General features: G+C 39.6%; 55 protein-coding genes and 3 tRNA genes (2 of these 58 cut by a window edge). 26 read left to right on the top strand and 32 right to left on the bottom strand.

All coding sequences use genetic code 11. From position 1 onward, the window contains the following. Positions 1-221 carry the beginning of a replication-associated recombination protein A gene (locus tag H6763_01400; protein MCB9803463.1) on the bottom strand. It extends 748 nt beyond the left edge of the window, so 221 of the gene's 969 nt are visible here — the first part of the coding sequence; the start codon lies at positions 219-221; its stop codon lies beyond the left edge, outside the window. A 48-nt stretch (positions 222-269) separates the two neighbouring features. Between H6763_01400 and H6763_01395 the strand changes: the two genes are divergently transcribed. Together H6763_01395 and H6763_01390 are read left to right on the top strand one after the other, a co-directional pair. Then, a complete protein-coding gene (locus H6763_01395; protein MCB9803462.1) occupies positions 270-563 on the top strand; it encodes a transposase in 294 nt (97 codons plus the stop codon). Further along, the gene (locus H6763_01390) at positions 553-1,380 is read left to right on the top strand and encodes an IS3 family transposase (GenBank protein MCB9803461.1); all 828 of its coding nucleotides are present in this window, start codon (positions 553-555) and stop codon (positions 1,378-1,380) included. Before H6763_01395 ends, H6763_01390 begins: the two co-directional genes overlap by 11 nt. Positions 1,381-1,441: 61 nt before the next feature. Here the strand turns inward: H6763_01390 and H6763_01385 are convergent, their stop codons facing one another. Continuing rightward, positions 1,442-1,693 (bottom strand): AAA family ATPase, encoded by a 252-nt coding sequence (locus H6763_01385; protein ID MCB9803460.1) that lies wholly within the window; start codon positions 1,691-1,693, stop codon positions 1,442-1,444. A gap of 6 nt (positions 1,694-1,699) precedes the next feature. Then, positions 1,700-2,218 (bottom strand): hypothetical protein, encoded by a 519-nt coding sequence (locus H6763_01380; GenBank protein ID MCB9803459.1) that lies wholly within the window; start codon positions 2,216-2,218, stop codon positions 1,700-1,702. A gap of 45 nt (positions 2,219-2,263) precedes the next feature. On the opposite strand from H6763_01380, the gene truB reads away from it, so the two are divergent. Further along, positions 2,264-2,962 (top strand): tRNA pseudouridine(55) synthase TruB, encoded by a 699-nt coding sequence (gene truB / locus H6763_01375; GenBank protein MCB9803458.1) that lies wholly within the window; start codon positions 2,264-2,266, stop codon positions 2,960-2,962. Continuing rightward, positions 2,941-3,624: a 16S rRNA (cytidine(1402)-2'-O)-methyltransferase gene (gene rsmI, locus H6763_01370; protein ID MCB9803457.1), complete on the top strand. Its 684-nt coding sequence runs from the start codon at positions 2,941-2,943 to the stop codon at positions 3,622-3,624. The genes truB and rsmI overlap by 22 nt, the downstream gene beginning before the upstream one ends. 149 nt (positions 3,625-3,773) lie before the next feature. Here rsmI and H6763_01365 read toward each other — a convergent pair whose 3' ends face one another. Next, positions 3,774-4,649 (bottom strand): TatD family hydrolase, encoded by an 876-nt coding sequence (locus H6763_01365; protein MCB9803456.1) that lies wholly within the window; start codon positions 4,647-4,649, stop codon positions 3,774-3,776. Positions 4,650-4,714: 65 nt separating this feature from the next. Here H6763_01365 and H6763_01360 point away from each other — a divergent pair, with 65 nt between their 5' ends. Next, a complete protein-coding gene (locus tag H6763_01360) occupies positions 4,715-4,975 on the top strand; it encodes a hypothetical protein (GenBank protein MCB9803455.1) in 261 nt (86 codons plus the stop codon). Here H6763_01360 and H6763_01355 read toward each other — a convergent pair. After that, positions 4,961-6,256, bottom strand: a complete 1,296-nt coding sequence (locus H6763_01355) for a hypothetical protein (protein MCB9803454.1) — start codon at positions 6,254-6,256, stop codon at positions 4,961-4,963. The genes H6763_01360 and H6763_01355 overlap by 15 nt on opposite strands. Here H6763_01355 and H6763_01350 point away from each other — a divergent pair. After that, complete coding sequence (locus tag H6763_01350; protein MCB9803453.1) at positions 6,220-6,927, top strand: hypothetical protein; 708 nt, start codon at positions 6,220-6,222, stop codon at positions 6,925-6,927. The genes H6763_01355 and H6763_01350 overlap by 37 nt on opposite strands. Here the strand turns inward: H6763_01350 and H6763_01345 are convergent. The 6 genes from H6763_01345 to H6763_01320 form a co-directional block, all read right to left on the bottom strand. Then, positions 6,924-8,744, bottom strand: coding sequence for a penicillin-binding protein 2 (locus tag H6763_01345; protein ID MCB9803452.1), 1,821 nt, complete (start codon positions 8,742-8,744; stop codon positions 6,924-6,926). The two genes, H6763_01350 and H6763_01345, sit on opposite strands and share 4 nt — an antisense overlap. Before the next feature lie 18 nt (positions 8,745-8,762). Continuing rightward, positions 8,763-9,116 (bottom strand): hypothetical protein, encoded by a 354-nt coding sequence (locus H6763_01340; GenBank protein ID MCB9803451.1) that lies wholly within the window; start codon positions 9,114-9,116, stop codon positions 8,763-8,765. A 103-nt stretch (positions 9,117-9,219) separates the two neighbouring features. Beyond that, on the bottom strand, positions 9,220-10,092 hold the full coding sequence (gene rsmH, locus H6763_01335; GenBank protein MCB9803450.1) for a 16S rRNA (cytosine(1402)-N(4))-methyltransferase RsmH: 873 nt from the start codon (positions 10,090-10,092) through the stop codon (positions 9,220-9,222). Then, on the bottom strand, positions 10,085-10,522 hold the full coding sequence (gene mraZ / locus H6763_01330; GenBank protein ID MCB9803449.1) for a division/cell wall cluster transcriptional repressor MraZ: 438 nt from the start codon (positions 10,520-10,522) through the stop codon (positions 10,085-10,087). Before mraZ ends, rsmH begins: the two co-directional genes overlap by 8 nt. A gap of 234 nt (positions 10,523-10,756) precedes the next feature. Then, a complete protein-coding gene (locus H6763_01325; GenBank protein ID MCB9803448.1) occupies positions 10,757-11,785 on the bottom strand; it encodes a hypothetical protein in 1,029 nt (342 codons plus the stop codon). A gap of 55 nt (positions 11,786-11,840) precedes the next feature. Beyond that, entirely contained in the window at positions 11,841-13,136 is a 1,296-nt protein-coding gene (locus H6763_01320) for a UDP-N-acetylglucosamine 1-carboxyvinyltransferase (protein ID MCB9803447.1), read from the bottom strand. Between the two features lie 486 nt (positions 13,137-13,622). On the opposite strand from H6763_01320, the gene murB reads away from it, so the two are divergent. After that, entirely contained in the window at positions 13,623-14,699 is a 1,077-nt protein-coding gene (murB, locus tag H6763_01315; protein ID MCB9803446.1) for a UDP-N-acetylmuramate dehydrogenase, read from the top strand. A gap of 52 nt (positions 14,700-14,751) precedes the next feature. On the opposite strand, the gene H6763_01310 is transcribed toward murB, so the two are convergent. The 4 genes from H6763_01310 to H6763_01295 form a co-directional block, all read right to left on the bottom strand. Further along, positions 14,752-15,936, bottom strand: coding sequence for an MFS transporter (locus H6763_01310; GenBank protein ID MCB9803445.1), 1,185 nt, complete (start codon positions 15,934-15,936; stop codon positions 14,752-14,754). Between the two features lie 350 nt (positions 15,937-16,286). Further along, a complete protein-coding gene (locus H6763_01305; GenBank protein MCB9803444.1) occupies positions 16,287-17,711 on the bottom strand; it encodes a hypothetical protein in 1,425 nt (474 codons plus the stop codon). After that, entirely contained in the window at positions 17,708-18,466 is a 759-nt protein-coding gene (locus H6763_01300; GenBank protein ID MCB9803443.1) for a hypothetical protein, read from the bottom strand. Before H6763_01300 ends, H6763_01305 begins: the two co-directional genes overlap by 4 nt. Positions 18,467-18,472: 6 nt before the next feature. Next, entirely contained in the window at positions 18,473-19,753 is a 1,281-nt protein-coding gene (locus H6763_01295) for a UDP-N-acetylmuramoyl-L-alanyl-D-glutamate--2,6-diaminopimelate ligase (protein MCB9803442.1), read from the bottom strand. 118 nt (positions 19,754-19,871) lie between these two features. Here H6763_01295 and H6763_01290 point away from each other — a divergent pair, with 118 nt between their 5' ends. From H6763_01290 to H6763_01275, 4 genes are read left to right on the top strand one after another with little or no spacing between them, the layout of a single operon-like run. Continuing rightward, positions 19,872-20,618: an alpha/beta hydrolase gene (locus tag H6763_01290; protein ID MCB9803441.1), complete on the top strand. Its 747-nt coding sequence runs from the start codon at positions 19,872-19,874 to the stop codon at positions 20,616-20,618. Between the two features lie 2 nt (positions 20,619-20,620). Further along, positions 20,621-22,039 (top strand): UDP-N-acetylmuramoyl-tripeptide--D-alanyl-D-alanine ligase, encoded by a 1,419-nt coding sequence (locus H6763_01285; protein MCB9803440.1) that lies wholly within the window; start codon positions 20,621-20,623, stop codon positions 22,037-22,039. Then, entirely contained in the window at positions 22,036-23,274 is a 1,239-nt protein-coding gene (locus tag H6763_01280; GenBank protein MCB9803439.1) for a DegT/DnrJ/EryC1/StrS aminotransferase family protein, read from the top strand. Before H6763_01285 ends, H6763_01280 begins: the two co-directional genes overlap by 4 nt. Next, the gene (locus tag H6763_01275) at positions 23,267-24,286 is read left to right on the top strand and encodes a peptidoglycan bridge formation glycyltransferase FemA/FemB family protein (GenBank protein ID MCB9803438.1); all 1,020 of its coding nucleotides are present in this window, start codon (positions 23,267-23,269) and stop codon (positions 24,284-24,286) included. Before H6763_01280 ends, H6763_01275 begins: the two co-directional genes overlap by 8 nt. Positions 24,287-24,366: 80 nt before the next feature. Here the strand turns inward: H6763_01275 and H6763_01270 are convergent, their stop codons facing one another. From H6763_01270 to H6763_01255, 4 genes are read right to left on the bottom strand one after another with little or no spacing between them, the layout of a single operon-like run. After that, a complete protein-coding gene (locus tag H6763_01270) occupies positions 24,367-25,458 on the bottom strand; it encodes a hypothetical protein (GenBank protein MCB9803437.1) in 1,092 nt (363 codons plus the stop codon). Further along, positions 25,446-26,225 (bottom strand): hypothetical protein, encoded by a 780-nt coding sequence (locus tag H6763_01265; GenBank protein MCB9803436.1) that lies wholly within the window; start codon positions 26,223-26,225, stop codon positions 25,446-25,448. The genes H6763_01270 and H6763_01265 overlap by 13 nt, the downstream gene beginning before the upstream one ends. Beyond that, positions 26,203-27,621, bottom strand: coding sequence for an ATP-grasp domain-containing protein (locus tag H6763_01260; GenBank protein MCB9803435.1), 1,419 nt, complete (start codon positions 27,619-27,621; stop codon positions 26,203-26,205). The genes H6763_01265 and H6763_01260 overlap by 23 nt, the downstream gene beginning before the upstream one ends. Next, on the bottom strand, positions 27,618-28,517 hold the full coding sequence (locus tag H6763_01255) for a PLP-dependent lyase/thiolase (GenBank protein MCB9803434.1): 900 nt from the start codon (positions 28,515-28,517) through the stop codon (positions 27,618-27,620). The genes H6763_01260 and H6763_01255 overlap by 4 nt, the downstream gene beginning before the upstream one ends. Positions 28,518-28,607: 90 nt before the next feature. On the opposite strand from H6763_01255, the gene H6763_01250 reads away from it, so the two are divergent. Beyond that, positions 28,608-28,784 (top strand): lysine biosynthesis protein LysW, encoded by a 177-nt coding sequence (locus H6763_01250; protein ID MCB9803433.1) that lies wholly within the window; start codon positions 28,608-28,610, stop codon positions 28,782-28,784. Between the two features lie 95 nt (positions 28,785-28,879). On the opposite strand, the gene H6763_01245 is transcribed toward H6763_01250, so the two are convergent. The 3 genes from H6763_01245 to H6763_01235 all read right to left on the bottom strand — a co-directional run bounded on the left by H6763_01245 (position 28,880) and on the right by H6763_01235 (position 33,941). Next, a complete protein-coding gene (locus H6763_01245) occupies positions 28,880-31,477 on the bottom strand; it encodes an ATP-dependent Clp protease ATP-binding subunit (protein ID MCB9803432.1) in 2,598 nt (865 codons plus the stop codon). 78 nt (positions 31,478-31,555) lie between these two features. Then, positions 31,556-32,764: a UDP-N-acetylglucosamine--N-acetylmuramyl-(pentapeptide) pyrophosphoryl-undecaprenol N-acetylglucosamine transferase gene (locus H6763_01240; protein MCB9803431.1), complete on the bottom strand. Its 1,209-nt coding sequence runs from the start codon at positions 32,762-32,764 to the stop codon at positions 31,556-31,558. Continuing rightward, positions 32,745-33,941 (bottom strand): cell division protein FtsW, encoded by a 1,197-nt coding sequence (locus tag H6763_01235; protein MCB9803430.1) that lies wholly within the window; start codon positions 33,939-33,941, stop codon positions 32,745-32,747. Before H6763_01235 ends, H6763_01240 begins: the two co-directional genes overlap by 20 nt. A gap of 89 nt (positions 33,942-34,030) precedes the next feature. Here H6763_01235 and H6763_01230 point away from each other — a divergent pair, with 89 nt between their 5' ends. The 3 genes from H6763_01230 to H6763_01220 are packed head-to-tail and all read left to right on the top strand — an operon-like array spanning position 34,031 to position 36,292. Beyond that, the gene (locus H6763_01230) at positions 34,031-34,669 is read left to right on the top strand and encodes an AAA family ATPase (GenBank protein MCB9803429.1); all 639 of its coding nucleotides are present in this window, start codon (positions 34,031-34,033) and stop codon (positions 34,667-34,669) included. Between the two features lie 4 nt (positions 34,670-34,673). Beyond that, positions 34,674-35,573 carry a hypothetical protein gene (locus H6763_01225; GenBank protein MCB9803428.1) on the top strand — a complete coding sequence of 300 codons (900 nt, stop codon included), beginning with the start codon at positions 34,674-34,676 and terminating at the stop codon, positions 35,571-35,573. A gap of 5 nt (positions 35,574-35,578) precedes the next feature. After that, complete coding sequence (locus tag H6763_01220) at positions 35,579-36,292, top strand: HAD family phosphatase (GenBank protein MCB9803427.1); 714 nt, start codon at positions 35,579-35,581, stop codon at positions 36,290-36,292. A gap of 54 nt (positions 36,293-36,346) precedes the next feature. Here H6763_01220 and H6763_01215 read toward each other — a convergent pair. The 3 genes from H6763_01215 to pyk form a co-directional block, all read right to left on the bottom strand. Continuing rightward, positions 36,347-36,430: transfer RNA gene (locus tag H6763_01215), tRNA-Leu, on the bottom strand. An 87-nt stretch (positions 36,431-36,517) separates the two neighbouring features. Further along, a tRNA-Cys gene (locus tag H6763_01210) sits at positions 36,518-36,594 on the bottom strand. A 36-nt stretch (positions 36,595-36,630) separates the two neighbouring features. Beyond that, positions 36,631-38,043, bottom strand: a complete 1,413-nt coding sequence (gene pyk / locus H6763_01205; protein MCB9803426.1) for a pyruvate kinase — start codon at positions 38,041-38,043, stop codon at positions 36,631-36,633. Positions 38,044-38,145: 102 nt separating this feature from the next. Between pyk and H6763_01200 the strand changes: the two genes are divergently transcribed. The 3 genes from H6763_01200 to H6763_01190 are packed head-to-tail and all read left to right on the top strand — an operon-like array spanning position 38,146 to position 40,505. Next, positions 38,146-38,553, top strand: coding sequence for a hypothetical protein (locus H6763_01200; GenBank protein ID MCB9803425.1), 408 nt, complete (start codon positions 38,146-38,148; stop codon positions 38,551-38,553). 20 nt (positions 38,554-38,573) lie between these two features. Next, positions 38,574-38,807, top strand: coding sequence for a preprotein translocase subunit SecG (gene secG / locus H6763_01195; GenBank protein ID MCB9803424.1), 234 nt, complete (start codon positions 38,574-38,576; stop codon positions 38,805-38,807). Between the two features lie 15 nt (positions 38,808-38,822). After that, positions 38,823-40,505 carry a hypothetical protein gene (locus H6763_01190; protein MCB9803423.1) on the top strand — a complete coding sequence of 561 codons (1,683 nt, stop codon included), beginning with the start codon at positions 38,823-38,825 and terminating at the stop codon, positions 40,503-40,505. 160 nt (positions 40,506-40,665) lie between these two features. Here H6763_01190 and H6763_01185 read toward each other — a convergent pair whose 3' ends face one another. The 3 genes from H6763_01185 to H6763_01175 are packed head-to-tail and all read right to left on the bottom strand — an operon-like array spanning position 40,666 to position 45,389. Then, a complete protein-coding gene (locus H6763_01185; protein ID MCB9803422.1) occupies positions 40,666-43,152 on the bottom strand; it encodes a hypothetical protein in 2,487 nt (828 codons plus the stop codon). A gap of 19 nt (positions 43,153-43,171) precedes the next feature. After that, positions 43,172-44,866, bottom strand: a complete 1,695-nt coding sequence (locus H6763_01180) for a CapA family protein (GenBank protein ID MCB9803421.1) — start codon at positions 44,864-44,866, stop codon at positions 43,172-43,174. A 10-nt stretch (positions 44,867-44,876) separates the two neighbouring features. Beyond that, positions 44,877-45,389: a peptide deformylase gene (locus H6763_01175; GenBank protein ID MCB9803420.1), complete on the bottom strand. Its 513-nt coding sequence runs from the start codon at positions 45,387-45,389 to the stop codon at positions 44,877-44,879. 100 nt (positions 45,390-45,489) lie between these two features. On the opposite strand from H6763_01175, the gene H6763_01170 reads away from it, so the two are divergent. Beyond that, positions 45,490-46,839 carry a hypothetical protein gene (locus tag H6763_01170; protein MCB9803419.1) on the top strand — a complete coding sequence of 450 codons (1,350 nt, stop codon included), beginning with the start codon at positions 45,490-45,492 and terminating at the stop codon, positions 46,837-46,839. A gap of 14 nt (positions 46,840-46,853) precedes the next feature. Here H6763_01170 and H6763_01165 read toward each other — a convergent pair whose 3' ends face one another. Then, the gene (locus H6763_01165) at positions 46,854-47,417 is read right to left on the bottom strand and encodes a hypothetical protein (protein MCB9803418.1); all 564 of its coding nucleotides are present in this window, start codon (positions 47,415-47,417) and stop codon (positions 46,854-46,856) included. A 569-nt stretch (positions 47,418-47,986) separates the two neighbouring features. On the opposite strand from H6763_01165, the gene H6763_01160 reads away from it, so the two are divergent. The 5 genes from H6763_01160 to H6763_01140 all read left to right on the top strand — a co-directional run bounded on the left by H6763_01160 (position 47,987) and on the right by H6763_01140 (position 53,115). Continuing rightward, positions 47,987-49,036 (top strand): type II secretion system protein, encoded by a 1,050-nt coding sequence (locus H6763_01160; protein MCB9803417.1) that lies wholly within the window; start codon positions 47,987-47,989, stop codon positions 49,034-49,036. A gap of 337 nt (positions 49,037-49,373) precedes the next feature. Continuing rightward, positions 49,374-49,450 (top strand) — tRNA-His (locus H6763_01155). Positions 49,451-50,137: 687 nt separating this feature from the next. Continuing rightward, the gene (tnpA, locus tag H6763_01150) at positions 50,138-50,560 is read left to right on the top strand and encodes an IS200/IS605 family transposase (GenBank protein ID MCB9803416.1); all 423 of its coding nucleotides are present in this window, start codon (positions 50,138-50,140) and stop codon (positions 50,558-50,560) included. A gap of 560 nt (positions 50,561-51,120) precedes the next feature. Further along, positions 51,121-52,200, top strand: a complete 1,080-nt coding sequence (locus tag H6763_01145) for a Fic family protein (protein MCB9803415.1) — start codon at positions 51,121-51,123, stop codon at positions 52,198-52,200. 168 nt (positions 52,201-52,368) lie between these two features. Continuing rightward, complete coding sequence (locus H6763_01140) at positions 52,369-53,115, top strand: hypothetical protein (GenBank protein ID MCB9803414.1); 747 nt, start codon at positions 52,369-52,371, stop codon at positions 53,113-53,115. Between the two features lie 127 nt (positions 53,116-53,242). On the opposite strand, the gene H6763_01135 is transcribed toward H6763_01140, so the two are convergent. Next, entirely contained in the window at positions 53,243-53,842 is a 600-nt protein-coding gene (locus H6763_01135) for an HAD-IA family hydrolase (protein ID MCB9803413.1), read from the bottom strand. Between the two features lie 69 nt (positions 53,843-53,911). Here H6763_01135 and H6763_01130 point away from each other — a divergent pair, with 69 nt between their 5' ends. Continuing rightward, positions 53,912-54,397, top strand: coding sequence for a hypothetical protein (locus H6763_01130; protein ID MCB9803412.1), 486 nt, complete (start codon positions 53,912-53,914; stop codon positions 54,395-54,397). Here the strand turns inward: H6763_01130 and H6763_01125 are convergent. Further along, positions 54,394-55,512 (bottom strand): hypothetical protein, encoded by a 1,119-nt coding sequence (locus H6763_01125; GenBank protein MCB9803411.1) that lies wholly within the window; start codon positions 55,510-55,512, stop codon positions 54,394-54,396. The genes H6763_01130 and H6763_01125 overlap by 4 nt on opposite strands. Positions 55,513-55,579: 67 nt before the next feature. Between H6763_01125 and H6763_01120 the strand changes: the two genes are divergently transcribed. Further along, complete coding sequence (locus tag H6763_01120; GenBank protein ID MCB9803410.1) at positions 55,580-55,960, top strand: hypothetical protein; 381 nt, start codon at positions 55,580-55,582, stop codon at positions 55,958-55,960. 254 nt (positions 55,961-56,214) lie between these two features. On the opposite strand, the gene H6763_01115 is transcribed toward H6763_01120, so the two are convergent. Then, positions 56,215-57,671, bottom strand: partial view of a DUF262 domain-containing protein gene (locus H6763_01115; protein ID MCB9803409.1) — the 3' portion only. 220 nt of this gene lie beyond the right edge of the window; the window shows 1,457 of its 1,677 coding nt (coding positions 221-1,677); its start codon lies off the right edge, out of view — the gene reads right to left on this strand; its stop codon occupies positions 56,215-56,217.

Genomic DNA, 57,671 nt, shown 5'->3' with positions numbered 1-57,671 from the left:
AATGCTTTAAAAGTGAATACCCTGGTCCGAGATAGAAGTGCATTGTTGATAGTGAACGAGGGGTTTTCTGTCGTTGCTCCGATAAGTGTGATGATCCCCTTCTCTACATACGGAAGTAGTGTGTCTTGTTGGGCTTTGTTCCATCGATGGATCTCGTCTAAGAACACGATGGTCCTTTTGTTGAATTGATAGTTTTGGTATGCGATCTTGGTTATTTCCATGAGGTGAACCCCAAAAACTGGACACGAGGTTAAGGTGTAAAATGAGGTATGGGAAAAATAAGAAGAAAACACTCAGCGGCATTTAAGGCCACGGTTGCAAAGACAGCAATGGCAGAAAATGAAACAATGGCTGAACTAGGGTCAAAGTTTGGGATACACCCAAATCAAATCGCAAAATGGAAAACCCAGGCAGAGGAGATTCTGAAAGCCGGATTTGACAAAAAAGACCTGAGCTTAGAACTGAAGGAAAAAGAGAGGCTCATTGAAGACCTGTATAGAAAGATAGGCAAACTGGAGTATAGTTTGGACTGGCTAAAAAAAAAGATGGGAATTGACGAATGAGGAGAAACGACGACTTGTAGAAAAAAATAGTGTACTGACGAAAAAGGATCAAATAGCTCTTTTACAGTTGAACAAAAGTACTTACTACTACAAACCAGTAGAAGTCAGTGAATATGACCAATACCTACTTAATCGAATCGATGAGATCTACACAAAAAGACCCTTTTACGGGTATAGACCAATTACGGACGAACTTAATACCACAGGAGACGATGTGAATCACAAGAAGGTTCTACGACTGATGAATCTGTTGGGCATATCGGCAGTAGTGCCCAAAAAGAATCTCAGCAAATTCAATGAGGTTGACCAGAAATATCCGTACTTGCTCAAAGATCTTGAGATAACGAAACCAAATCAGGTCTGGTGCAGTGACATTACGTACATCAGAATGCGACATGGATTCTTGTATCTGATAGCCGAAATGGATTGGTATTCAAGATATGTAATCAGCTGGAAATTGACAAATACAATGCATAAGTCAGGTTGTGTCAGTGTTCTACAGGAGGCTTTAAACCAAGGCCGGCCACAGATTTCGAATACAGATCAGGGAAGCCAGTATACCAGTCAGGAGTACACGGATCTTCTGAAAATTTACAGTGTAAAGATCAGCATGGATGGGAGGGGTCGGGCATTTGACAATATCTTCATCGAGAGGTTGTGGAGAACTGTGAAATATGAGGAAGTGTACCTGTATGATTATGCTGACGGAAACGAAGCTCGAGATCGACTAGAGAAGTACTTTTTGTTCTACAACCATCAGAGGAGACATAGCTCACTTGAGAAGAGAACTCCTGCTGATGTATACTTTAATTATTAAATCAAGGGAAAGGAGGTTAATCCACCTTAACTTTGGGCAAATCGTGTCCAAAGAATGGGGTTCACCTTACCATGAGCTTTTTCTTTCCACTCGATACCGCTTGCAGTTTGTAAAAGTCGTACCTTAGATCTTGTGATATCACGTATGCTAGAGTTGTTTTGCCTGTACCGGGAGGTCCCCAAAAGATCATAGAAGGAAGCTTGTTGCTCTCCATAAGTTTTCGTATTGGTCCTTGATCCCCTATCAAGTGTTCTTGACCGATCATGTCAGATAGGGTCAGTGGGCGATACTTAGATGCTAATGGTTCGTCCATCGGCTACTACTTAAATTGATATTCGAATAGTGTGTAACTATTATTTAGTTCGTGTACCTTTGTGGCTTCAATATTTTCTAATTTGTCGTTCAAGCTGTAAATGATAACTCCTGCTTTTGTGGGTAATTTGGTTGCGAGTGCACGGATGATCTTACTATCAAGGTTGAGATAGATCTTATTGTACTTTGTTAGATCGGTCTTTAGTAAGTTTTCTGTAAGTATATGTGATCTTCGTCTATTGAGAAGTCGTAATAGCTGTGCTGTGACAAGGTGTACAGGGGATAATTCGACTCCGTAGCTTTGGCAGTACTTTGCTGCTGTGTTCACCATTCTAAAATCCCCAGCCCCTAGATCTATGAACTTATCAGAGGGCTGAAGATCCATCAACTTAATGATCTTTGGTATCAACTCGGTTGGTGTGTCAGGGTCTTTCGAATACCTTGTCCTGATAAGCAAACTTAAAATGATGGTGCTGATTGAAAGTCCACCAAGAATTGCAAATGATAAAAATAATCCTTTTGTCATGATGTGTTATTATAGCAAAGATATTCGAATCTCAAACCAAATCTTATGAATGGAATTTTGCTTATAGATAAAGAGCCGGGAATCAGCTCTTTTGATGTTATCCGCAGGATCAAACATCATTCTGTTGAAAAATTAAAGATAGGACATGCAGGGACTTTGGACCCGTTTGCGTCAGGGCTTCTTGTGATACTTTTGGGTAGGGCAACGAAAACGATGGATATGTTTCACAAAATGAGAAAAGGATATAGTTTCACAGTCGAGTTTGGGTATGAAACAGACACGCTTGATCCTACTGGGGAAAAGATCTTTATTGATACTGATCAGCATAACTTCACTCCGACTGAGATCAAAAGTGTTTTACTTAGTTTTAGAGGTGAGCAAACCCAAATCCCTCCGATATATTCTGCAAAGAAAGTAAAGGGTAAACGAGCATATGATATAGCACGAAAAGGAGGAACGCCGGTCTTAGAGCCAATAAAGGTCAATATCTATAAATTAGAACACATTTCTGGAGAAGGATCACAACACACATTTGAAGCGACAGTATCAAGTGGAACATATATCAGAAGTCTAGCATCTGACATAGGACGGGCTTTAGGGTCCTATGCGACTACAACAGCACTGAGAAGAACTTTCATAGGTGACTATGCTGTGACTGATGCCGTACCTTCAAAATTATTAGATAGAATAGAATTGGCAGATAAATTATTACCGACACCTACATGGAAGGAAAATGTTATGTAGTAGCGACTCCTATAGGGAATTTGGGTGATCTAACTGTACGAGCTATAGAAACTCTGAAGGAGGTCGATATCATACTTGCTGAAGATACTCGTCATACCAAGAAATTGTTAGATCATTATTCGATAAATGTACCTTTACTATCCTATCGAGATCAGAATCATGATCGTGTTTACTCAGATATACTACATTCTGTAAAGTCAGGATCGAATATCGCATTAGTGTCTGATGCCGGAACACCTTTGATCAGTGATCCCGGTTTCAAACTGATAAGAGCCTTTCGTCATGATGGTATTGATGTTGTTGCGATACCTGGGGCGAGTTCAGTTATTGCGGCACTTTCAATTTCGGGAATTCCAACAGATAGATTCTTCTTCCTAGGATTTCTTCCAAAAAAACCTTCTGCACGTATCCGGATGTTGACCGATCATATGGAACATGAAGCTACAGTAGTCTTGTTCGAATCACCCTATCGTGTGATAAAGTTGCTTCAGGAGATAGTGACCATAGATCAGGAACGTATAGTGGTGATATGTAAAGATCTAACCAAGCTTCACGAAAAAGTAATGTTTGGTACCGCAAACGAGCTATATGAATCCCTAAAAGAAAAAGATCTCAAAGGTGAATACGTTGTCTGCATTGCAAAAGCTGGGTTCAATACATAATTACTCGATAGAGATCAATATTTACTCCATGTAAAAGTTGGTTCATACCACTGTGATCCACTTCAAATTCTGTTGCTATTACATGAACTTATGAAATGATCAGTTCCGGAGTTATCGGTATGATCTTTCGGTATGATCTTGATGTATCGTTATATCCTAAAGATCTTCTCAAAATTCTCTGAGGTCTGAAGGATGACTTTATCTAAAGGTGTTTTGGTAACTTCACTGACAGCTTTCGCTATCTCAGTCAGATCAGCAGGTTCTCCATAAACGCTCCTTGGTTTTTTACCTCGTATCGGGAGATATGGAGCATCAGTTTCTAATAGGATGTTTTCGATCGGCAGGCTATGGATCATATCTCTTACGCTTTCACCAGATCTGTATGTGATTATCGCATTTACACCAATAGCAAAGCCTAAGTTGGTGATATCTGATGAAAACTCCTTATTTCCAGTATAACTGTGAAATGATCCGGTCAGATTACCCATCCCCACCTCAGCACATATCTCAAGAGCATCAGTGATACATTCAGTCGACTCTGCAACATCTCTTGTGTGGATCGTGATCGGGAGATCATGTTCCAAAGCAAGGTGGACATGGTCTCTGAATAACTGTTTTTGAAGCTGTTTGATCTCGCTTTTTTCAACAAGCGAATATTGATCTGTAGTATCTAGGTGAAAGTAATCAAGACCAGTTTCACCTATTGCAATAATATATCTTCTATTTCTTTCTAGAAGCGAATTTATCATCTTGAACATATGAGTTGCAGATGTAAGACTTTTCAGGGGTTTGGAGTATGGAGAATGCTCACCTATCAATGTAGGGTGTAATCCAACTGCGGATCGTATTAGGATATCTTTTCGAGTCAGATTCTTTCGGGTGTATTCTACAGACTCGAATGATGTTTCGGGGTCATAGCCTACATTGAGGATCCCCTTCCCTCCTACTTCTATAAATCTTCTGACTAATCTATCAATGTCACTTACCAATTCCTCTGAGGATATGTGTGTGTGTGAATCGTACATACTATTTCCCAAACTAATATTTCTGTTATTATATCTTAACTTAAACATCAAATCTCTGTGAGATCATGAAAGAACCAGATCAGAAGATCGATAAGAAAGATCAACTGCAAGATCAGATAAATACTCTGAATAGATCGTTGGAGAAGCTTACATCGCTTAGATATCAGTTTATCAAAGGTGTGTATTCTGGATTAGGTTCTGCTGTCGGAGCAACACTGATCTTTGCGATAATGATCATCTTGATCGATAGATTGATACGACAGATAGGTGATATCCCTGTGATCGCGCCCCTATTGGAATTCATAAATGCCTCAATCGGAAAGTAGTGGTGTCAAGAGATCCGCTTCATCTCCCAATCTCCAAAATGCCAATCCAGCAATTTGATACTTCTCTGCTAGTGATCTTCTGGCTTCGATACCTTTCTGGTCTTGAAAGAATAATGTACATTTGAGGTCTGTCGCACAAGTATAATTTGCAACACCCTCATTGTATGTATAGTTATGGGTGACTTGGAAGTCCTCTATCGATCGTAATTGTGATAGATCAGAAAATGTTGTCGCACTTACCCCACCTGTTGAGATCCATTCGTATCCATATAGGTGTGTGCCAAGCCATATCTTTTCTGACGGGATCTTTGTCACGGTGTATTTCAGTACATTTTCCATCCAATCGATCGGGGCAATAGGTCCTGGTTCGCGTGAACTGTTCGGTGTGTAATCGTATGTCATGATCCTAACCTCATCAGCAAGCTTGCCTATCAGTTCGAGTTCTTGAACTGCACGTGTTTCTTTCAATGAAGGGTATATCACATTGTCTCCCCATTGTGCCAGGATAGTTATTGATAGGATCTTGTTGTCTTTTTGCAAGCGAGTACTAAGCTCGTCTACAAAAGTGAGAAATCGATCTTTGTCGGATAGATAGATCATCTCATAATCGATGTCTATCCCGTCAAAATCATTAATAGCGACCTGGTCGATGATCTGGTTGATATGTCTTGAGAAGTTTGTATTGCTATTCAGGATCTGGGTTAATACTTCCGCATCGAACATAGCGATGGAGGGTATGACGCGTATATCATTGTCTTTACAGAACTGTAGGAATGTTTTGTACCCACTGGGGAATTTGATATCAAGTGAGCCGTCAGGTGTCGGAGAATACCAAACTGGAGATATGGATCCGAATATCTCTGGCTGTTTCTGTAATGATGCAACTCCGGCAGTGTGACCCCATGAAGGTATCCAGGCAGTATACTTGAGTTGATCTCCGCTCTGTATTGGCTCAGGTTGTGATATGTTTGTATCTGGTTTCGGCTCTACTTGGGGTAATTTATCGGGTGATCGATCAGATGCTTGATCACTCTCGTCTGGTGATTGTATGGGTTGTTCTTCTCTTTGGTCGTTGGTATATAGTTGCTTGATACTTTCTATGTCGTCTTCTTTAATTTCCGTTGATGAATTGGTTCTGATAGTGTAATCATAGTAAAATATGCCCACGACAGTGAGTAGTGCGAGGATCAATAATATAATTGTGGTAAGATTGCGAGTTTTCAATTTGTAGAATGTTACAGGTAATGCAACATCAAATAAAGAAGTATAGTTATCTATCATACAAGATTCTTACTAAAAGTATCTCTATCTTCATCAAAAAAGTAAGATCGATATTTTGGCAGATAGATCCTCGGATAGTAGGCTCGTTTGGTGTAGATCGTCTACCCTATCCAGTAAGGTGGGATAGGTATTTTGATACCAAAAGGATATTGGTCGAGATTGGTTCTGGTCATGGTGAGCTTTTACATCATCTTGCCACTGTCAATGAAGATGCTGTATCTATTGGTTTTGAGATATCGAGTGAATATACTCGTAGGACTGAGAAGAAGATCAAAGATCAGTCTAACGCATTGGTCTATAAAGCAGATGCGTATCCGTTTATATCAAAATTGTTCGACAAAAACACTGTGTCCAAGATCTATATTTTGTTTCCCGACCCGTGGCACAAGAAAAGACATCATAAACGAAGACCGATCACGAGTAGATGGTTGTATTCTATCTGGTCGGTTTTACAAGAAGGAGGCGAAATACTCTTTGTCACTGATTGGGATGAGTACTATGGTTTTGTAGATGCGGAGGTAAGCAAATTTGCTACGTACAGGGTAGATTGTAAAATTGAAAAGGGAGTTTATAGTCCCAAACTGCTCAATCTGATCGAAACGCACTACTACAAGAAGTGGGAAGAAATCGGTCGTACTTTTCAATACATCAAACTGAGTAAATACCCCTAATTTGGAACTATCTGCTTTGGGATCTGTAGATCGCCTGCGATCTTGTTGAAAGTATCTATCCAGACAGGTACTACTGTTGTTGCAGCATACTGTCCCAAACCGGGTTCTTCGAGCCTAATTAGCATGATCATATGTGGATCATCGACTGGTGCGAAGCCAACAAATGTTGTGTTTATCCTGTCATCATAATATCCGGCTCGATCTTTATAAGGGATCTGTGCTGTTCCGGTTTTACCAGCGACATCATAATCCGGGAGATATTGTGCAAAGATAGCTGATCCATCCCCCTTCCTTACTACAGATCGAAGCATCGCTGCTACAGTATCGGCAGTTTCAGCACTTATGGGATTTGCTATTTGTTGTGGTTCGAACTCAATTGTCTCATCCTCATCGATCACTGATGAGACGAGATACGGTTTCATTCTAACTCCATGATTCGCTATGGTACTTAGGGCTGAGATCATTTGCATAGGTGATGAAGCAACAGATTGACCAAATGATGTCACTGCTAGATCGAGTTCGATCCAATCCTTTTGTGGTTTGAGATAGCTGTTACTTTCTTCTTGTAGTCCAAGTCCAATATATTCACCTATTCCAAATTGTGTCATTAACGGATAATACTTCTCTAATCCTACTTTCAAGGCTGTTTGTGCAATGCATGGATTGTTGGAATACTGTAGATATTGTTCTGGTGTTATCGAACCGTCTGGCATACCATCCCAAGTACGGATCTTCACCTCATCTGTTCTACCTTCATACATTGTGAAATAACCAGTCAGATCATCACAGACAGTCTCTGGTGTTATCGATCCTGTCTCCAGTCCGATCGCTACTGTGATCGGTTTGAAGATCGAACCGGGTTCGTATACATCAGAGACAGCCTTGTTGCTGAATATCCACGGCTCTTGTGTTCTCCAATACTCATTTGGGTTGTAATTTGGGTAATTTGCAATAGCAAGGATGGCACCTGTTGTTGGATCCATCACGATCGTGCTACCACTTTTCGCCTGATATTTTGTCACGCCCTCCTTTAGCACCTCTTCGACTTTGGTCTGGATCGAAGGTACTATCGTCAGTTTGATATCTTTACCCCTGCGAGGTAGTACAGGCTCATATTCTGATGTGAGAATCACATTGCCCAAAGCATCTTTCTCTTCGTAGGTAAATCCTTCAGCTCCGATCAGATCTCCATAATAGTATCCCTCGATGCCATAAACACCCTTTTCCTCTCCGTTTTCGTCTTGTCCCATGAAGCCTAGTATATGTGAGGCTAGAGTTCCATTTGGGTATACACGCTTTTCTCCTTGTATAAAATATAAGCCGAATCCCGGAGACTTTTTCGTAAATATTTGAGTTTCCTCAAGGGCTTTTTTTGTTTGTGTATCTACATCCTTAGCGATAGGGACAAATCTTATATCATCTGTTATCTTCTCTGAAACACTTTCTTTGTCTAATTGTAAGATCCCTGCGACGGCGGCAACAAATTTATCCTTTTCTGCAAAGAATTCGGTTCGTTCGTTTTCGATAGTGCTTAAGGATATATAGATGTCCCACGATGGTTGGTCAGTTGCTAGTATCGTATCATCTGACGCATATATCATACCTCTTGCAGAGGCTTGGCGATCAGAATCAATGTATTGGGATTGAGCTAGGGCTTTGAAATATTCACCATTTATGATCTGCCATCGGCTCATTTGTAAGATTATCCCAATCGCAAATATCGTCAAACCAGCATAAATGATCGCGGTTGAGATAGTGAATAGCTTTTCACCATTTTCCTGAGGTTTCTGGCGTTTTCGGTCAGCTTTAAAAGTCATATTGGCAGTGGATATGGGTCATCTTAATGCCTGTATCGACGCGTCGGTCACAAAGAGCGTATCATAATCAGCCTTAGAGCTGATATTGAACTGCTTCTCTGAATATTCTCTAATGATGATCAACGAATTATCTTTTGCGATCTCCTGTTCAAGCAATCTGTTATCTTCAATTAAAAGATCCTTTTCTGTGTTTAGTGTCTGTAGATCCCTACCGAGAGGACTTAACTTTGCGTTTGTATAGAGCTGTGATACCAGGAAAAACAAGAAGCTTAGTAGAAATACGATCCGTACGATCGCTTCAAGGTCAGGAAGCTTACTCGAAGGTTGATTCTTGTTTATTAAATTTCGTATCAATCGTTTATATTTGTTCATTTCTATCAATTGTCCAATAAAAGCAGAAGTGGGTAAGTTGATCGGGAAGGTATCAATCAACTTACTCGCTTCTATTCTCATTTGGATAATAATGGGATTCGAACTAGATCTTTTCTATCACCCTCATTTTTGCACTATGAGATCTTGGATTGGTTTCCAACTCTCTGTCAGAAGGTGTCATTGGCTTTTTTGTAAGTAATATGCCTTTGCCACTCTGAACAAGTGATCTGAAGGATCTTTTCACGATCCTATCCTCTAGCGAATGAAATGTGATGATAACTAACCTGCCGTTCGACCGTAGGCATGAAAATGCGGGTCCAATGGAGTCCTCAAGCACATGAAGTTCATCGTTTACTGCGATCCTCAATGCTTGATACACTCTACGGATAGCTTCTTTGGCGGTTGCTGCCGGCAACGCTCTGTTCACTGCTTGGTTTAATTCCTCAACAGTATTTATTGGTATAGATCGTTTGATCTCCTCAGCTATCCGATTCGAGCGCCTTTCCTCTCCATACATGAAGAACAGCCTGGCTAGTTGTTTCTTGTCTAATGCGTTTAATAGATCACTCGCTGTGACACCTGTCTTATCACTCATTCGCATATCCAAAGGGTCTGATCCATTATGAAAACTGAACCCTCTCCCTGGAATATCGATCTGTCGTGATGAGAATCCTATATCCATCAGAATTCCTGTAGCCGATCCATCGGCAACCTCTTCTGATATTTTTTCGAAGTTCTTGTTGACTATCTTCCATCTGGGATCTTTTGGGATATTGATGTGTCTGTTAACAAACTCTATAGCCTCAGGATCTTGATCCAAACTTATCAGTCGTCCGTTTGGGGATAACTTTTCTAGTATTGCTTTGCTATGTCCACCTTCACCGAGTGTACAATCGACATATACACCATCAATATCGGTGATCAAAAACTCGATGGATTCGGAAAGTAGTACAGGAATATGATAATTTTCACTCATCTTTACCTTTCCGCCCTAAACTATCTGCTATCTCCGAACTGTGTTGATCCAAATATACTAATCGTTCCTCCCATTTTGATCTATCCCAGATCTCTACCCAATTAACCAATCCGATAAATACGATCTCAGATTCGATCTGAGCATATCTAAAAAGATTATCGGGTATCACCACCCTTCCTTGGGGGTCTGGAGATATTTCTACGGCACTTCCGACTAGAAATCTCGTGGTGTCACGGATATCTTTGTTTATAAATGAGCCGTCGATCACCTCTTTTGCGATGATCTCCCATCTTGTCTGATCGACCAAGACAAGTGAGTGTTCGTATCCTCTGGTCAGGATCAGCCCGTCGCCAAGCTGTCCACGCAATTTTTTGGGAATGGCAACTCTTTTCTTCTCTCCTACCCTACTTGTATATTCTCCGATTAGCATATTACAATGAGCATATCAGAAATCACCACTCAGTGCCACCAATCACCACTAACAAAGTAGCACGCAAGTTAAATCTATGTCAAAATAGTGATTGTCTTGTAGTGTGAATTTTCAGGGTTTTATCCTCTTTACGAGCTTTACTATTAGATATAGTGACCCTATAGTCAACGTGAAAGCCAGATCGAATGCTTATATCAAAGTCTCCTAAGTGGATTGAGAAAAAGACCGCTCTGTTTATAGTACTATCGATAGATATATCCCGATAACAGAAAAAACCATCGTTACCAACCAGAATCGCATAGTGACCTTTGTCTCTGGCCAACCGATGGTTTGGAAATGGTGATGTAACGGTGCCATTTTGAAAACTCTCCGCTTAAAGAATCTCATACTGATTATCTGTATCATGCTAGATGCCAGTATTACCCATGTTATAGAAGAAGCAACAAAATACGGTATTAGATTGTTTGTTGCTAATCCTATCAGAAAAGCAACTAGACCTAGAGGCATAGCGCTAGGGCCACCGTTGTAAAATCTTGCAGGGTTGATATTGAAATATAGGTCGACAAGTATCACTCCAATGATGATCCCAATTACGGGAAGAAGCTCATATTTCCCCTGGATCAGCAACATTGATCCTAATGCTGTATAGATTATCCCGAATATCCCGATCATCAATCCATCTAGTCCATCGGTCAGTTCAGATGCATATATTGCGAATTGACCTAGGATAGCCAGTACAGGCACCATCACCAGGGAGAATGATATTGAGATCATACCTAGTGATAGATCTTTGAGTACACCACTATTCCATAGCATATATGTGATCACAATATTGATAAGGACTGCTATAGAGAAGCGTAATAAACGCACACCAAATCGTTCTTGAATAGTCTTAAGGTCGGGATTGTTCTTGATCATATTCGTGAACAATACATCAAGGAATCCCCATGCACCAAAGAGAACAAAAGACCAGATCAATACAACAATAAGAGGAGTCAAGTCTAATGTGAGGAGGATCGTAAATGGAACTACTACCCAGACCATGATCCCTCCCATGTTAGGTATCCCATTCTTACCAGATACATTCATTATCCGAAGGTAGAGAGTGTTGTCTTCCTCAATACCACCACCAAGCTTAGTTTTTTTATGTGCGGCTACCTGGTTGAATCTGTAAAGGTAGCGGATCATTAAAGGTGCAAAAAGTATAGAAATTACAAATGCAATAAAAAGTGAATGAAATGTTTGTATGAGAGCATCGTTCATATGTACATAATGAAAAATTACAAGTTTTTAATGAAGTGTATCATACCAAAGCTAGTTAGATCTCCCAATCCACTATTGCACCTAATTTTTGTAAGTTTGGTACAAAGAGAGGATGTGCACGTTTGATAGTATCTGCATCCCTTACTGTACTTTGACCTTCAATACTTGCTGCCATCATATAAAGAGCAACAGCAACTCGGATAATGTTTGGAGCGACTACAACTGCGGGTTTTGTGGGTTTATCACCAAATACCAGCATTCTATGAGGATCGGCCAGTAGCGCATGAGCACCAAACTTCATAAGTTCGGTTATCCATAGGTGTTGTCCTTCGTGAACTTTATTCCAATGCAATGTTGTACCTTTTGATCTTGTTGATAAAGCAACAAATACAGGTGTTAGATCCACAGGGAAATATGGCCACGGTGCAGCTTCGATCTTTGGAGTGAAGTTGGTGGTAAATGGTTGTAGTATTTCCATACTTTGCCCAGGCGTGACCCTGTAATAATTATCCTTGTCTTCCAATTCTACCCCTAATCTCTTGAAGTTCTTTTTAATTATTCCAAAATACTCCTTGTTCTTTGTATATACTTTTATATCTCCATTTGTCATCGCACCTAAGGCTAGGAAGGTAGCTACTTCGTAGTAATCATCTGTTATCCTGTATTCTCCTCCTCTTAATTCTCCAACACCTGTGATCTTTAACTTATTCGTACCAATACCTTCGATCTGTGCACCGAGGGTTACAAGGAATTTACACAGATCTTCTACCTGAGGTTCTGAAGCAGAGTTGATACAAGTCGAGACGCCATCTGCTAAGACAGCTGCCATTACGAAATTCTCGGTTGCCCCTACCCCTTGATAATCGAGCCATACATCGCCTCCTCTAAATCTGCCATCGATACTGATCCTGAGATCCTCATCGGTCGCATCTAATTTTGCTCCAAGAACTTGTAGTACATCCAGCCTATCATCAAGTTCGCGGATACCAAGTGAGCAACCTTTCATACGACGGGGAAAGGTGACATCCTTGAGTCTTTGTATCAAAGGGGGAAAAAGTAGATTAGAGGCTCCCATTGTGGATGGGAAGTCACCTAAAAGAACTGTTTCAGGGATTCCGGAATTATCGATCCTTAAAGTTTCAGCATCCTTGTTCCATTCGATCTTTGAGCCTAGACTTATCAAGTAATCCGTCAAACGCTGAACATCAGTAATATCAGGGACATTGCTGATCATGACAGGATGGTCGGTAAGTAATGATGCGGCGATGATGACTACTATCGAATTCTTATACCCTGATGGTGTAATTTCACCAGATAGAGGTATACCTCCATGTACTACCAAATTTGCCATTTTGTTATTTCTAGTGACAATTTAATGACTAGGTCGGCTATAAGCCTATACTTTCATTATACCGAAATATTTGAAAAAGGTAACATTTTTGATCATTAAAAATACTTAAGATTTCCTGACAATTTTTATACTTGTGGATCCTGCAAAAAAGTTGAAGCTCTCTGACCAGATCGGGAGAACTCAAAGGGTTGAGTGTATGGGAACCAATATGAGAAGCTCGGTCTGAGAAGCTCGGTCTGAGAAGCTCGGTCTGTGAAGCTCGGTCTGTGAAGCTCGGTCTGTGAAGCTCGGTCTGTGAAGCTCGGTCTGTGAAGCTCGGTCTGTGAAGCTCGGTCTGTGAAGCTCGGTCTGTGAAGCCCTACTTTTTGAAAGTACACCCACGTTGTACGATCAGTATTGCTACAAATATTAGTTATCCGATAAATGTCTTTATTATCAGTGCGAGTGAGGGTAATATGTAAACAGATAAACTGTAAGGAACGGATAATGAAAATAACAAAGGATAAAAGTCTGAAGTCATTGAACACATTGTTTATCGAAGCATTTGCTGACCAATTTATAGCTATTTCTTCTAAAGATGATCTGATCGAACTTACGAAACAATACCCTTTCAAAGAGAAGGTGTTTTTTATCTTAGGAGAAGGAAGTAACACTTTATTTACAAAGGATCTTACGGGTCTGTTGATAAAGATGGAAATTAGAGGAAGGGAAAAACTCCATACGAATGGGGACTATACAGACTTTAAATTTGGTGCTGGTGAGATATGGAGGGATGTAGTTGTCTGGTTGGCAGAGCAGGAATACAGTGGTGTAGAAAATCTTGCCTACATACCTGGTACAGTTGGTGCTGCACCTGTGGGTAACATTGCCGCTTACGGTCAAGTGACTGAAGATGTTTTCGTAGAGCTTGAGGCTGTAGATCTATATAACGGTGAACTGAAAGTTTTCAAACATGATGATATGAATTTCAAATATCGTCACAGTATCTTCAAGGAGAAAGGTTTTGAGCATTACGCTATAGTTTCAGTCACATTGCGGTTGTCTAAGCATGCTGAGTTTGACACCTCTTATCATTCCCGATATAAGAACGAGAGTTTAGAAGAGTGGTTAAAGAAGATAGCTACTCCCCCTTATAAACCAATTGATGTGGTTCGTGCTGTCACCGAATTACGAAAATATAAGCTTCCTTGGATGGATGAGTATGGTACCTGTGGAAGCTTCTTTACGAATCCGTTTTTGACAGTTGATCAGTTTAAAGAGTTAGCGACCAAGATCGACGAATTACAACAGTATCCGGTCAACAAGATGGATTATCACAATACTTCTTGGGAGGATACTGGTGATCAAGAGATCGTAAAGATCCCTGCTGGTCGTTTACTTGATGAGCTTGGTTGGAAAGGTAAGTGGGATGGGAATGTCGGTACATTCGATCGCCATGCACTTTGTGTCATAACAAATAAGAAAGCAACTGGTAAAGAGGTCTTTGAATACACAGAAGCAATGAAGAAGAACGTAAAAGATGCCTATGGGATCGATCTAAAGAGTGAGGTTGTGATCGTCTGAGAAAAAGTAAACACCCCAGAGGCTCACCGGAATGAACCTCCGAGGTGTTTATTTACTTTTTTCGCCATAACAGGAGTGTTGTGATCAGAAGGATACCCCCTGAAACACTCCAAACCTGTTGAATGGTCAAGAACTCGGTCAGAGCGCCAAGTCCAAGCAATCCTATCGCTGATCCCAGTGTGGTCAATGACCCGAAGATCGAGTTAATGAAAGCCCTATCTTCATCTGGGATCTCATCCTCATCATCTGAGCGGTTAGTCATTGTATGCAAAACAGTTTGTTGCATACTTCTGGGGATCTCATGTAACAGAAAAGCTAAGGCAATCAGCACGACATTACTTGAGATGGTTGCGAGCAGTATCATTACTGCTGTAACAGCCAACATGATGAGGTTCATTTGTCTATCGATCTTTGCTACTTTTATCCGTCTTGCAAGTAGCTGACCCACGACTATAGTTAGTGAAACAGCAACCCAGAAACTTCCTAGCAATTCTATTCCACCAGTCTTCTGTTCTAACAGAGGACTCCAATACATGTTTAGTGGTTGGAACGCTAGATATGAGATGAAAGTGAGCATCGCTATGAACGACAATTTCGGGTTATGACGGATGATCCGAAAAGCCTGTTTGTAGCTCATCTCTGATCTCGTTGCGGTGCCATTCCGACGTATCTCCTTCTCTTCTACAACCTCATGTCGTAGAAGGAAGAGTAGAATTCCAGATCCACCTAAGCTAATCGCAGCGGCTATGTACCAGCCAATTGATAGATTATCAAATCTTGCTAGTACTAAAGTAGACACAGCTGATAGGCTTAACTTTCCTATCTGACTGAGTAGCTTAGCGTCTGCTTTCGCTTTATGAACTTCTGAATCATCTCGTACGGAATTCTTTAGCTTTGCTTCTAAAGCTTCTGACATCAGTGCTTTTCCAATTGAAGCAGTGATCTCTGCAATGATGAATATCATGATCATAGAACCCGATCCATATATTAGGTCAGCCAAACCAAAAATTGCTGTACCTAAGATGTATATACGAGTATGACCATATTTATCACCTAACCGTCCTGTTGAAGGATCTATCAAAGCTAAGGTGATCATATATGTAAAATTCACTAAGCTCACCTGAAAGAGTGACAAGCCGTTCTGCAGTAGATAGACCGAATAGATTGGTCCAAAGAATGCAGCAGGTATTCTTTCGATGAACTTTGCGATGATGAAAAGTTTACTAATTTTTTTCATGACAATTCTCCTTGTTCAGTTTATTAACGAACTTTCCCAATACTTCCGGTAGGTTAAACCTCTATTGAGACAGATCGCTTCCAAACATTGGACTTATATATTTGGTGAAAATGAAAAAGGCCTCCGTTTGGAGGCCTTCTGTTTCAACATTTATAAAAATTACATTACTGAAAAGCTCTCCAAGATAGGGTAATTGATGACACCGATCATATAACAAGGTTTCACCCATGTTTCGGTGTGTGAGAGTTTTCTTTTATTTTGTTGCTCGAATCTGTGTTGCATAATTATTCATTATACCATTAGACTTATAGTATGGAAAGGGTGTATTGTGTTTCTACTAATATGGAGTATTACCTCAACACCTCATCAATCACCCTACCCCACCCACTAGCCGACATGAATACAATTACTGTGTTATCGGAGGATTCGTTGACCAATCTACTAACAAGATCTTCCTCTACTGGAATGTACTCGACATTTGGTTGCGTATGAGCGATCGCCTCGATAATGTCCTTCCCATATATCCGTTGCTCTTTAGGTGTTGAACGTTTCACTTGTATGCGTGGGATGATCACAAGATCGGCTGCATCAAAAGCACCAGGATAAAAATCTAGTTCTTCTCTGTTCTCTCTAGCAGATTGCCTAGGGAAGTATACTGTGACTATCTTCGAATCAGGATAACTTTGACGTAATGCACTAAGCGACGCCTCAGCTTTCATAGCTGAGTGAGCAAAATCATCTATTACTAATGCACCTTTTGAATTATTACCAATAATCTCCAATCTTCGCTTAATTCCCTTAAAACTCTTGATACCCTCTTTGATCTTTTCTAGTGGTACCCCTAGATCATGACAAACTGTTATTGCCCCAAGAGAGTTCTCGACATTGTGTGTGCCAATCTGTGTTGTTGTGAATTCCCCAAGTGATAATGCCTTATGATATACCTCAAACGTAGTTCCTTTAATACTAACATCTGATATTTTTGCCCTGTATTCAGGGTCTTGTTCGAGTAAAGCTTCTTTTCCGTCTATCATATATGTCACAACTCTAAGGTCTATCACACTTGCAGATCTCTCTAGCAGATCGTTATTCGTACCTGAGCCACAAAGATATAGTACTCCATCGTTCTGCTTAGTCAGCTTGACCAACTTGAGAAATGCATCTGTGTATGACTTTTCCGTAGGGTACACATTCATATGATCCCACTTTGATGCACTAACCAAGGTATATTTGGGTTTGTAATAGATAAATCTTGGTTCCATATCCATGTTGAATACCGAGACAAACTCGTCACCCTCTAAACATGAGATATCAGAATCTGTACTGCGTACTCCTGTTGTGAAATTTCCTGGTTTGCCACCTATCATGAAAGAAGGGTTCATCCCAGCACATTCAAGTATCCAATTGACCATTCCAGATGTTGTTGTTTTACCGTAGCTTCCAGCGATGACAATCGATCTGTCTTTGATAACGTATTCCTGTAGGGCGTAGTAGTACCCTTTCGTAGGCAAGCCTAATCGGAGGGCTTCAAGATATTCTGGATTATTAGGGTCTTTCATCAATGGTCCTCCTCCAATTATCACCAGGTCGCATCCATGTACCCTTTCTGCTGAGTATCCTTCATACCACTTCACTCCTGCATTATTGAGTAGAGATAGAGCCGGTTCGAAGACACCTTCGTCTGAACCAGTCACATCCCAGCCTTTCTCCTTCATCATAATTGCGATAGGAGCTATAGCAGAAGCTACAATGCCGATAAAATGTACTTTTTTCATGGCGTTCCTGTCAGATGTTCAATTAAATTGGTACGTTTACCTGGTGTCGATAATAGATGAGAATCATGTTTGGAATTTAGTAATGACTTTAAAGCATCGATATCCTCAGACCACTCCCACCCATTAAAGTATTCTATACCTTTGAACTGTAGTTTATATTTAGCTCTCTGGTCATAGCATGTCCCAAGATATACAAGATCAAGATCACTTCCTGAAGCATTCATAATGGCACTTGTCATCATACCTATGCCTGTATTTGTATTGATAAGTTCTAATCGATAGAAAGGATATGCATAATGCATTATGTTATCCGTGAGATTTACTATACAGTACCCAATGATACTGTTCTGTTGGATATCCTTATAGACTATCACATGGGAGTATGCACCAGATCGAAAGAGCCATTTTACCTTTTGAGCGGAGAGAGTACCTTTTCCGAATTTTGTATCGTAAAAGTCTTTTGCTAACTTACCGATATGTGGTTGATAATCGAACATATCGAGAGGAACAATCTTGAGTTGCAAGTTGGATGTCTTTCTGGCAATTCTGCGATTTTCACTATTTGGGGAGAATTTTGTAAGATCTACTCGTACACCTCGGGCTACATAGAACAACCTGGCGTCAATACGCGTAGGAAGTGCTCCTTTTGAATATATATCCTCTAATTTGTCACTTTCCTCTCTAAATACATAGATCTGATAAGGAAATTCGTATTGGCTATAAGTAGCGGTGAATTCTGAAAATATGTACTTCATTTGTTCTCATCCGTTTGTAATTAATTCTTTTACAACCATCTGGTCACTCCAAGGGATCTCGTTAACACCATCGATATTCATACTCTTCTCGTGTCCTTTTCCTGTGATCACTACTGTGTCACCGGGTTTAGCAAGTTTCATAGCTCGAGCAATTGCTTTACGTCTATCAGTTATGCTGAAATAATCTTTCTCCTCTATCTTACCTACTTCTGCAAGACCAACAGCGATCTGTCTGTTTATATTGATAATATTTTCTCCTCTTGGGTCCTCTGCGGTTAGGATCACGAGATCGGCTAGATTCCCTGCGATCCTTCCCATCTGAGGTCTCTTCTCAATATCACGCTTACCTGCAGTACCAAAAACAACAATTAATCTTCCTGTGGGATTATCCTGTCGTGCGTACTCTAACATCTTTTCTAAGGCATTTGGTGTATGTGCGAAGTCTACAACCACTTTGTATGGCTCCTTTTGCAATACTTCCCATCTCCCCTCTAGAGTCTTAACATCTGACAGTGCTCTTGCAACAACATCTTGGGATATACCGAGTTCAAGACCAACCTGTATAGCACCAAGAGCATTGTAGACATTGTATTCTCCGGGTAGATGCATTTCGACAGGAAACGTTTGATCCCCATTATGAACATTAAATTTTGTAGTTGTGGTGGTATCTTCATAATCAGTTGCGAACAGATCTGCTTTTTCAGTGAAGCCGTATGTATAGGTTTTTAATTTATGATCAGAAGCTTTCTTACATAAGACCTCGCTTGATTTGTCATCCAGATTGATCACCACGAATCCACCCGGTTTGATCAGATGAATAAGTGTGGCTTTCGTATTGAGGTAAGCCTCATATGTTTTGTGATAGTCTAGATGTTCATGTGTTACGTTAGTGAAGATCCCTGCATGAAACTTGATCGTACTAACACGATTTTGATCAAGTCCATGTGATGTGGTTTCTAGGACTACATACTCCATTCCAGCATCTATCATCCTTTTCATGAGGTTGAGAAGTACTTGGGGATCTGGAGTGGTCACATGAAAGCCGGTGGGTATTGATTCTTCACCGATCCTAGCGCTGATGGTTGTGATCAAACCTACTTTGTATCCAGCTCCTTTTAGGATCTCGTAGATCAATGTACAAGTCGTCGTTTTACCATCAGTTCCGGTAACACCGATCACTGCGAGTTTGGATGATGGGTCATCATAGTAGATGTTGTAAAGCCTTATCATGACCTTATGGTAATAATTCTTAATGTTCTGAGGGATCATCTGTTTGATTCTGTTCACGTTGTTATAGTTCAAATTTAACGTATTATTGTATTGATATATGATATAAGGCTATATGCACTTATGCAAATCATATCGTATATGAAGCAGTACAAATTATCTGATAGAATTGATATCAATGAATATTAAAGTAAACGAACTGAAGATCTCGTATGTGACCTATGGGAGTGGAGACCCGACCATACTTGTACATGGATGGGGTGGAAACAAACAAAGTCTGGATGCTTTAGCCAGAGAATTAGCAAAAACACGGAAAGTCTATTTATTAGATCTCCCTGGGTTTGGAGAAAGTCAGAACCCCCCCATGAATTGGGAAGCAGAACAGTATCCTGAAACGGTATTGCAGTTCATTAGGCAGTTGAAGCTGAATAAACTTGTTTATATAGGTCACTCTTTTGGAGGGGGGATCGGTATATATTTGGCTGCCAACCACCCTGCTCTATTTGAGAAGCTTGTGCTTATAGCAGCTTCTTATTATCGGGAACCGAAAGTTTCAGGATTGGGAAAGCTCACGAAGTTCGTGCCTTTCTATGATCACCTGAGAGATTATCTCCTCCCTGTGAGAAGACTATATTACAAACTTTTTCACAGACGATCGGATTCATTGAAATATCTCCATCTAGAATCGATCTACAGAAAGATCCTTAAGAAGGATCTCAGGCCGATCTTACGTTCTGTACACTTGCCGACATTGATATTGTGGGGGAGGCATGATCTATCAACTCCTATTGCAGAAGGGAAATATCTAAATGAGAAGATCACAGACTCCAAGATGAAAATTTATGAGAATATGACACATAATCTCCCGATAGCAGAACCAGTTGAGGTGGCAAACGATATAATTCACTTTTTGAAGGAAAGTTGATCATGACAATCTTCTTCTCACTAATAGGTTTGATCGTGTCTACATTCTTTTCTCTACCCACTCTCTATCAATTTCAGATCAAGGAGTATTTTTTACCTAGAATACTGAGCGGAATTAAAGATAATCGAGGGTTTTGGATCCCGCTCAAAATGCCTGCAAGATCTTTGCGTAATATTCTGATAACAGGATTTGTTTTTTTGATCATGGTTGCTTATTTTGGGTGGACGGCTTTGAGATTTCAGGAGATAGATCTTTCTTATACACTATTTTGGGGTTTAGGTTTTCTGGCATCTAAGGTTGTGGTGTTTTTGGGTGTGTTGCTGACAGAGCCTCTTGCACTATATAAAAGAGGTAGGATCATCAAACGAGCCGAGCAGATGGCAAAAGATTCTGACGCCGTTGTGATAGGAGTTACTGGTTCATATGGGAAAAGCTCTATGAAGGTCATCCTTCACCGGCTACTGTCAGAAAAATATAAGGTGGCATCGACCAAAAAGAATTACAACTCGGAAGTTGGTGTAGCTATGTCATTTCTCAACGAGATCCGTCCAGACACACAGTATTTTATAAGTGAGATGGCAGCATATACCGTTGGAACGATCACGCGATCAGCAAACATCACTCCACCAAGGATAGGATTTGTCACTGGTCTCGGAAATCAGCATGTAGATATTTTTGGATCTCGTGAGGCATTATTGAAAGCTAAATCTGAACTCCCTTCTGCTCTACCAAAGGATGGAAAACTGTATTTGAACATGGATTGCGACGGTTACGAGGTCATGACCAAAGCTGCTCACTGTACTGTTATCACTTATTCGATCACAAATCCCAAGGCAGATGCTTATTCACAACCGACAGGAAACGGTTCATTCCACTTTGCATACAAGAATCTAAATCTATCCTTGAACACAGTTCTTCCCGGAAACCATAGTATTCTTAATCTAACAGGTGCTTTAGCATGTGCGATCGATCTGGGCTTGGATGAGAAGCAGATAGTAGAAGCATTAAAACATCTAAAGCCAATATCACAGAAGCTTTCTCGTAGAGAATTGGATAATGGTTCGATCCTGATAGATGACAGCTATAATTCTAGCGTGGAAGGATTTATTGCGGCCTTGCATTATATCTCTGAATTCTCCCAGACGAATAGAACCGCAATTACAAGGGGATTGTTAGAATTAGGTGATACTTTGGAAACATCGTATGAACGTATAGTAAGTGTTCTACGAGAATTAAATATTCATCTGATCACAACTGATCCTGTACTTCACAAAATCGCAGGGGATGAGATCTCAGAACTTGTAGATGAAAAAAGTGTACACGAAAAGATCTGTAGTGGTACAGAAAAAGATGTTTTCTTGTTGGAAGGTCGTTTCTCACCCAAAGTTATGCAGGATTTATCTCATCATTGTAGAAAATGAAATTGATATATAGCTCATATTCTCCAAATACCCGTCCGAAAGATCTAAACTTGAACTATCGTCTACTACTATCCCCTAGACGATGGTTTGATACTGGATCGATATCTCGTGTCAATGATCACTTCTTGAAATTACATCCTGGAAAGACAGTTTTGACATATAGTCATGCTAGATCAGCTTTATTCGAACTACTCAGTAGCATAAGTAAACCAAATGGAAATGTCGTATATCAAGGATTTACTTGTGCTGCAGCGTCATTACCTGCCGTATGGGCAGGATTGACACCCAGATATATAGATATCCAAAAAGGTAAATTGGTCCCAGCTGAGGATACTATCATCGCTGGGATCGACCCACAAACAGTAGCTGTTGTAGTCCAGGTGACTCTTGGGAGTGTACCTAGCTATGAGAAAGTGAGGGAGATCTGCAAGCAGAGAGGCATACTACTTATCCTAGATTCGACCCATTTTATACCCACATCAAATAGTGAGGTATTACCAGAAACTGATGTGATCATATATAGCCTCGGAAGAGATAAAGTAGTTTCTGGTGTTGACGGGGGTGTGATGGTATTTGATCCTGAACTGGATGTTGCATCAACACTAAATACAAGATATCTTTCACTTCACTACCCTGGTTCTAGCTGGGTGTTCAAGAGGATACTTTTCCCGATACTATGGAGAACTATAAAATCAACGTATGTTTCTGGCTTTGGAAAAGTTCTTCATCTGATCTATACAAAAAGTGGGTTGATCTCGAGGGCAACGACTAAAGAAGAGAAACAGGGTGAGAGACCGAAGCATATACCAACAAAACTTCCAGGGGCTCTAGCCGAGATCGCAATGGGTCAACTAGAAGATATCTCAGAGATACAGTCATATCGAGCTTTGCTGTTTCAGAAGTTCATCAAAGCATTGGGTGAAGACCGAAATATCACTATTGTTGAAGAAAATCCAGATGTGGTACCTTTGCGAATGGCTCTTCGTGTCAAAGATAGAACGGGTTTGATGAAGTATATGAAAGAACAAAATATTCTTCTTGGGGATTGGTATTGGAATCCGGTAGCTCCTGCAACTTTCTCTCCATATATCACGATGTATGATGAAGGGTCGTGTCCGAATGCTGAGGATCTGTGTAGGGATATTATCAACCTACCCTTGCATGCTAATATCTCACCCTCAGATGCCGATAGGATCATTTTAGAATTAACTAATTACTATAATTCGCATGTATGAATTAAGAACAATCACAGACTCAAAGAAATGGGATAAATTCGCCCGAGGCTTCCCTAAGGTTACCTTTATTGATTCTTGGTTGTGGGGAGAGTTCCAGAATGAGATCGGTAACGATTTTAGATATTATGGGATCTATCGGGATGGTGTATTAGTGGCGGGGTTACCTATATCCATGATCAAGGCTGTCCGAGGTAAGTATCTTCATCTACGACATTCTCCTTTATGTGATTGGGAGGATGATGATCTGGTTAATTTCTTGATGCGATCGTTGCGAGAAATTGGGAAGAAGGAGAAATCATGGTTTGTAAGAATGAGTCCTTTGGTTGAAAATTCCTCACGCGAGCTTGGACGAATGAAAAAATTAGGACTAGTGCGTTCTACTTCGCATGAGACTGATGCTGAGCATACTCTTTCAATAGATCTGTTTCCATCGGAAGACGAAATATTGAAGCAGATGAGGAAGAACACTAGATACTATATAAAGAAGGCTCAGAAGATGGGGATAACTGTTGAAAAATTTACAGATATGAGCAAATTTGAGGAGTTTTGGAAGATCTTTCTTGATGCGGTAGAGAGAAATAAATGGATAGCATACAAGAAAGAATATGTGCGCAGGGAATTCGAAGTATTTGCAAAGAACGATATGGCAACAATGTATTTAAGCAAGTACCAAGATCGATATATATCAGCCGCTATCTTTACACATTATAATGAAAAATCTTTTTATCATCATAGTGGATCATTGACAGAATTTCGCAATATCCCATCAACATACCTATTGATCTGGGAGGCTATAAGAAATTCACGAGCACTCGGATTCAAAGAGCTCAATCTCTGGGGAGTTGTAGATCCTGAGGATGTTGATCATCCTTGGTATGGCCTCTCACTATTTAAAAGAGGTTTTGGTGGGATAGAAACAAAAATGATCCACGCACATGATCTAATTCTGAGTCCACTTGCTTATGCAACTCGAGCGTATGAGTATCTGGAGTGCAAGAAGAACGGTTATTGATCAAAAATCTCTGATAAGATAGCTCTTATAACAGACAGAACTTTGTTGGCTTAGTTCGACTAGTAAGCAGTGTGAGTCATTTAGAATTGTGAGATCCAGAGACCTAAAATCGCAAATATCACTGAGAACAACCAAAATCTCATCACAGTCTTTTCTTCTGACCATCCTCGTACCTGCAAGTGTAAGTGCAGTGGTGCCATCTTTAAAAGCCTTCTTCCGACGATCTTGCGATACACTCCCTGCAATAATGAGGAGCCGATCTCTATGAAGAACAGCCCACCAATTATCGGAAGTAAGAATTCTCGTCTAAGGGCAAGAGCTACCGTTGCAAGCAAAGCTCCTAAAGCTAGAGTTCCGACATCGCCCATCTCAACTCGTGCTGGTTTGATGTTGAAGTATATATAGGCGAGTAAGGCTCCTATCGTAATTGCGCAAAGGATCGCTATCTCGTGCTGTTCCTGCTGTATTGCGATGAGGAGATAGGCTATAAAACTAGGTACCAACATTCCACTGGCTAAGCCATCCATACCATCGGAGATATTGACTGCATTTGTCATGATCATCACGAGACCGATTACTACCAAAGGCATTAGTATGCCTATATCAAATTCTCCAATGACAGGGATCCAAAGAACGCTCCATCCTAATCTGAAAAATATCCACCAAGCAACTAAGCAACCCACAAATAATTGTATAAGGATCTTTTCACCAGCGTGTATACCATTTCCTGGGTATGACCCTAGTGCAAACCAGATATTCTTATATGCAGCCCAAGGCAGTGTGATCCAATAAAAGATCCTTTTGGAAAGATGTTTGTGTACTTTCGCTAATTTGATCTGCTTATCTACAGTTCTGATAACTCTCTTCCTACCGTAGATATTCATCACATCATCAAATCCACCTAACAATGCTGAAATTATTAGTACAACTATCGGTACTACTGTGCTCCCATGCCAATTGAATATGATAGTAAGTAACAAGATGCTGATGATCATCATCAGACCTCCCATGATCGGTGTACCTGCTTTAAGATATCGTTCTCCTACTATCGCCGAGAAATCAGTATCAGTTTTTCGTACGATCCTGTATCGATAGAGGATATGTATGATGATCGGTGCTAATCCGAATGTGAGCAAGAAAGATAGTAAGATCCATCCGGTTACTGTCCCCATTTGATCTTTTCCATAAAATTAGGCCGAACCAACCTATTATCGCTAAGTTCCCTTAGATAACCGTCTTTTGTGATGCAGCGGCCATTGGGGTCTTTTTCCAACCATTCCTGATACTCTAATCCCCTATCGGGATTTGTGATCCTGATCTTTCCTTTCTTTACACCATTATCATTACCATAGTGTGGTGATGAGTGTACATAATCGATCTCTCTGGGAGTACCGTCTTCCTCAAGTGTGACCGTACTTATCAGTACAACATGATCACCCTGTTTAGCACCCTTCAATCTTATCAGATCGCCAGGGAGGGTGTCTTCGATCTCGATAGTGGTACAATTCAATTCTCCTGTGAGAAGTTCTGAGCTGATGTTCTCGATAGGTCTTAGGATGGTTATAACCTTTCTGTAAAGAGTGCGTTTTGGCCAGAGAAGATTTGATCTTATACTTCCTTTATTTACAGCCCTAAGCCATCCGTCATACACATGTGCTACAAATCCCGAACAATCTATACCGATACCTTCTTTCTCCATGAAGCGTCGTATCTCGTCAGGTGTTGCTCGACGGAGATTGAAGCCCCTCAATTTTGAAAAGATAAGGACATCTTCGACAATCTCTTCAGGAGTACCTTTACCAATAAGTGAGCGAAGTTCTGCACGTACCCTCTCGACATTTCGATAGTAAGGAGTTCGAACAACTGTACCGTTAAATTTTAGCTTCATATAACCTTGTACGACTTTCCAAGCCGGTTCAGGTAGTTGTAGCCTCCTCATGGGTACTCCCTTTTAACTTATTGATAATATCTACTAGTACTGGTAAGAGTTTACCACTGTTATCTAGGACACTTCCATACGTTTGGATCCGAGCGTACTCGGTACCAGGTGTGACGATCCTTCCTTCAGTAGCAGTTATGAGGAGGAACTCGTCTTCATCCAAGTGATCGATACTATATCGATCATCAATTGCCTGTTCAGATAAATCTCTATCTGTTCGATCGTAGATCCCTGAGCCTAGATCTCCTGCTATAGTAATATTTCCACTTGCACTATTTCTCAATATACACTGTGACGCATTTATATCCCTACCAAGTGATCGGTCCTGCTCGCTTAGCTGGTCTTGTAGTTTGGTTAGGCTATGAGCTGGTCTTGATCGATCGGTCATATACTGAATCAGCTCACTATCGGTCAAACCTAAGAATTCAGCGATATGTAATAGTTGCAACGGTATCTGTTGGTTTTTTAACATAAGTTTGGTGTGCATCCCTGTAGAGGCTGGCTGTCGTGCATTTATCTCTATCAGAAATGCTTTCCCTTTGTCGTCAACTATCAGGTCCAATCCGAATAAACCTCTAAACCCTTCTTCAAATAACCCGTCACCAACCTTTTTAGTGATCATTGCAATCTGGGAGATCGTATTATCTGGAAGAGAATGCGCTCTACTCCAATCGTTTCCGACAGTTGCCCCTGAGACTCTTGTGAGTGGCTCGACCCCTGTTATCTGATACGATAAACCACCGTAATGAGTCCCCCATCTTGTAGAAACAGCATTGAGTGTCCAGGCTTCGCCTTCTATGTATTGGGATATCCTTACTGGTCGCTTGGGGAACGCACTCTTCAGGTCTTCAAGCTCATCTTCAGATCTGATAAATAATGTTCCTGTCCCTGTATGTCCTCGATCGAACTGTATGACGTAAGGATCCGAGAATTCAGAAATTAGCTTCTGGTGATCAGTATCTCCCAAGAGATAGATCTCACTTTTGGGTAGTGGGATATTGTCTAATTCTTTGAGGAATTCTAGTTGTGGGATCTTGTTTTCGAAACGTTGATTCTGTTGTGAGGTTGTATTGAGGAGTTGTATACCTAGCGCTTGTGCAGTTCTTTCAATATTAGGAGCGATCTTAAACACCATTCCTTGACGGATATCTTGCGAATGATGATCAATATACTCTTGTGTGAGTGGTTCTTGAAGTAGTTTATTGGAATTTCGGAAAATAGGATTAAGAATACCTATCTCTCGCTCAAGGATAAATACCTTGTGGGTCTTGTTGTGTATCTGACGTGCAAGCCAACTGTCGTCTATGGCCAGTATATGAAGATCTACAATCTCCTCGAGTCCGATGGCTCGTTCGCTATCATTAGTTATATAAAAGATTGGGTCGTATAAACTCATTTCACTCCTGTTGATAATACTATTGGTTGATCCATATTATATTTTGAGCTTCGCATTGCTCTTAACATCCCTGCAAGTGCTAGTGCTGATTCATTAGATAATTCTAAACCAAGATCTTTTTGGAGTTGCACAGCTTTCCTGATCTCAGCATCTGTTAAGACCCATCCAGAACCTGTAGTACTCTTTATTATATCACTGACTTGGTGATATCGTTTAGCCACCCTATCGACAATGCTTTCTGCAATTGAATTTTTGGTAGGTTGAAATGAGGTATCAAAATCTCTGGCAATCGTGTTGACGGCTGTTGTTTGGCACACATGAAATCTCGGGATCAAAATATTTGGGTCTTTATCCTTTAAGTCTTCATAACCGTTGAATATTCCTACCAAAGTTGTACCACTAGAAGTGGGTATGAATATATCTGTTGATCCGGGACTTTGTTCTGCTAGTTCATGTGTGATCGCTTGGTACCCTATCGTTGCATAAGGATCTATAGAGCCTCTAAGTAAAACGCTCTCAGATGAATTAGCATATTTGAATGCATCAGATACGGGTCTTTCAGTGAACTTCAGTTCGATATTTTGGATAGTAGTATCTTCTTGTGTAATGTTTTTCTTTAATATTAAGGAGATCCGCAGTAGTTTAGATGTGCTGATATTTTTACTCAAGAAGACTGTGAGGTGATACTCTGTATTTATTAATCTGTTGATCGCACTGATAGCAGAATTTCCTGAACTTGATATAACAAATCGGGTTTTGCCATCTTTGATGTGATGATCGATCTGCACTGGTACTCCACGATCTTTTTGTGATCCAGTTTCATTAAGATCCTCACGTTTGATAACTACTGGTAACTCGTCGATGAATATTCGTGTAATTGGAGTGTAGGTTTTCATAATATCTCCCATCTCTAAAAAAATATGAGTTCAAGTCCTTCTACATGATATAATACATTACTATTCTACATAAATTAGTAGGATTACAGAATGGATGGTAAAAAGACAGTAACGTGCCCAGAATGTATGAATGATATAGACCTTGATACAACAAGGGAATATCAGGTAGGAGATATCATCGAATGTCCTTTTTGTGGAAGTGAATTAGAGATATCTCGCATAAGTGATGAGGGCATTGAGGTCAATCTCGTCATTGCCGAGAAATAGTAAATCAACCTAACAACATCTCTCTCCGATCAAGGAGTTGCAAAGTAACCTGCTTTTTCAGGTTTTCACTTACTTTATGTTGCTGAATGATGAGGTCATTTCTTTTGGCTTTTCTTTTGTGTGATCACGATCTTCGTGTCTCGGTACTTCAAGATATACTTTTCACCTGGTGAAAGATCTCCATTTAAGAGTTTGTTGGCAAGGGTATTTTCTATCTCCTTTTGTATCACTCTCTTTAGTGGTCTTGCACCAAACTCAGGCTCGTATCCTAGCTCGATGATATGATCCACTATAGTATCATCGAACTCTATATCCACATCTTGTGCATTCATCAATTGTTTTGTCTCTTCTAAAAGGATCTTAACTATATTTATCAGTTGTGTTCGTTCGAGACTCTTGAATAGTATGATGTCGTCTAGTCTGTTCAAGAATTCTGGTTTGAAAGCTTTCTTAAGATCCTCCATAAGCTGTTCTTTGAGTGATTCCCAGCTTTTCTCTTTTGTTTGTAATTCCATATATGCCATGATCTTTTCCGATCCTAGATTGCTAGTTGCTATGATAATTGTATTCTTGAAATCTACAGTCCTACCTTTAGAATCTGTAAGCCTTCCTTCATCAAAAAGTTGAAGTAGTGTGTTGAAGATATCAGGATGAGCTTTCTCTATCTCATCAAGGAGTATTACAGAAAAAGGCTTTCTCCTAACGGCTTCTGTCAACTGCCCACCCTCTTCATAACCGACATATCCTGGAGGCGAACCGATCATTCTCGAAACTGCATGTTTTTCCATATATTCACTCATATCTATACGGACTATCGCATCTTCATCGCCGAATATCTGTTCTGCGAGGGTTTTTGCCAGTAGCGTCTTTCCGACCCCAGTTGGTCCTAGGAATAGAAAAGTAGCTATGGGTTTATTTGGATCTTTCAGACCCACCCTAGCTCTGCGGACAGCTTCTGATACAGCTTTGACTGCATCTTCTTGGCCGACAACTCGTTTGTGAAGTACATCTTCTAGATTTATCAGTCGATCTCTCTCCTCTTCTTGGAGTTGATTAAGCGGTATTCCTGTCATTGCAGCTACTACTGTAATTATGTCATCTGAAGTGACATTTGGTGTACCCGTGCCTTTTACTTTATTCCACTCTTCTAGAAGAGGTTGTAGTTTATCTGATCTGACCTGTTCGATCTGCATCTTTACTTTCGCACTTTCCTCATGTTTATTAGCTCGACTTAAAGACTCACGCTCCTTCTCCATTTTTTCTATCTCGTCTTTCAGCTCGCGAAGTTCCTCAGGCTCTGTTGATGTTGTGAGTCTAACCTTGCTTGCAGCTTCATCTACCAGATCGATCGCTTTGTCAGGAAGAAAACGATCTTTGATGTATCTGGATGAAAGGTTTGCGGCAGAATCCAAAGCTTCGGGTTCGATCTTTACTTTGTGATGCGCTTCATACTTATCTCTCAATCCCCTAAGTATCTCAATTGTTTGTTCGATACTTGGTTCGTTTACGAGGACTGGTTGGAAACGTCTTTCTAGGGCAGCATCTTTTTCGATATATTTCTTGTACTCATTTAAAGTAGTTGCTCCTATGACCTGCAACTCTCCACGGGCCAACGCGGGTTTGAGCATGTTTGATAGATCCATCTGACCTTCTTGTGCCCCTGATCCTACGATAGTATGCAATTCATCTATGAATAAGATTATGGATCTGGCGGAGGCATTTAATTCTTCAATTATTTTTTTGGCTCTTTCTTCAAATTCTCCTCTGAATTTTGAACCAGCTACAAGAGATGCTACATCCAATTCCTTGATAGTACGATCTTTAAGGATCTCTGGCACATTGCCTTTTGAGATGCGATAGGCAAGACCTTCTGCAATTGCAGTTTTTCCTACACCCGGCTCTCCGATAAGTACTGGATTGTTCTTTTTTCTGCGAGAAAGGATCTGAATTACTCTTGTGATCTCATCACTGCGACCGATCACCGGATCGATCTTTCCGATCCTAGCCAATTGTGTAAGATCTCGACTGAATTTATCCAAAGTCGGAGTTTCACTCTTTTCAGCTGCTTTCTTCCCCTCCACGTCACCTTCTCCAACGATCTTGAGCACTGCTTGTCTGGCTGTCACATGCTCGATACCTGATTTGGTAAGTATCTGTGCAGCTAAACCTTCACCCTCTTTCAGTAAACCTAGAAAGATATGTTCTCCACCAACATAGTTATGTCCTAATTCCATTGCTTCTGAAAAAGCATATTGAAGGGCTTGTTTTGCACGTGGTGAGAGTCCTGGTGTTGTTGAGCCTTCACCCATAGAAAATTGTGATCTCAGTTGGTCCATGAGCATTCCTTTGTCCACCTTCAATTCCTTTAGGATCCTTCCTACAACCTCATCACTCTGGATTATCGCTAGAAGTAGATGCTCAGTATCAATATTTCGATTCCCATTTTCGATAGCCTCATTTGCTGCTAATTGTATTGCATCTTTTGCACGTTCGGAGAAGAATTGCGTTATATCAACCTGTTCACCTGTAGATCTGTCAGGAGAGGATCCGTCCCCAAAGAAACCCTCGTACATCCCACCCCTCTGGAGTTGCGAAGCACAAGCAGAGCACAATTGGATAGTTTGCTCCTGTCCATTACGAGATGTTGTTATTTGAGTTGTTGCCGGTCTTAAGCCACAGTTTTGACAAACCATAGTGCATTGAAATTAAGATAAATAAGCATTTGATGGTACACTGATTAGCAGAGGTGTGTCAAGAGTGCTAAGCGGTGTTCATAAAACTGGTTCTGAATTCAGGGTAAGGTCATTTATGATCGTTGATACAGCATTTATAGGAAATGAGGTGTGTAATTTTTCTTCATCGATCTTTAGTGTGCCTTTGTTTATGATAGAACTGAGCCTTCGTAGCTCATTGAACAACCTTTCAGCTGTTAATTCGCCCTCGGGAATGATCCTTGCAAGACCTGTTTCTTCAAGTGCTTGTGCGTTCCTCATCTGTTCGTTGTGTGTCACCCAAGGAATTGGTATCAATATGGAGGGAATTTGGAGGACACCCATTTCGTAGGTGAAATTTGCGCCACTCCTACCTACAAATATATTTGTATTCGAAAACACATTACCAATTTCTTCAGCAGTAATGAACTTAACTGGAAAAAACCGATCCTGTTTATCAGCAGGTAACTTTAAGCGATCTTTCCAAAGGATCTCATGATCTTTATGAACCTGGTTGTCTCCTGTTTGGAGAACTACTTGAAATTCCTCAGTTAAATAGGTAAGCATCTGTCTGACAGTGATATTTAGCAGATGAGAACCCTGTCCACCACCTGCTATTAGAACTATTGGGTATTTTTTGGAGTTAGGTAACATTTTTCTGATCGCTTGCTGTGCAGGACCCTCTCCCGTTGTGTTGAATATCTCTGGTCTAACAGCATTACCTGTATGTAGAGTTCTCTCTCTTGGGAAAAATGATGCAGATGAGATAAATGAAATGTATATTCTTTTTGCAAATTTCCCAACGATCTTATTGGTCAAACCAACCACAGCGGTTTGTTCATGTATATATACAGGTATGCCACGGATCTTTGCGACTATACATATAGGAACAGTCACATAACCTCCCGTGGAGACCACCCTATCTGGTTGAAATTCCGAAATTACTTTCCATGAGTCAATAAAACCGCCCAATATACCGAAAAGTAGTTTGAATGAGCGAAAAGACAGATATCTTTGTAGTTTTCCTGCCCTTATAGATCTATATGGGATATCTGTTGTCGACAGAATCTTCTCTTCGTGGCTTTTACCTTTGGTTTTACCATCACTTTCACCCTCCATTGTGAGATCACTGCCGATATATAGGATCTGGTCTAAGTTCATTTCATACTGTGATCGTATACCACTAATGATGGCTGTAGCAGCAGAAACATGTCCCCCAGATCCTCCTCCTGTGAACAAGATCTTTTCTTTAAGTCTTTTTCTGTTCAATGATTGTAAATCTACTGATATTAAGCAATAGAGCGAATCCGCATATGGCAGCTATTGTACTTGATCCTCCATATGTAAAGAATGGTAGTGGTATACCAGTTAGAGGTATCAATCCGACATTTGCGCCCATATTAAAGAAAGCTTGTGCTGATAGCCATACAGTTAGACCTGTTGCCATAAGCCTCCCTACTCTATCAGGTGCTTGCCGTGCGACTCGTAATCCTGCTGTCAGAAATATCATCCATGCCACAACGAACAAGATCCCTCCAAACATTCCCAGTTCTTCTAATATGACAGCAAATATTGAATCTGTAAACGCGGTATTCTCAACTAAGTAACCAAAACGTTGACGTGATTGTCCAAAGCCTTTCCCCCAAAATCCGGCTGATCCGATACCTATTAATATCTGCTGTATCTGATAACCAGCACCTTGTGGGTCGATCACTTCGCCTGAGAATAGTAGTTTGAGGTATGTTTGTACCCTGCTGAGGCGGTATGGTGCTATCACGGCAGCGATGATCGCGATCAAACCCATGACTGCCGCGATACCAGCAGAACCTACCAGATGAGCGACATCAGTACCCGATGCAAGAAAGATCGCTAATGCTGTGAAGCCAATGATCAGTGTAGTTCCAAGATCTGGTTCTAATAAGATCAGAAATAGCACTAAACTAAGAGTTGCGATAAAACCTATCAATTTCTGAACAAACCCAACTCTTAAAGCCTCGGAAAAGGTGTCGAATTTCTTTCGTTCCTTTATCAACCATGTAGAAAGATACATTATGAAAACAGGTTTCATAATCTCAGCTGGTTGGATCACTAAATAATCTGAGCCTAATCTTAACCAGCGCTTTGAGCCATTGACGTCCTGGGCAAAAAGAACAACAAATAACAAGAAAATTGAGAGAAGAAACACAGGAACGATAAATTTTGTTAATTTTCTGTAATCAACCAAATAGATAAATGTAGCTGGTAGACTTGCCACAATTAGAAAGAACAGATGAAGTTTGAGAAAATGGTACGGGTCATTGAATGGTGGCTGATCAGCTTGATATACACTTGCATCAAAGATCATGATAGCTCCAAAAATAAGCATCAAGAAAAAGAAGGTTACTAGTGTGCGATTTGGGGAATGGGCTTTAGCTTTCTGATTTTTTTTCTTTATTGTTTTGGGCATTGTACAGTTCGACTGAAGTTGCTAATTAGGTTACTATGTATATATCAGGCATACTGAATTAACATTCATTTCTTACTATAACTCTTTAAATGACAGCACTGCAACTAAGGCGACCACGAGACATGGGTCTATTGATAGTGGTTGGAGGACCAGGTGGATCAGGGTCATCGACTATCGCGAAAATGCTAGCGAGGAACTATGGGTTGCATTATGTGTATGGAGGGAGTTTTTTGCGAAAATATGCCGAGGATTACGGGTATACTGATATAAGAGATTTTTTGATATCGAAGGAGTTTCAGGAGAATAGAGAGGTTATCGACCAGGCAGTAGATTCAAAATTGCTGAGAGCTAGTTCATGGCATGACGTTCTTATAGATAGCAAGGTATTTGCCGCTGTAGCAACAAATATGCAGATCCCGTGTACAGTTAGGATCTGGTTAAATGCTTCATTGCATACTCGGGTTCGTAGAACATTGCATAAACAAGGGCGAATAGATCTTTCTATGCGTTTACCAAAATACTCAAATATATACAAAAATACAGAGATATCGTTGAGAGACCGATATTTTTTAGATAAGAGCAGATATAAGGATCTATATGGAATTGATTATAGTAAGCCAGAAAAGTATAATGATATTGTCATTGATACTTCTCCTCTAAATGAGGGGCAGACAATGGAACTACTTTTATCTATGATCAAGAAAGGAGGTTATCTTGATCCCAAATAATGATATGAATCAAAATTCGGATCAGAATTCAACCTCTCCATCAACACCAGGTCAAGATCTCCCAGTAGGGGCATCAGATCCATCATCTACGACATCTGATCCGACTCTAACAACTCAGGATCCCCATATCAATCCAGCTATCCAGACTCCACAACAACCACCACAGAATACTGCACAAATACCAACTGACCAACAAAACCTACAGAGTCTACAAAATGTTAACAATTCACCAACTACAATCAATCCTGCAACTCTGACCTCAACCCCAACGCCTGATCCAACCTCTCAATCATCAAACCCTACTCAAACACCTCCATCAGCCCAACTATTCGGACAAGCGGACGGACAAACGGTCGGACAAACGGTCGGACAGGTAACTGGTCAAGTACCAGGTCAAACAGATCAAACACCAACTACTTTGGGATCCGGCGTAGTATCACCATCCGCAGTGCCAAACTCATTTGTAGAACGATCGGCACCTCAAGTTAAGATCCCCTTGAGCGATCAGCAAAATCCAACAACCACATATAGCGTTGATCCTTCAATTCCGGTGCCTACAACGACAACTACAATAACAGATCCTACAACAGCTACAATAAACGCTCCCACACCCTCCACACCACCAGGTACAACACCCTCCACACCACCAGATACAACATCCTCCACACCACCAGGTACAACACCTTCCACACCACCCACACCAACAGATAAGCGATCCGCCTCGGTTATGGATCCAATATCAGACGACATTCTCACAGATAAATTGTATCCCGAGGATCTGGATGTAAAGTGGAACTCATGGAAATGTCTAAAATGCGAATATGTTTATGAAGGTCAAAAGCCACTAACAAAATGTCCTCGTTGTGGAAATGATGACCCTGATAACTTTGATGATCCATACTGATCGCTATGATCCCTGATCATCTCTACCCACTTACGCAAAAATTATCCGGTTCAAAACTGTGTATTTTTGATTTTGATGGAACCTTAGTAAACCTGGAGTCATTGAATTTCTACTGTATCTGTAAGGTTACTATGAAATTTGTACATAAGAAGCCTGATCTGGAATTCTATCGTCAATCTATGGCAGGAAGAGAGGCAAGAGAGGGATTTCGAAATGTATTGAGCCATCTTGTTCCTGACCGAGTTGATGAATTTGATTTTGATACATTGCGTACTGAATATCACAAATACAAACGCCAAGCATTACAAGAACCTCCGGAGACATTTTCCAGGGTTGTACCAGGAGCTCAAGATTTCCTTCAGATCCTTAAGAAGAGAAGCTATCATTTGGCGATAGCTTCAGCATCAACCAGGGAATTTATGGAGAAGCTGATGAAATACTATAAATTGTACGATAATTTTGAGTTCATAATTGCTGCTAGGGATGTTCCGGAGTCAAAGCCAAGTCCACTTCCATACAATACAGTTATAAGCCATTTTCACTTACCGGTAGATGAGATCATTGCTTTTGAGGATTCGAAGAATGGCATTAGATCTGCTAAGTCGGCGGGTCTTTACACTGTAGGGATACATAACCCTGGCTGGAATGATTCTTTTGTATGGGATATGGCAGATATTACGGTAAGTGATTATAGGGAGTGCATTGATGCTTTAACCTAAAGGCTCAAAAAGCCGGTTTTCAGAGTAAATGTTTATCAGAGAGTGTAGATCATGTGCCGAGGGCGGGAATTGAACCCGCACGCCATTGCTGGCACGGGATTTTAAGTCCCGCGTGTCTGCCTATTCCACCACCCCGGCATATTCATTACATTCTACTATTACTTACCCAGTATTCAAATAATTCTTGGAATTCCGTGTAAGAATGATCTGATCTAAAGAGTATATTGGAGGTGATGGCGGGATTCGAACCCGCGCATGGGAGTTTTGCAGACTCCTGCCTTAACCAGCTTGGCTACATCACCCTTTCGGGCTATTATAATGAAATTATCAATATAGTTCTAGAGGTCAAGAATATCGGAAACTGACACTATCTCAAGGATGGTATTGGTTTTCTTTCGCCCCACTGTGCTTCCACTTATTACGATCACCTTATCTGTTAACTCAAGATGCCCATTTCCAAAAACGATATCGATGGCTTGTTGGATCAAGTCATCCCTGTTCTTTTTAAAATCTTGAATGTAATAACCTGTCACACCACGATATAATTGTTGCTGTCGTATGAGGATCGGATTGCTACTAATACTCCAGATCGGGATGTTAAGTCGATGTCGCGTAAGTGAGGAGATAGTCTTTCCTGTTTGAGATATAACTATCACACCTGCGATCTTCAATTCATTTGATAGTTGATCTACATGTCTACAGAGAGTATCTGTCTCTACTGATGCGGCTGTTTGACCTGTCACAACTTGGGGAGACATATACTGCTCTACTTCAGTAGCTATTGTAGCCATCATTTTTACAGATTCTACTGGATGTTTGCCCGTAGAGGATTCAGCAGATAGCATGATAGCATCAGTTCCATCCATTATTGCATTTGCGACATCACTAACCTCTGCTCTGGTCGGACGAAGATTCTCTCTCATTGATTCGAGCATTTGTGTTGCAACTATGACAGGTTTACCTTTCATCCTACACTTGTAGATGAATTGCTTCTGTAAGATTGGTATCTTTTCAGGAGGTAATTCTACCCCCAAGTCACCACGGGCCACCATGATCGCATCAACCACCTCCAGGATGGAATCGAAATTCTCGACACCTTCGACATCTTCGATCTTGGCTATGAGTTTTGCATCCGAATCTTTCATTATCTCTCTTACCAACTGGACATCTTCAGTATTGCGAATAAATGATGCAGAAATTAGATCGAATTTGTTTTCGACTGCAAATCTTATATCGTCTTGATCTTTCTGGCTCAATTTGGGGAAATTCAGGTGGACTCCGGGTACATTAACAGTCTTTCTAGTTTTTAGTATCCCTCCAGCAAGGATCTCACATACGACCTTATCTCCATCTATGTCCCTAGCTATGAGTACTATGTTACCATCGTCGATCAGTATCTTTGTACCTCTGACAATATCTTTATGTAATGATTGATATGTGATCTTAATATAATCTTTTCTTGTGCGGGATTCGGAGGGTATCAGAGAGATCTGTTGGCCGGTTTCTAGAGTGATCTCTTTTTCAAAGCCTGTGACACGGATCTTATGACCCTTGGTATCCAGCATGATAGCAGTTCTAGGAGAGAGTCGACGTAATTGGGTGGAAACACGATCTAACTCCTCAAAATCAGCAAAAGATGCATTTATCCTTGCAACTACCAATCCTTCTCGTATCATATCAAGCAACACTTCATCATCCCATGAAGCTGGACCTATCGTTGCAATTATCTTTGTTAATGGATGTTTTGTCATGGGCAGTGTTGATAGAATTGATATATCCAATTCTATTTAGTATATTTTAACTAGGTGATATTCGCAAGTTAACACTATATCAGGGAATTAGCAGTACATTTAATGGATCTTAAGAAAACACTCTACAAACTCCTTATCTCAGCGACCTTTTTACCGGTGATCTTTATGTTTTTTGGTGGTATGTCGATACCAAGTGATAAATTGTATCTTTCAGCCCTAATTATCGGTCATGCGATCGCATTGATACTTCATGAGAATATCCTGACCTTTTTTGCTATAGATAAGGCATTTCTTCCAAGGGTTGTTGTGATGTGTTTACTTTCTGCGGGGTTTTTATATCTAATGGAGCTTAGTTTACCAGGGTTTTCGATAAAGGAGTTGAACTTTTCTGAGGTAGATCTTACAGTTATTACGATCAACCCCATTGGAATGTCAAAATATGCTACAATCGGCACGTTCTCAGCTTTGAGTGCGCTTATGTATATGCTGTTCCTTAAGCTGAAAGATTAATATAAATATTGGTTCCAAAAATGGATACAGTATCACAAGTTTTAATGATCTCTGAGGTTATTGTTGTTATAGGACTTGTTATCAGTATACTTCTTCAGAGTGGAGATGAAGGTTTAAGTGGAATGTTCGGAGGTGGAGGTGGAGAAACCTTTAGAACTAAGCGTGGATTGGAGAGATTCATGTACTACACAACCATTATATTAGGCGTTGTTTTTGCTGTTCTATCATTCCTCATAGTAAAATTTGGTCAATAATTCATTACTCAAATAATGAAGTCTCAAATATTTTCAACTTTACGAGAGTTCTTCTGGTCATATCCGGACAAACTTAGGTTATTACATATCAAGACTAGACCCTTGGGATTTATCATTTTGTCTGGTCTGATCTCTATCCTCTTGGTTTCTCAATTCTCAAGCCCATTTTTCTTTTCAGTGATGAGTAAACAGCGATCAGATGTATTCACCGAGGGTATGGTTGGGTCTATCTCTACTTTCAACCCTATGTTTGTAACTGGTAGCGATATAGATAGAGCTCTCTTCGAACTCGTTTATACCCGTTTGATCGAGATAGATGACCAAGGAGAACCCTTGCCAGCATTAGCCTATGAGTGGGATCTTACAGAAGATGGTAGGGGTATACGGTTCTTGCTTCGTGAAGATATGTATTGGCATGATGGTGAGGAAGTGACAGCTCAGGATGTTGAATATACCATTAAAAAAGCGATAAAACTATCTGATCAAGGTCAGGACACGTTTGGTTTCGGTCTATCAGGTGTAGATGTCACCTCTGAAAGCGATCATTCGATAGTCATACACTTTGAGGAGATAGTCAGTTCTGTGTATGAGTCTTTATCCGTGTTCATACTTCCTGAACATATCATAAGTAATGTGAATGATCGTGATATGTATGATCTTGGGAGAGCCACATTGCCGATCGGATCTGGACCGTATTTTATCCGATCATTGCATTCAGACACGATAGATCTCAGTAGTTGGGAAATGTATCCTTTGAAACCAAATATCAAGGATCTAAGGTTGATCTACTTTACAGATGAAAAGTCTCTTTTGACAGCGTTTAAAAACAATCTGCTTGATGCAGTATCGAATGTAGATGATTTTCGCTCATCATTAGGAGGACAGTATCCAAAATTCAAAATAAATACTATACCCATTGATCAACGCAAGAAGATGCTATATTTCAATCTAAGAAATAGTAAATTACAAAGTTTGGAATTGCGTACAGCGATTGTGGAGGCGATAGATAGGGAGCAGATCGTTGAGAATATCCCAGAAGCGTATAAGGTCTCAGATACTCCATTGAGTGAGGATTCATGGGCCTATAAATCTACTGAGAATCCTTACCCTTATTCTACTGAAAAATCTGCAGAACAACTTGTTGCAGGAGGATATGTGTTGGATGAAGAAACAGGTTTGTATCAAAATTCAGACGGTGAACCTCTGACACTAAGTATTGTGTATCTGGATAATGATACAAATCGCATGATCGCAGAAATGATAACGGAAATGTTAAAGAAGGTTGGAGTGACAATAATAAGTACTGGGGTTGGGTATGATTCCCTGATAAATGAAGTATTAGCTACACGAAATTTTGAGTTGCTCCTGATCGAACTCGAAATAACTGCTGATCCCGATCAATATAACTTGTGGCATTCTACAAAGAAGAACTATCCTGATCTCAATATTGCCGGATATGAGTACAATCGTGTAGATGTATTACTGGAAAGGGCTCGATTAGAAAGCGATCGAGCTGTTAGGAGTGAGGATTATCGACAGATATACAGATTTATTACAAATGAAATACCGGCATTAGTGCTTTATGAACCCTCATACACATATATTATCCATCAGCGCGTAACTGGCGTCGATCTGAATGATGCAGACTTCCCTTATAAGCGTTATGCAAACATAGTTGAATGGAAATTCTCTGAGTAGAACCTTTTCCACGAAGCAGATCCCACAAGTTCCAGAAATTTTACTCCTCGGACATAAATTCCCGACCGTAAGGTCGCGAGAGCGGCTTCATCACAGATCCTAGATACGCAAGAACAATACTGATAATAGGAAAAATATTTTATAGGAACAGAAAAGAAGCTTATTTTTTCTTGCTCGTTAGGCTGATCGTAATGTTTCTCTTCTTCTTGGTCTTAGGGGTGGCGCTCCCTTTAGAAGTTTTCTTTTTGGTTGGTGTTGTCGGAGTGATACGCTTTATCCTACCAAGTGGCTTTGTTTTCAGATCTTTGACCTCTTGGAACCTATTCTTACTCTCGTATTCTTTTACTTCACTTTTTTCGTTTTTTTTTGCCGTTGAACGAGTGGTCTTACTCTTCTTGGTAGATCTACTTTTTTTTGTGGAGGTTTTTGATCTGGAGGATGTTTTCTTTTTGGCTTTTTTCTTTGTACCGGTTTTTCTTGGTACATCTTCTTCCTCCTCCTCTTTGATCACTTGCTTTTTAGGCTTCTTTTCAGTTTCCTCTTCAGGAGTATATATCCCTACTGCACCTAACTTCTCTGTCATACTAGGTCTAGCTTCTTGAGTTTGTGCAGCTGTTTCATCGTTTCCGTGATCTTCTGATCCATCACCAGTAGATAGTTGAGTATCCTCATCTTCTGAGCCCTCACCTTCAGTTGGAGACATCTGTACATTATCTGATCCGGAAGTTTCATCTGCTGGAACCACTTGGTCAAGACCATCGGGATCTGGGTCTGCGGTTTTGAATTTCTCAAGGAATTCTTCAGCAGAAACCTCTTTTACTGTATCCGGGCTATCGTTTTCTGTGCTTGGATCTGTATCCGAGTCGATCTCAGCATCACTATCAGCTGATACAGGCTCATCATTGGTATCATTCTGGTCGCTTTCTGTTTCATTTACCTCAGAAGTGTCTTCAGACCCATCACCGGAGGCTTCAGAAGCTTGAGTCTCGACTTCTGTTTCATAGACAGGGATCTCATCTCCTGCGGGTTCTACATCTTCATATGGATCCAGTCCGGCACTTTTGGATACCTTTACTGTAGGTTTACTACTAGCAGGTTCTTGTAAGTCTTCAGGTAATCCTGTGATCCCTCCAGGGTCATCAGGTTCTGAGATATCCCCTAATCCGCCCTCCTCTCCTTCTCGTGTTGTTTCTGATGGTACCGGTATTACTTGTGGATCATTTGCATTATTGGTTTTCTTCTTACCTATTAAGGTCATACTTTTTAATTTATCAAGGAAAGAGGGCTTTTTATCTGCCTCTTTCTGTCCCTCTTCCTCTTTTTCATTGCTTGCTGGGGTAGTTGAAGCTGTAGCAGGGTCTGGGTTTGAAGCCTCCGAATTTGTAAGTGTAGGGTCCTCAGATGAGCCATCCTGTGTTGAGTTTTCATCTGTCCCATCATCTGTAGATGATGGATCTGAGAGAGTGTCCTCTGCCGTTTCAGACGGTTTGTCTACAGTTTGGTCGGTTGTATCATCTTCGTCTGATATGGCCTCATCTGCTGTGGTTGTGTCAGATCCGCTAGATCTGTCTTCTGAGGATCCATCTGTGGATGCATCTGATGTCTCGTCTTTGTCTGGATCATTGTCTGATGTGTCGTCATTATCGTCGGATCCCTGATCTCCATCGTCTGAGGCTTTCGTTTCGGAAGTATCTACATCTGCTTCTTCGTCTGATTGTTGATCTGGGGCTTGTTGTGCAGTCGCTTCTGCTTTTTCATTATCAGAGTCTTCTTTGTGTTCTTTGTCGAGCTTTAAGATATCTTTGATAGGCTCCCTCTTCTTTCCTTGTAGGACGGCTTTAAATGTACTCTCTATCTTCCTCTCACTTCTAAAGAAGATAATTCGAGATAGAAGTACTCCTAGGATAAGTGCGATCAGAAAGATCCCCCCACCTACTATCATCAGATCTCGGTTCTCCAAAAGAACATCCTTGATATTGCTCGTTGTGATCGACGAAAAACTAAAGAAGATCGGTGTGGTTGGCTCATCGACTTTTTCTTCTGTGATAGATGTTTCCAATGAAAAGGTAACCGGTTCGGACAGGTCGCTACCGTAACCATTTTTGGAAACATAACCGACTGCATTGTAGATGCCTGTTGAGAAATCTCCCTCTATCGTTGCTTCCCAATCTCCTTGATCAGTTACCTTTACTGATTCTCTAAAAGATCTGTCTGCACCTGATACAAATAGATTTAATTTCGAAGCAGGTAAACCGGTACCAGTGACGATCAGAGCATTGTCCTCAACCGTTGGTGTGTCGATCTGAGGCGGTCGAGGGAGGATCACTATAGTATCCTCATAGGTTCTTTCTGTATCTGTATCATCGGTGAAACGAACTCTGAGCGTATGATCTCCTATACCAAGCGAAGGTAATTCGTATGGTGATCTGATCTCCTTCTCCTCTGCACCATCTATACTCAAGAAAACACCCTTATCAGTGGGATCTGTGAAAGTAAGTGCATAGTTGGGATTATCTGTTTCTTCAGGGATCAGTAGTAGTAGTAATTCTTGTAATCCTGCACTATCCTCATCATTTTGTGAAAAGATAGGTGAAGAAAAGCTCGATAACAGAATGATTGTGAAAAAAAGTACGGTTAATTTCCTCATTGTTTTTTAATAACTTGATCTAGAAGTTGGTATTCTCATATACAGTATTCAATATTTCGCCGTAGCTGTCCATATCAATATCTATGATACCTGAGTCATCAATAGTAGTGGGGATAAGTTCGTAAGTTAGAAATTGCCCATTGTATAGGTATAATCTGACCATGATAGATCTCCCCTCTACCCCTTTGTCCGGTGGGTAAGCAAAATCTCCTAAACCATAAAATACCGGTACACTGTCGATGTACTCCATAGGTTTTACAATAATTGAGTTAGTTCCAAAAACCAGATCAGCACCAGCACCGACAAGTCTTAAAGCATAATTTTTCTCCTGCTCAGAGATCGTGCTTGAAATATCTGATCCCCATTGCATATCCACTATCTGGATCTCATCTTGTGGACGATCTAACAGAGTTTCGGATAGATAGTACCCATCCCCTGCTACCTTGTCTGGTGCTAAGGTTCCTGATGATCTATCTGTTGAAAGATATCTTGTAGGGGTTACTAATGAAAAACCTGTGAGGAACATTTTCAGCTTATCTTGTTCTATTGTGACACCTATTTTTGCTTCTTCACGATCCATACCTCCACCGTAGTAGCCTAAGTCTTGTTCTAGATACCCCGAAAGAGTGCTTTCAAATGCAGGTCTACCGACATCAAGTACACTCTGTCCAGACACGCCCACTATATCAAAGCCAATATCAGAGATAAGTGATTGCTCTATAGGTAGGCTACAAAGGATCCTTGTTTCAGGTGACTGTGAGCAATTCTCAATGAAAGAACTCTCATTGTTTAGGATAGAAATATCCGCATCCTTTATCATAGTGGTGATGTTAGAGAAGAGATTATCAGTAGTCGAATTTTCACTAGAAAATAACGATCTACTGCCAATAGCTGACCTACCCGTAAGGAGGATACTCCGAACATTCTCCTGATCATATGAGTTAGAGCCAAAGTATTCTTCGACTAAACCCTCTACTTTGATATATAGATCCTGTTGTTCTTGATCTGGGATCGTTGACCAGATAGTTCCAGAAAGAGGGTATGTGAATACATATAGGTCATCTGAAAATGGCGTAATACCATCGATAGCTACACTCTTGACTTTGGGTAGTAGCTCCTCGATGGGCAAGATCGCCAAGGTATTGGGATCATTGAGCACTGTGTCTATCAGTTCAGTTACATTTTTAGATAGACCTCGTGTAGATGTACCATACATTGCATCTATGAAAAATGAAGCTTCATCCGTGAGATAGATCTTGTACTTGTCTATGCTACCTCTATTCAATCCATCCTTGAGGTCAGCCCATGTCACGTTCAGGATGGGTTGGTCAGCCCTGGATACTAGAGTGTATACCCTGTGATACAAGGAATTGTATCGATTACTATCCACGATCCCTGACGATAATATAAGTGTACAAGAATTATCGTCAGAAGTGAGTTGTTGTGTATTGCTTAATTCCCTCTCAAGGAGATCTGTCAGATCGGGAGGAAGTTCTCCTAGGCATACCTGTGAAGAAACTAAGTCAAAACTATCATCTGAGGGTTCAGGATCTTTCTGGGAGGTATCTGTAGTCGAAGTGGTCGATTGTGTATCTTGCGTAGCTCTATAAGCAAAACTCCCGACAGCAAATAGGATAGTTAGTCCAAAAATGAATTGAGCAATGATCTTTCGAACCTGTTTCTTACGGATCTCTCCGAAACTTTCATTTCCCATACGTTATCTTTCAATCTTCGATCAGTTTATCCGTGAAGAGTATTCCTCGCAAATGATCGAACTCATGTTGTACAACTCTTGCATTCCAGCCACTCAACTTTTTCCTTTGAAGTTCGCCATCAAGATCGAAATATTTGATACGAACTCTTTTGGTACGTCTTACCTTGCCTACTATATTTGGAATACTAAGGCACGCCTCATCCTTATCATCAGTTCTTCCTCCCAGTAGTTCAACTTCAGGATTGATATAGGGGATATACTCATCACGATTTCCGTCATAGGCTAAAAAGATGTTTAATGGAACTCCGACTTGGATCGCAGCTACACCTGTATGCATCCAACCTGGTTCGATCTCGACCTTCATCATAGATTGATATAGATTCTGGGCAAAAGTCTTTATTTTCATGCTCCCAAGCAGATCATGTGGGATATCAGAAGATACACTCCGAAGTGTGTCTTCGAATTCTGGTAATGTGAGGACAGTATATTCTGTTCTAGTAATCAATTCATTAATATCCATCATAGAGAATGATCATTATATCGTTATGAATTGTATATTAGATAAAAGTTTGGGTCTAGTAGTAGTATAGAAAATTGAGTCTAAAATTAAAATACTATAGGTTATGCATAATCAGGTAGGTGTGGGATATGACAGTCACGAGATCCGTGTGAACCAGAAAACACTCCTTGGGAAAGCTAGAGCAGCAGAATTAGCACAATCCCCAAATATGGGGTTCTCAGTACTGATCCCAGAACATATCTTGGCAGCTGTTCTGGATATTGATAGGTTCTCTGAAGTCACTGAAAAGACACCTCTAGAAACAGCTATCTGGAATTCTGATAGTGATAATTTTCGCATTCCCAAAGAAAAAGTCTATGAGGTAACACAGGAAGAATTGTCTATTCAAGAAATCATGAATCTTGCACACCGATTAGCAAGAAGTAATGAATCTGTTTGGCCATACACTGCTCATGAACTTATCGTACAGAGCATTACGCTAACAAATTTCATAATATGCAATATTCTAGAAGCGGCTGTGAGTAGATACACATCAACAGATGAAACTCCTTCTTGCTTATTTACTTTAATGAAGAGTTTTCAAGCAAATATGGAGGGCTTGGGATATCCTGTTAGTTTAATTCTGTTTGATGAGTTGGTAAAGATAGATCCTGCTGTTGGTTATCTATATGCAGTAGAAACAGAGGGTATGGAAGCATTTAGTCGCATGTTTACCCCTGATGGTCAGAAAAATGGTAGCTATTGGAATGTATGGATGAATTCACTGGAATGTATCAAGCCAGTAGATGGATTTCAGTTATATCAATTAAGCTCCATACCGTTAAGTATGGATCTTATGATTTCGTTACAGAACAGATTTTTGGGAACATTCCTGGTTACAAACAATGATAGGTTGAACGATATGCAAAAAACTGAACTCATCGAAAATGCAATGCGTTTTGATTTAGATGTCGCTATAATTCCACCCCTGCAGGAAAATTTCACTGATGGTGAATATTTCTTATCTGAAATTGATGGACATATAATTGATGCTTTAGTATATCGCCATCGTATGACAAAAGCCCGAGAATCATTTCTTATATATTCTATGTTTCTCTTTGGCGATATCCGTTATCTAGACAAACTCATAAAATCACTTTATGTATTTGTGAATGCTTATAGCACCAGTATCAACACCGCAGATCTGCGGTTCTCAGCAAACACACAAACCCCAGGTAACGAGCCTACTACTTCTTTAGTGCCATTCAATCCATCGAAGGAGTTCTTAGTATCATTCCTATCTTCATTACAAGCACATCTTAAAAATTGTCCTCTCCCAACCCAAAAATTCCCTGAAGAAAAAATTACATTTTATAAATTTGTAGTTGATCATTTTCTAAAAATTCTTGAAGGTACACGATATAGTATGATTCCAATCATGGATGTTTATATGCCCAATGGCCCACTCAGCTAACTTATATGTAAGTGCTATAAGTTAGCGGGAAGGTGTTCTTGCAACATCTCTAATATTTTCAAGATACTTTTTGTCCTCTCCAGTGTTCGTTCATGTTGATTGCTCGTCAGAAACGTCACATACTCGATTATTCGCTTTTTGAGTTTATCGAGAGTCTGATGGTTACTTAATCTATAAACATGGAAATCTTCAATATCAGTAAAGGCACATAATCGGACACCTAGAAGATGATCTAACCAATGTATAGGAACCGTGTGAAAATAGTAAATTCTCAGTATATGATTTTCTACAATTGGATCTATGAGGTTTTTTTTGTTTCGATAATGATAATCACTTTGTGGTCTTCTTTTTAAAGTGCTAGTTCCCACAGAGAATATTTGTTCTGTACTGTAAAGCAGGCTCATGATCCACCAACCAAGTGAAATGTCATGATCCATTGCACTGTTGATCAGCTTATGAATGTCTAAAAACGAGCTTGAGTGTCTCAGGAACAGTTCAACGAAATTAAGAGCTGATCTTTCACCCCCATACATATTTCTTTCCATGATAATACAAAAGAAAAGAGCTTCAGAGATCATCTCTTCAAGTGAATCATCTAGATCATCCTCGTTATTTTCATGTGTTTCTGTATATATTCTAATCTCCTTTGCTACTACCTGAGCAAGTATAATTGCATCATGAGAGGGTGATATTGGTGGTTCTACTAATGAGTTATTCTTTGCCAGAAATGTGTAAAGTAATTCGATAATGTCCTGGGGAGTATAAGTCTCGATAGTTAAAGTTGATTCAGGATAGAGAATCTGAGTGATAGCTTGGAGGACATCACCTCCTTCTGGTTCAGTTTCTGGACTGTCAAGGCCTGGGGTACCTCTATTAATATGATTGATAAGGTTTATGTTGATATCTTAATTTGAAAAAAGAGTCATTATGTTCAATGTGATTTTCTTTTCTATACCTTGATGATGATTATATACGAAAATATAAGTTTTTGGCTCTTACGGTCAAAAAGTCCTTCGACTATAAGGTCAGGGTATCTTTGTTATTTGAGAACTCTTATGGGTTTCAGTCTCGCTTTGCGGAACCCTAAATAGAATATATGTCAAACAATGCGAGGTTGGATTCTTTTACGATTTAGTTATAATGAACCATGAAAAGATCATACGATGCTTTTACACTGATCGAGATCCTTGTGACGGTGGGTCTGATCAGTATACTTGCGGCTGCAACTATACTCGCGATCAATCCTAGTGTGGCGTTCTCAAAATCTCGTAATGCTTCAAGATGGAATGGTGTTCGTGCTATCCATAGTGGTATCGAACAGTGGTTGATAGATGGAAATGATATCGATACACTCTTAGAAGGAGATGGGTCACCTATTGCGAATTGTGTAGATGGAACGACTGTGATAACGGATGTTCCGACGATCCTTGATGGTCAAATAGATCTCGATGCTGTATTGGTGGGTTCTGATCAGGCGTATATCGTAGAGATACCTCGTGATCCATCAGCGACTTCTGGGGGTGATACGGGATATCGGATTTGCCTGTTTGGCCAGCAAAGTAAACGGATATTGATCTCTGCGCCTGACTCAGAGTTAGAAGAGGTCATCACAATTCCAACAGAGACTCCACCTGAGTTGATCAGTGACACTATTGCAGTAGTTGTAGGTAGCGGAACTAACGACACTTCCCTACTCGGTGGTACTGCATTCAATAGCACCGATACTACATTGACATTAGGAACATCATTTAATAATTCAATTCATTTATTCCTAAATTTCCAAAATCTAGATATCCCACAAGGAGCGACGATCACCAATGCTACGCTTGACCTTGTGGTCACTACTGTCAGTGGTTCTAACGTAAATGTGGATCTGATGACATATCCGGACCATGACACCTCTCCGCCGACCAATTCTACATCGTTTAATTCGCTAGAATCTGGTCTAGATGAAATTGTTGTCGACTGGAACTCTGTACCAAGTGGAGGATGGGGTACTCCCATATCATCACCAGATATTTCTGCCTTGATCCAATCTCATATAGATGATCCTACATGGACTCCGGGTAGTGATATTTTGATCTGGGTTGGAAATGACGGATCGGATGCATGGTCAGGTATATCGGTAACTTCAGGAGATTTTAGTGGATCAGAGGATAAACCTACCCTATCGATCGACTTTGAATATTATCCATAAATATAGATCAGAGCATGGTGCATGTATTTGATGGCCTCCTATAGGATAACCATCCTAGAAGTTTTGTTGTGAAGATGGTCTAGGCACGAACCCATTGTTGACCTCCTGAACTGATGCAAATGGTATGAGGTTGGCAGTTGTGTTAGGTGACAAGTTTTGCTGTGATAAGGATCTGGCAGAAAGAGGATGAATTTTTATGGAGTAAAAGGGCAAGTGGGGCGTAATAGAATTCTCTTAGTGAAGATAAGATCAGTCGGACAACTGTTTGACGGAACATAAGGATCTTGCAAGTAATCGTTTGAAAACACATCCGGGTAGTATATAATATGCAGTCATGGTGGCTGTAGCTCAATTGGTTAGAGCATCGGTTTGTGGTACCGAGGGTTGTGGGTTCGAGTCCCATCTGCCACCCCATACTGTACTATCTTCCAAATTTACGAGTAGATTGAACGGTTCTAAGTAGTCGTAGTGCAGTTTTTTACCATCCCATGTTACGTTCTGAAGTACAGTTTTGATTAAGAGTTGAGCTTCATGAGGTTCCGAACGTTTAAACAACTCTGCACTATGCTTAGCTAGCTCTACAATAAGGTTTGCGGTCACATAGAAGGCTCTATCAACCTTCTGTACATTTGTTAATTTTCTTTCTATTTCGTCTAATTGAGATTGATACTGTTTGTTCTTTTTTTCATACAATTCATTAGTAATACTTTCATCATATTTATCATCGAGTAGTTTTAGCATTCTATTATTAATTGATTCTCTTTCAGAAATCAGATGTTTTATTAGGTCTTTTGAGATACCATAACTCGTTTCATTTAAATCCCTTAGGTCTTTGAGGACTTTCTCAGCTGTCTTTTTATCAAGTTGGATATTCTTAAAAGCTTTGGCAAATTGGTTCTTAAGAATTTCCTCACTTACATATTGAGCTCCATGCTTTCCTCCGTATTGTGTACATCTGTAGTAGTTCTTGCCTCTTTGTTCTTCTGGACTTAAAGTATAACCGCATACAGAGCATTTAATATTTCCGATCAAAAATCTACGGGCGGAGCGAAGCGGAGTCCGTAGATGGAGATATCCCTTGTCTTGAGGTAGAATTAAGAAATGGAAATACGAACACAAGCCCACGCTGCTTACCGTCTGATGTACCATATAGTCTGGATACCGAAATTTAGACAAAAAATCATGGTGACAGGAGTTAAGAAATATTGTGAAGAGGTAATAAGAACATACATAGCGGAGAGGTATCCAGACGTGAGTATAGAAGAAATAAAAATAATGAAAGACCACGTGCACATGGTAGCAGTGATTCCTCCAAAATATGCAATAGCAAAAGTTGTGGGAGATATAAAGGCGAATAGTTCAAAGGAAATAAGAAAAAAGTTTGAGTATATAAGGAGGAATCCTGCAACATGGAGCATAGGATACTTTGTAAGCAGTGTGGGGTTGGATGAGAAGAAGATTAGACAATATGTACAGTATCAAGAAAAGCAAGACAAGGGGCAAACGAAGTTTGTGTTGGAGTAGAACCTATGGGCGTAACGAAGTGGAGTCCATAGAGTGTCAGTAAAAGTTTCTATTTTTATTGAATTCATACTTAGTTTTTATACTTTTAGCTTTTGGGTAGATATAGTATTTGTTCCAGTAATTACTTTTGTTTTCATGATGGAGGCATTCTCGAAAACGAAATCTGAGTATGAACCAGTTCGTAAGCTATTTTCATTCATAGTTGGAGTCATAGGTTTACTATTGATCTACTTTGTCAGTAAAAATTTAATAGCGGATTATGAATCATTGTTTACGATTAATAACTTCCTATCTCTACTGACGCCAATTTTGCTTAGTTTACTTTTTCTGCCATTTCTATATCTTGTAACTCTATATACGACCTATGAAAATTTGTTTGTTAGATTTGAGATTTTATTAAAGCAAAATCCTGAGTTTATTAAACCACTTAAACGCAAAGTATTGGTTACAAACAACTTCAATCTTAGCAAACTGAGAGTTTTTATAGAGAATTCTAGGATGAAGCTAACAAAAGTCTCTACTAAAAACGATATAGATAATTTATTTAAGAATTAACAACAATGAAACCATTCAAACCACACAAATTACCAATAAAAGATTTAGATTGGGATAAATTCCTTGAGCATATTGGTGAGGCTAATAGAGCTGTGGCAAAGTTTGATGGTTATATGCAAAGCATACCAAAAGCAAGGATTCTTCTATCCCCTCTTACCACAAAAGAAGCTGTATTGTCTTCAAAGATTGAGGGGACACAAGCCTCTCTTGAAGATGTTTTGAAGTATGAAGCAAGCCCCAATAAAAAGACTGATAAGTATGAGGATATTCAAGAAGTCTTAAACTACCGCAAAGCTATGAACATGGCGATTGATAAACTTGATGAGTTACCGCTCTCAGCTAGACTCATCAAAGAGAATCATAAAGTCCTGATGCAAGATGCCCGTGGTAGTGACAAAACTCCAGGTGAATTTAGAACTGGTCCAGTATATATTGGCAACCCTGCTTTGGGACTAGATCATGCAAGTCATGTTCCGCCAGAAGCGAATGAAATAGAAGATCTCTTTGCCGATTTTGAGAGATATATTCATTATGATGAGAAGGATTACCTTGTACAACTTGCTATAATCCACGCTCAGTTTGAAATCATTCATCCATTCTGGGACGGTAATGGTCGTACAGGTAGGATATTAATGCCATTATTTTTATATTATAAAAAGGTTCTAAAACAACCTATGCTTTATCTTAGTGAATACTTTGAGACCAATCGTGATGAGTATTACCAAAGATTAAAAGCAATAACCAAGGATAATGATTGGGAGAGTTGGATCTTATTTTTCTTGGTTGCAGTAATTAAACAGTCTGAAAAGAACATCTTGAAAGTTGAGGAGGTGCTTAATCTTTATAATTCATTAAAAGAAGAAATTGTAACTATTCCTACTCCGAAAAATGCAATCAAGGTTTTGGATTTTCTATTCTCAATGCCTATTTTTAATTCACCAGATATGACAAAAGAAACAGGAATCCAACGTATGACTGCTTTAAGGATTTTGAAATATCTTGAAGAAGTTAAAGTTTTATCTAAAAGTGATACTACGAAGGTAAACTCATATAGATTCAATAAATTAGTTAAAATTCTGGAGTAACAGTCTTGTTTCACGAAGTCATATATGTAACAAAAAGAGAGCGTTTTGTTACAAGGGTCGCACTTTGTAACACCAGTGTTACAACCTTAGTCTCAAATTGGGACTAAGAAAGAAAATTAGTTCCAACTTGGAACTAAGTAGGTATTCTAGTTCCAAAACTGAAACAAAATGAAACCAGCATACACACTAGAAAAAATTAAATACGCAACTGACGAACCAACATATAAACGAGCAATTGGTTTATATGAATCAGGCAAGATCAAAGAATTTGACGACAATGGAATTACCTATACTGCTACAGTACAAGGTACTCACCCATATAAAGTTGTAGTTCATTCCAAGTCTTATGATCGAGGTCGTTGCAATTGTTATCTAGGTGAACAGGACATACTGTGCAAGCATATGGTTGCTGTGGCTATTTATGCAATCCTGAGAGGCAAGAAAATTCCAACAGAAGATAAGACAACTATTTCTCACCCAACTTGCAGTAAGAATCTAGGAGAATTGTCTACAGAAGAACTTGCGGAAACCAAAAAAGTGATCTCAAATGCTGTAAGACTGATTAAAGCATATTCTGGACCTTCAAGGATCTGGTTTGCATATCAAGATTCACTTCGAGAAGGCACAAATAGATTATCTACAATTGTTTCAAAATTGCCAGTAAGCTATCAAACTGCTGACTTACTGGTAAAATTAATAATTAGACTCGATAAGAAGCTTGTTTCTGGGGGTGTTGATGATTCAAATGGTACTGTAGGCGGATTTATTGCAGAATGTGTTGGTGTTTTACAAGAGTATGCCAAACTTGATGAAAAAAGTATAAAAGCTTTCAAGTCGTTAGTTGGAATATCATCTTGTTTTGATTGGGAAGAGCCTTTGGTCGAGATCTATCAAAATTCCCTCAAGAGTAACTAAACTCAGGCTTTACCATACTCTTTGCTTCAACCAACTTGTCATATAAGCTGTTTAGTATGATAGAGGCATAGCGACCCCAGAATCCTAATTTACCTTTATTGTTAGTGTTTATGAGCTCAGAGGGAGATTAGACGCTAGCACTAGCTATAAACTCTCTTAAATCATCAACAGTTGTTTCATTTTTCATTAAGAAAGTATTCACACCAAGTGATCCAGCTACTTCTAGGTTCTTTTCCGAGTCATCTATGTAGTATGTTGAAGTGGGATCTAGTGAATTCTCATTTAAGATATGTTTATACACTTCGACATTAGGTTTAACCAAACCAGTTTCCCAGCTGAAATATGATTTCTTAGGTAGCTGAAACAGTTTAGGGAGATTATTTCTGTAGTAATCTGTTCTTTCTCTGAAATTGTTTGAGAGAAAATAAATGTTATAACCTTGTTGTTTCAATGAAAGTGCAAACTCATACATTTCTTCATCTAGTGATTCTCCCGAGAAATACCAATCCAAGAATTCAGTTTCATCAAGTTCTACACCCCACTCTTCGAAATATGATTCACAAAGAGAATATATCGAAGGTGCATTTGGTTGTCTTACAATATCCATGATAGATTTCAGTGCAGTAAGGGATTCTTCTGTGGAAACCTTGTACTTTTTCTCAAGCCTTGATGTAAGATACTCACCCTTGATGAATACTCCATTAAGGTCGAAAATAATACTCTTCATAAGTAATGATGTCAGCTTAATCAAATGATTATATCAAAAGAGTAGAATGTCTTTGATACTTAGTTGAGTTTGCTCTGTAATGAAAGGCTAGAAGTTCTTAAGCCTGAAGATAATCCTGATTTATTCTATGGTCACGGACTTGATGCTGTAGAATTTTACCATAAAAATAAAGATGCAAAGACAGTATTTGAGCACGAAACTAAACAAGCAATCGCAACTCAAAGAGGCCTCGACACCTTTCTGGAGATAGGGTTTGGGTTTCAAAATATTGCTCTTGAAGGAATCGCAATTACACCAGAATATGTGAGTAAGCTCCGGAATTCTGATAAGCATGATATTAGATATCTTTTCTTAATTGATGAAGACGCACAAAGAATTCGAAACAGGATAAATACGAGAGGGCTTTATGATGACGGTGATAAATACCCTGATTGGATAAAGGACATAGAGGTTGAATGGGTGATTATGTACAACGAATACTACAAAACAGAGTGCATGAAGTACGGGCTTGAAATTCACAACATTGATGAGATTGATAGTCTTAAAATCCTTTAGTCTAGGCAGTACTGGAGTACAGGATCGTTACCGTTTTTATAGTCAGCAATTGTAGGTTCGATGTACACATCGGGTTTAATTACAGGATCATTTCCATCAATAAATTTCCAATACTCAGAGGAGTAACGTATTTCAACTTTCGAATTCGGTAACTCAAAAAAGTGAGTATAACCGAAATGGTTTATCCCCTGAGAAGCAGGTTGTCCAACAACCGTAGCACCAAGCTTGTATTTCACATCATATGTATTAAGAGTCCCAGAAGAGAATACTTTTCTATTGATTAAACAATAGACTTTGGGTTTGTTTTTATCGATATAGCTTTTTAGTACATCAGCGATCTGGTCAAACAGAGAGGAGTTACCACCGTGATTATTTCTAAAATCGACAACTATTTTGCTTGGAGTATTCTTTTTTATAGCAGCCCTAATCTCTCTTGTGAATTGCTTAAGTGGATAATCCTGATCTTCCCTACATCTTGAGTACTTAATATACAAAGCATTTCCCTTTGATAATAGGAAATAGCTAGGTCTTTCTCGTAAAAACTCTAGTCCTTCTGTCCAATAGATGCTTGTTTGCATAGTAGACTTAAGTCGTTTCTTGGACTTTACCTTCGTACCATCTGCAAAAACATAAGTTATGTATTTATTTTTATTTGAGGTTACATAATTAATCAGCTTCCAATCACTTAACGATCGAGATATCTGCAATTTCTGAGCTTCAGGATTATCATAAATAATATACTTGTCGATTAGTCTAGAAAATTCTTCTATACTATAACCATTTATTGACTTAAGCTTTGTAAGTAGTAGCTTTTTAGTCTCCTTACTTACTACGACTGGGGCATAGGTACCGTTGATATGTTCGAAATAGAAAGGAGTTTTAGGATCTTGATATCGATCAACCATCGAATGAGCATCCCGAATCTTTGCGAAAATCATTTGCAAAACGATTGGAAAATCCTTTTGTTTGAAGTCCTTATTATCAACAAGAGCTACAACTCTATCTGTCATCATAATAAACTCATCCTTTGAGATTAGTGCATACAAATCCTTATGTTTTCTGGGGAGTGTTTTAAATAGATAGTTAATATCGTCAATTAGTTTTTTGTTTCTCATACCCATATTATAGCAAGTAACATTATTGCTACGCGATAACTAAATTTCAATCTAATATAATTATGATATGCAAAACGGCGTAAAAAACGGTAAAGCAACACAATTCAGTTCAAAGCAACAACCATCTCCCGATCAAAAATCAAAGGGATGGGAAAGAAAAAGGCAAAGTCAAATATTTATGGATAGGATTACTGATTATATGGGAATGACCATTTCAGAATTTGAAGAAGTTAAAGAGAATATGGAACATCACAAAGATCAATTTACCATCAATGATAAGCTGGCCTTTACATACATCTCAAAAATGTCTAGTTCAAGCAAATTACTTATAGACTGGGTAGATCGACTACTTGGAAAGCCCAAGCCAGAGAATGAACAAGAGATGCAAATTACTCCTGACAAATTTATATTAGAAATAATTGATAAAACGGATGATGTAGAAAGTTAATAAGTAAGTTTTAAATTAAGAAGTAATGAACCTAATTTATTTATCAAGGCGATTTGGGAGTACTAATAGATATACCTCAATAAAAAATACGCTAGAAGAGCTCTCGAATGTTGATCGTGGCTATTAATACGCGATTACTGCAATTACATATCACCTAACATTTAGGGAGCTTATTAAAAAAATATAGATTAGAGTTTGATATTCCAGAAAATGGTTATCATATAAATCAAGGATACAAACTTGCTTTTCCGAATCTAGATGAGATGCTCGATGAGGTGTGTTCGCATCAGATCATAAAATTGCTCGTCATTTCCGATATTTCGCTTTATTTCATTGAGGTAATCACTTGGAAGTCTGTCGCTAATCTTCTTGTTTGTATCATTTGAAATAGGTGCTTTGTTTAATATCGTATTTATGTCTTTTATCCCGTTTTTCTTACCCCAAGACGCTGGAACAATATGGTGATCTTCTAATACTGAATACTCTGGAAGATTATTTGTGTAGAAGTCTCTTGCTTCGTTTCTAGCAAACAGACTGAATATTGCGTTATAAATAGCGGTATTCTGTCGATTCTCTCTAACCAGATCAAGATTTTCAATAGTATTAACGGCTCTTTGAACCACATTTGGTGTCATTGAATCGTCTTCTATCCATTTTTTGAGATCTAAGTAGTCTTTCGTCATTGTTGATTCAACACTGCTTGAATAACTGTTGGATAGTACAGAAGCCCAATACCATTGTGTAATTTTCTTATCAAATGCTTGTTGTCTTGTGGAATCTAGCGACTCTTTCTCTTTCAGTAAAACAGCGAGAATAGGCGTCATAGTTGGATATGGAATAAACTTTGGTTGAAGCGATCCAAAATCCCTAGGATTCTCAATTTTTGCTAAAGCCTTTTGAGTATATCGCAAGGCTTCCTCCCAGTATTGTGTAAATTCTTCTGGGCTTGTCATAATTACTCGTTTCTCTTTTGATCCATCTTCTTTTCTAATTGTTCTTTGTGTATTAGGAACTAAGTAGTAAAGATATCTGGGCGAACAGTATCCTTGTAGTCTGATCGACATATACTGAAGAAGGTAGATGTTCATCTTTTCCAGCTCTTTGTGGTTATAGTTCTCAGAAGCAATTCTCCAGTTTTTCTTAAGCTCAATGTCGTGAGGCTTCAACAATGCGTTGAGAAGGTCAAAGATCGTAAGTTTCAATCCAGATGAGTTGATCTTTGTAAATATATCGCATACCTTAGCAACATCTATGTCCTTTGATAGTTCGATATAGCTAATATCATAACTATTTAGCAATGATTGGAAGAACTTCTCAAGTTTTTGTACTTTCTCTTCTTTTTCGGTATCTCCTTGTTTCTCTAGCCAATTCCCATACTGTACAACCCACTTATACCATTCAAAACCCTGACCAAGCAGGTATAGTGGAAATAACCCTTCTTCGAATTGCTTTTCTAAGGGTCCTACAAACTCTTCTGCGGTTCTTTGTCGTGAAGTATTGTCATTTCTGTATTCAATTGATTCATCCCAGTCGTCTTCTAAAATACTGTTAAGTTTAACAAAGAAATAGAAACGAGTTTTTCTTTTTGGAAATGGCTCTGTCGGAGGAAAAAACGCATAATGTAGAGCACTAAGTCTCTGTTGTCCGTCTAAAACAATGTGTTGAGCTGTATACATTAGTTTCTCTTTATTGATCTTGTTAAATCCGTATA

This window comes from Candidatus Nomurabacteria bacterium (assembly GCA_020632395.1).
Lineage (GTDB): Bacteria > Patescibacteriota > Dojkabacteria > SC72 > JAHDCA01 > JACKFQ01.
This window is presented reverse-complemented; position numbering and strand designations above follow the sequence as displayed.

What these genes read in the sequence shown, in the direction of transcription:
- H6763_01395 (MCB9803462.1), top strand. Translation starts at nt 270, where the DNA reads ATGGGAAAAATAAGAAGAAAACACTCAGCGGCATTTAAGGCCACGGTT.
- H6763_01385 (MCB9803460.1), bottom strand. Translation starts at nt 1,693, where the DNA reads ATGGACGAACCATTAGCATCTAAGTATCGCCCACTGACCCTATCTGAC.
- H6763_01380 (MCB9803459.1), bottom strand. Translation starts at nt 2,218, where the DNA reads ATGACAAAAGGATTATTTTTATCATTTGCAATTCTTGGTGGACTTTCA.
- truB (MCB9803458.1), top strand. Translation starts at nt 2,264, where the DNA reads ATGAATGGAATTTTGCTTATAGATAAAGAGCCGGGAATCAGCTCTTTT.
- rsmI (MCB9803457.1), top strand. Translation starts at nt 2,941, where the DNA reads ATGGAAGGAAAATGTTATGTAGTAGCGACTCCTATAGGGAATTTGGGT.
- H6763_01365 (MCB9803456.1), bottom strand. Translation starts at nt 4,649, where the DNA reads ATGTACGATTCACACACACACATATCCTCAGAGGAATTGGTAAGTGAC.
- H6763_01360 (MCB9803455.1), top strand. Translation starts at nt 4,715, where the DNA reads ATGAAAGAACCAGATCAGAAGATCGATAAGAAAGATCAACTGCAAGAT.
- H6763_01350 (MCB9803453.1), top strand. Translation starts at nt 6,220, where the DNA reads ATGCAACATCAAATAAAGAAGTATAGTTATCTATCATACAAGATTCTT.
- H6763_01355 (MCB9803454.1), bottom strand. Translation starts at nt 6,256, where the DNA reads ATGATAGATAACTATACTTCTTTATTTGATGTTGCATTACCTGTAACA.
- H6763_01345 (MCB9803452.1), bottom strand. Translation starts at nt 8,744, where the DNA reads ATGACTTTTAAAGCTGACCGAAAACGCCAGAAACCTCAGGAAAATGGT.
- H6763_01340 (MCB9803451.1), bottom strand. Translation starts at nt 9,116, where the DNA reads ATGAACAAATATAAACGATTGATACGAAATTTAATAAACAAGAATCAA.
- rsmH (MCB9803450.1), bottom strand. Translation starts at nt 10,092, where the DNA reads ATGAGTGAAAATTATCATATTCCTGTACTACTTTCCGAATCCATCGAG.
- mraZ (MCB9803449.1), bottom strand. Translation starts at nt 10,522, where the DNA reads ATGCTAATCGGAGAATATACAAGTAGGGTAGGAGAGAAGAAAAGAGTT.
- H6763_01325 (MCB9803448.1), bottom strand. Translation starts at nt 11,785, where the DNA reads ATGAACGATGCTCTCATACAAACATTTCATTCACTTTTTATTGCATTT.
- H6763_01320 (MCB9803447.1), bottom strand. Translation starts at nt 13,136, where the DNA reads ATGGCAAATTTGGTAGTACATGGAGGTATACCTCTATCTGGTGAAATT.
- murB (MCB9803446.1), top strand. Translation starts at nt 13,623, where the DNA reads ATGAAAATAACAAAGGATAAAAGTCTGAAGTCATTGAACACATTGTTT.
- H6763_01310 (MCB9803445.1), bottom strand. Translation starts at nt 15,936, where the DNA reads ATGAAAAAAATTAGTAAACTTTTCATCATCGCAAAGTTCATCGAAAGA.
- H6763_01305 (MCB9803444.1), bottom strand. Translation starts at nt 17,711, where the DNA reads ATGAAAAAAGTACATTTTATCGGCATTGTAGCTTCTGCTATAGCTCCT.
- H6763_01300 (MCB9803443.1), bottom strand. Translation starts at nt 18,466, where the DNA reads ATGAAGTACATATTTTCAGAATTCACCGCTACTTATAGCCAATACGAA.
- H6763_01290 (MCB9803441.1), top strand. Translation starts at nt 19,872, where the DNA reads ATGAATATTAAAGTAAACGAACTGAAGATCTCGTATGTGACCTATGGG.
- H6763_01285 (MCB9803440.1), top strand. Translation starts at nt 20,621, where the DNA reads ATGACAATCTTCTTCTCACTAATAGGTTTGATCGTGTCTACATTCTTT.
- H6763_01280 (MCB9803439.1), top strand. Translation starts at nt 22,036, where the DNA reads ATGAAATTGATATATAGCTCATATTCTCCAAATACCCGTCCGAAAGAT.
- H6763_01275 (MCB9803438.1), top strand. Translation starts at nt 23,267, where the DNA reads ATGTATGAATTAAGAACAATCACAGACTCAAAGAAATGGGATAAATTC.
- H6763_01270 (MCB9803437.1), bottom strand. Translation starts at nt 25,458, where the DNA reads ATGGGGACAGTAACCGGATGGATCTTACTATCTTTCTTGCTCACATTC.
- H6763_01265 (MCB9803436.1), bottom strand. Translation starts at nt 26,225, where the DNA reads ATGAGGAGGCTACAACTACCTGAACCGGCTTGGAAAGTCGTACAAGGT.
- H6763_01260 (MCB9803435.1), bottom strand. Translation starts at nt 27,621, where the DNA reads ATGAGTTTATACGACCCAATCTTTTATATAACTAATGATAGCGAACGA.
- H6763_01255 (MCB9803434.1), bottom strand. Translation starts at nt 28,517, where the DNA reads ATGAAAACCTACACTCCAATTACACGAATATTCATCGACGAGTTACCA.
- H6763_01250 (MCB9803433.1), top strand. Translation starts at nt 28,608, where the DNA reads ATGGATGGTAAAAAGACAGTAACGTGCCCAGAATGTATGAATGATATA.
- H6763_01245 (MCB9803432.1), bottom strand. Translation starts at nt 31,477, where the DNA reads ATGGTTTGTCAAAACTGTGGCTTAAGACCGGCAACAACTCAAATAACA.
- H6763_01235 (MCB9803430.1), bottom strand. Translation starts at nt 33,941, where the DNA reads ATGCCCAAAACAATAAAGAAAAAAAATCAGAAAGCTAAAGCCCATTCC.
- H6763_01230 (MCB9803429.1), top strand. Translation starts at nt 34,031, where the DNA reads ATGACAGCACTGCAACTAAGGCGACCACGAGACATGGGTCTATTGATA.
- H6763_01225 (MCB9803428.1), top strand. Translation starts at nt 34,674, where the DNA reads ATGAATCAAAATTCGGATCAGAATTCAACCTCTCCATCAACACCAGGT.
- H6763_01220 (MCB9803427.1), top strand. Translation starts at nt 35,579, where the DNA reads ATGATCCCTGATCATCTCTACCCACTTACGCAAAAATTATCCGGTTCA.
- pyk (MCB9803426.1), bottom strand. Translation starts at nt 38,043, where the DNA reads ATGACAAAACATCCATTAACAAAGATAATTGCAACGATAGGTCCAGCT.
- H6763_01200 (MCB9803425.1), top strand. Translation starts at nt 38,146, where the DNA reads ATGGATCTTAAGAAAACACTCTACAAACTCCTTATCTCAGCGACCTTT.
- secG (MCB9803424.1), top strand. Translation starts at nt 38,574, where the DNA reads ATGGATACAGTATCACAAGTTTTAATGATCTCTGAGGTTATTGTTGTT.
- H6763_01190 (MCB9803423.1), top strand. Translation starts at nt 38,823, where the DNA reads ATGAAGTCTCAAATATTTTCAACTTTACGAGAGTTCTTCTGGTCATAT.
- H6763_01185 (MCB9803422.1), bottom strand. Translation starts at nt 43,152, where the DNA reads ATGAGGAAATTAACCGTACTTTTTTTCACAATCATTCTGTTATCGAGC.
- H6763_01180 (MCB9803421.1), bottom strand. Translation starts at nt 44,866, where the DNA reads ATGGGAAATGAAAGTTTCGGAGAGATCCGTAAGAAACAGGTTCGAAAG.
- H6763_01175 (MCB9803420.1), bottom strand. Translation starts at nt 45,389, where the DNA reads ATGATGGATATTAATGAATTGATTACTAGAACAGAATATACTGTCCTC.
- H6763_01170 (MCB9803419.1), top strand. Translation starts at nt 45,490, where the DNA reads ATGCATAATCAGGTAGGTGTGGGATATGACAGTCACGAGATCCGTGTG.
- H6763_01165 (MCB9803418.1), bottom strand. Translation starts at nt 47,417, where the DNA reads ATGATCTCTGAAGCTCTTTTCTTTTGTATTATCATGGAAAGAAATATG.
- H6763_01160 (MCB9803417.1), top strand. Translation starts at nt 47,987, where the DNA reads ATGAAAAGATCATACGATGCTTTTACACTGATCGAGATCCTTGTGACG.
- tnpA (MCB9803416.1), top strand. Translation starts at nt 50,138, where the DNA reads ATGGAAATACGAACACAAGCCCACGCTGCTTACCGTCTGATGTACCAT.
- H6763_01145 (MCB9803415.1), top strand. Translation starts at nt 51,121, where the DNA reads ATGAAACCATTCAAACCACACAAATTACCAATAAAAGATTTAGATTGG.
- H6763_01140 (MCB9803414.1), top strand. Translation starts at nt 52,369, where the DNA reads ATGAAACCAGCATACACACTAGAAAAAATTAAATACGCAACTGACGAA.
- H6763_01135 (MCB9803413.1), bottom strand. Translation starts at nt 53,842, where the DNA reads ATGAAGAGTATTATTTTCGACCTTAATGGAGTATTCATCAAGGGTGAG.
- H6763_01125 (MCB9803411.1), bottom strand. Translation starts at nt 55,512, where the DNA reads ATGAGAAACAAAAAACTAATTGACGATATTAACTATCTATTTAAAACA.
- H6763_01120 (MCB9803410.1), top strand. Translation starts at nt 55,580, where the DNA reads ATGCAAAACGGCGTAAAAAACGGTAAAGCAACACAATTCAGTTCAAAG.